Raw genomic sequence first — 56,065 nt, forward strand, 5'->3', positions numbered from 1 at the left:
ACGAGGCCGTGACGAAGGAGCCCCTGCAGGCGGCGATCGACAGGTACGCCGCCGCGAACGCCGGGACGAAGATCAGCACGCCGTCGTACCCGTACAACGACTACCTCAACCAGGTCCTGCTGCAGGTACAGGGCGGCCAGCTGACCGGCGCCGTCCAGCTCGACGTCGCCTGGCTCGCCACCCTCGCCGCCACCGGCAAGCTCCTGGACCTCAAGAGCGTCGCCGGCGGCCTCGACTACTCCCCGGCGGCCCTGGCGCTCGGGCAGTCCGGCGGGGTGCAGTACGGCCTGCCGTGGACCTTCGCCGGCATCGGCCTCATCAGCAACACCGAGCTGCTGACGAAGGCCGGGGTGACCAGCCCGCCGAAGACGGTCGCCGAGTTCGAGGCGGCGCTCACCGCCGTCAAGGGCCTCGGCGGCGGGGTCGTGCCGTGGGCGGGCATGACGAAGGTCGACCAGTTGAAGGACATCATCCCGTGGATGTGGGAGTTCGGCTCCCCGATCGTGGAGAACAACAAGGTCGTCATCGGCGACGACGGCAGCGTCGAGGCGCTCACCTGGTACAAGAAGCTCTACGACCAGAAACTCATCGCCCCCGACGTCAACCGCGTCGACGCCCGCGCCCTCATGTCCCAGGGCAAGACCGCCTTCTACGAGGACGCCATCGGCGGCCGCACCGCCGTCACGAAATCCTCACCCGACAAGGACCTCGGCACGAAGATGGTCCCCGTCGCACGGCCCGTTCTCAAGCAAGGCGACAAGCCGCGGCACCTCGCCTGGGGGCAGGTGATCGCCGTGATGAACGGTGCCGGCGCCGCCGCCGCCGCGAACTACGCCAAGACCGTCACCACCGACCCCGGGTACAACGTCGACTGGTTCAAGAAGACGGGCCTGCCGCCGACCACCAACGCCGGCCTCGCCGACTCCGCCGTCAAGAACGACAAGTTCGCCACCGACTTCACCAGCCAGATCGGCGCCAACTCCAGCGCCAGCCCGTTCTGGGTCTACCCGCAGTTCTCCCAGATGGAGAAGGTCCTGGCCGAGGAGGTCCAGTCGATCCTCATCGGCAAGAAGTCGCCGAAGGACGCGCTCATGTCCGCCCGCGACCGGATGAACGCCCTCATCAAATGAGCTTCGACGACCTGCTCCGCGGCCGCCCACTGGTGGCGATCCTGCGTGGTGTACCGGTTGCGCGGGCCCTCGAGATCGCCCGCGCCGTGTGGGACAGCGGCCTCGGCGTAGTCGAGGTCCCGATCCAGACCCCCGAGGCGGTCGAGTGCCTGCGCGTGCTCGCCGCCGAGGGGCACCCCGTCGGCGCCGGCACCGTCCGCAGCGCGGCGCAGGTCGAGGCCGCCGCCGAGGCGGGCGCGGTGTTCACCGTCGCGCCCGGCCTGGACCTCGACGTGGTGCGGGCCAGCCAGGCGGCCGGCCTGCCGCACCTGCCGGGCGTCGCCACTCCGTCCGAGGTACACCACGCGCTGCAAGCGGGTTGCGAGTGGCTCAAGGCGTTCCCCGCCGGAGCGCTCGGCCCCGCCTGGCTGCGCGAGCTGCGCGGCCCGTTCCCCGAGGCGAAGTTCGTCGCCACCGGCGGCATCGGCGCCCACAACGCACCCGAATACCTGGCCGCCGGCGCCCGCGCGCTGGGGGTCGGCGGCGCCGTCACCACCGACGGCGGCCTGCCACCGCTCCTGGAGGTCCTCCGCCGAACCTGACCGACCCACGCTCCGAGGCGCCGCCGCGGACCAGCCACACCTCCGAGGCACGGCCGCACCGCACCCGGTGCTCTGCGCCGCACCCGGTGCTCTGCGCCGCAAGCGGTGCGCCGCGTCGCACGCAGCGATGCGTTGCGCCACAGACGGTGCGCCACGCCGCACACGGCGGTGCGTTACGCCGCAAGCGGTGTGCTGCGCCGCCGATGGTGCGCCGTGCCGCACGCGGTGGTGTGCCTGGCCGCGCCGGCGCCACGTGAGCAAGCCCCGAGGAAGAGGCCCATGCACAGAGCCGCCCTGGTCGCCGCCACCGCCATGGCGACGGCCCTCGTCACCGTGCCCGCAACCGCCGTGCACGCCGCCCCCGCCACCGTCACCCTGGTGCCGTACGGCATCGACAGCTCCAACCAGGCCGCCTGGTGGTCGCCGCTGGACACGTACACCCCCGGCAACGACTACGCGTATCTGGCGTTCAACGAGCCCGGCTCCACGGCCGGCACGCACCGCGTCGCCATCGCCCGCCGCGACACCGCCGGCGGCTGGACGAGGCTGCCCGTCATGAACGGCGCCGCCCAGGCCGAGTACGCCGACGACATCGGGCACAACCAGCCGTCGGTCGCGCGCGACGGCAGCGGCCGGCTGCACGTGTTCGCCAGCATGCACAACAACGCCTGGCGCTACTTCCGCTCCGACACCGTCGGCGGCGCGCCCACCAACCACGCCGCGGACCTGCCGGACCAGGGGATCGGCGTCACGTACCCGGTGCTGACCACCGCGCCGAACGGCGACCTGTACCTCATCGCGCGGCTCGACGGGAGCACCGCCCGCTCCGGCCGGCTGTACCGGTGGAGCAACGCCGCCGCGACGTGGACCCGGGTGGCTGTCTTCGCCGAGTCCGCCAACCGCGCCGTCTACCCAGACGACCTGCAGTTCGACACCGCCGGCAACCTCCACGTCCTGTGGGAGTGGGGGCTGTACCCGGCGACCGCGTTCCGCCATCAGCTCAGCTACCTGCTGTACAAGCCCGCGACCGGCACGTTCGCCGACCACACCGGTGCCGCGGTCGCCGTGCCCGTCAGCACCGCCACCGCCGACGTCATCCAGCCGATCGAGGCCGGCGAGGTGTACCAGGGCAACGACGGCACCGGACCGGCCGTGCAGAGCGCGAAGCTCACGGTCGACGGCACCAGCCCGAAGGTCGCGTACCGCTACCGGAGCGCGACGAACTTCATGGTCCGCTACGCGTACGTCTCAGGCACCACCTGGGTCCGGGACACGGTGTACTCCGCCGCGCAGACCAGCGCCGCCATCGACATCACCTGGCACCCGACGGAGCAGAAGCGCGTCTACTACACCACCGCGGCCGGCGTGATGTACGTGGCGACCAAGCCCGGCACCGCGTGGACCGCCGCCGCCGTCGCGCCCGGGATCCCCGTGCAGCGCTTCGCGGTCGAACGCACCACCGCCGGCGTCGACGTGCTCTACCTCGTCGACCTCACCAACCTTCGCCTGTACTACGGGAGGAACTGATGCGCCGCCTGCTTGCAATCGTGTTGCTGGTGCCTGTCGCCGTCGGCCTGGGAACCGCCACGGCCGCCCACGCCGACCCCGCCGGCACCGGCTACACCCTCGTCTTCGAGGACCAGTTCAACGGCACCGCGGTCGACACCGCGAAGTGGAACTACCGCACCGACTCCAAGGCGTACAGCACCCAGCGCCCGCAGAACGTGTCCGTCAGCGGGGGAGCGCTGAACATCGCCCTGAAGAAGGAGACGTACGGCGGCAAGGACTACACCGGCGGCGGCGTGGTCAGCAAGCAGACGCTGCGCTACGGCTACTACGAGACCCGGGCGAAGCTCAACGACGGCGCCGGCTGGCACAGCTCGTTCTGGCTCATGTCCGGCGACGGCTCGACGACCTTCCCGGCGTCGCAGCGCTCCGAGATCGACGGCTTCGAGATCGACTCGATCAGCCCGACCCGGATCCACCACGGCGTGCTGACCTGGAAGGGTAACGGCGTGTCCGCCGGGAAGTCGTACGGCACCACGTACACCAGCGACACCATCGACTCGAGGGACTGGCACGTCTACGGCATCGACTGGTCCGAGACCAGCACGAAGTTCTACGTCGACGGGGTGCTCAAGTACACCGCGCCCTACCTGCCGACGGACTGGACGCACGACTACACAAGCATCTGGCTCACGAGCATCGCCTACGGCAGCGTCCCCGACGCGAGCAAACTGCCGTCGGCCGTGCAGTTCGACTACGTGCGCTACTGGCAGAAGGACTACTACGTCGACGACGACGGGCCGGCCGCGTACGGCTACAGCGAGACCGGCACCTGGTCGCCGTCGACGCTGACCGGCTGGACGACCGGCTCGCCGACCCGCTACGCGGCCTGCAACTCGGGTGGGAACACCGCGACCTGGCGCCCCAACCTCCGTGCGGCGGGCACCTACAAGGTCTCCTACTACAAGGTGACGGCCGCCAACAGCGACCCTGCCGCGAAGCTCGCCGTCGCCGGCACCCAGACGACGGTCAACGGCACCTCGGGCCCGTCCGGCTGGGTCGACCTGGGCACCTTCGCCCTGCCCGCCGGCACCGGCACCGCGGTCACCCTGACCAGCTCGGGCACTGGCTGCGCCCGCGCCGACGCGGTCAGGTTCGTCCGGGTGTGAGCCGCCGCGCCGGTCGCCCACCGGGCCACGCCGCAGGCCCGCGAGCGACCGGCGCGGCCACGTCGCGGACCCCGGAGCGGAGATTGTTGACTTGCGGAATACTTGCTCGGCAAGTACCGTTGCAGCAGGCGACAAACCCGCTCAGCCCTGGAGGCACAAGATGCCCGCGATCACCGTCGAAAACGTCCTTGCGCTGCCGCGCGTGTCCACCCCGGACCCTGTGTCGGCGCGCCCCCGCCCGGTGGTGTCGGTGACGACGGCGCCGAAGGGATTCGAGGGCGAGGGCTTCCCCGTCCGGCGCGCGTTCGCCGGCGTCGACCTGCGCACCCTCGACCCGTTCATCCACATGGACCAGATGGGCGAGGTCGAATACGCCCCGGGTGAGCCGAAGGGCACCCCGTGGCACCCGCACCGGGGGTTCGAGACCGTCACGTACATCATCGACGGCGAGTTCGTGCACAACGACTCGCACGGTGGTGGCGGCGTCATCCGTGACGGCGACACGCAGTGGATGACCGCCGGAAGCGGCTTGCTGCACATCGAGACCCCGCCCGAGCACCTCGTCGTCAGCGGCGGTCTCTTCCACGGCTTCCAGCTGTGGGTCAACCTGCCGCGCGCCGACAAGTTCGCCGCCCCGCGCTACCAGGACATCCGTGGTGGCCAGGTGGCGCTGCTCAGCTCGCCCGACGGCGGCTCGCTGCTGCGGGTCATCGCCGGTGAGCTCGACGGCCACGCCGGCCCCGGCAACACCTACACGCCGATCACGATGATCCACGCGACGATCTCGCCCGGGGCGTCGCTGACGCTGCCGTGGCGCAAGGACTTCAACGCGCTCGCCTACACCCTCGCGGGCAAGGGCAGCGTGGGCACGAAGGGCCGGCCGGTGGAGCTGGGACAGCTCGCGGTCTTCGGCGAAGGTGACAGCATCACCGTCACCGCCGACGCGAAGCAGGACCCGCGCCACCCCACGATGGACGTGCTGTTCCTCGGTGGAAAGCCGATCCGCGAGCCCGTCGTGGCGTATGGTCCGTTCGTCATGAACACCAAGGCCGAGGTGGTCCAGGCGTTCGAGGACTACCAGGCCGGCCGGCTCGGCACGATCCCGGCCGCGCACGCCGCAGTGCAAGGAGAGGCGTCCTAAGTGGACATCGAGGTCGTCGACGACCCGCAGCAGCACCGCTTCGAGCTGCGGGTCGACGGAGCGCACGCGGGTGCGGCCTACTACCGGCTGCACCCGGGTGAGATCGTCTTCACCCACACCGAGGTCGACAAGGAGTACGAGGGCAAAGGCCTGGGCAGCAAGCTCGCCGCCGGCGCCCTGAACGCGGCGAAGGAGCGGGCACTGCGTGTCGTCCCGCAGTGCCCCTTCATCGCCGCCTACCTCAAGCGGCACCCAGAGCTCAGCTGAGCGGCTGCAGCCCGATCGGGTTCGGGTGCCGCAGCAGCGCCGACGCCTGCACGGCGATCGGGCGCAGCAGTTCGGCACAGCGCGCCGTGGCGGTCTCCCCGAGGGCCCGCCACGGCGTCGCGGCCAGGGCATCCGTCGTGCGTTCGACGGAGGTGTACGCCTCCCGCGCCCGGCCCGTCGCCTTCCCCTCCGCGTCCAGCCACCCACGGCCGCGCAGCCGGTCGATCGCCGTGGCCCACTCCTCGTCGGTCCAGCCACGGGCGGGCTGGTAGAACTCCCGGCCGGCGCCGTCGAGCAGCGCGACCCGCCACACGTTGCACTCGGCCCCGTCCAGGCCCTCGACGAGCAGCGCCGCGAGGTGCCCGTCGCCGCGGTGCTCCCGCAGCACCGTCGCCGCCTGCCACAGCACGCCGGCCGGGTCCTCCGGCCACGGCAGCATCGCGTTGGCCGCGCCCAGCACCCGGCCGTGCAGGTCGGCCGCCTCCGCCGCCGCCCGCAACAGGCTTGCGACCTCCGTCAGGTCCCCGTCCACCGTGAGCAGGACCCGCCGCGACCCTTCCAGCCGCGCGGCGAGGGCCGCCTCCGGCGTGATCCGCGTCCACACGTCCGGCAGCGCCCGGGTCACCATCCGGGGCGCGAACCCGTAGAACGCCGCGATCACCGGCCCGGCCGGCACCGCGCCGAGCGGGGCGCTGCGGCCGGCGAAGTACCCCCGCCAGAACCCGCGCAGGGCCGCCTCCTCGAACGCGGCCAGGGCGTCCGGGGCGAAGTAGGTGACCGCGTGGACCGGCTCGAACAGGCTCCACATGCGACGTTCGGTCGACAACTCTGTCATGGACCTGACGGTATACGCGAACACGCCCGGCGGAGCGGGGGACTTTTTCACACCAGGCATTCCCGGAAACGGCTGTGACGTCGTTCACGGGGGTGAGGTGTACGGAACCGTTTCGTACTCTCCCGGGGCGGGAGTAGGGTTCGTGTACGAAACGGTTCCGTACACCTGCGATCCAGGACTTGCGGAACCCGGCCCTCGCACCTTAGGAAGTGGTCATGTCTCCCGCGCCGAAGCCCGAACGCCGTGAAGCGATCTGCGAAGCGGTCTTCGAGCTGCTCGGCGAGGTCGGATACGACCGCATGTCGATGGATGCCGTGGCGGCGCGGGCCCGCGCCAGCAAGGCGACCATCTACCGGGGCTGGCCCAACAAGCCCGACCTGGTGATGGACGCCTTCGAGCACCGGTTCGGCGGCTCGTACGAGCCGCAGGACACCGGGACGCTGCGCGGCGACCTGATGGCGCTGCTCACCGCGGCGTGCGAGGTGGCGAACAGTCCCGACGGCGACGTCATGACCGGTCTGCTGACCGCGGTCACCCGGAACCCGGAGCTGGCCGAGACGTTCCGCCGCTGCGTCTACGAGGCGAAGCGCTCCGCGTACGACACCATCGTGCGACGCGCGGTGGACCGTGGCGAGCTGCCCGCCGGAGCCACCTCCGACCTGCTGCAAGAAGTCCTGCACGCGCTGGTGCTCAACCGGACCATGTGGCACGAGGGGCCGCTCGACGAGGCGTTCGCCACGCGGGTCGTCGACCGGGTGCTGCTGCCCGTCCTGCGCCAGCCTGCCTGACCCGTATTCCTGCCTGTTGAAGGCCCGCCCGCCGGCCGGGTGCGGTCGCGATCAACCATGCCTTGGGAGGCACAAGCTCATGTCGAACCAATCGGGGGACTCGGCCGTCGCGGTCAACCCCAAACGCGCGACCGGTGAGGCCACGGCCGACCCCAAACGCTGGCTCGCCCTGTCGGTCATCGCCGTCGCGCAGCTCATGGTGGTCCTCGACGCCACCGTCGTGAACATCGCCCTGCCGTCGGCGCAGGAGGCCCTGCACATCTCCACCGCCGACCGTCAGTGGATCGTCACCGCGTACACCCTGGCCTTCGGCGGCCTGCTCCTCCTCGGCGGCAGGATCGCCGACTTCTTCGGCCGCCGCCGGACCTTCCTCATCGGCCTCCTCGGCTTCGCCGGCGCCTCCGCGCTCGGTGGCGCCGCGGTCAACGCCGAGACCCTCTACGCCGCCCGCGGCCTGCAGGGTGCCTTCGGCGCGCTCCTCGCGCCCGCCGCCCTGTCGCTGATCACGGTCACCTTCACCGAGGCGAAGGAGCGGGCCAAGGCGTTCGGCGTCTTCGGCGCGATCTCCGGCGGCGGCGCCGCCATCGGCCTCATCTCCGGCGGCCTGCTCACCCAGTACGCGAACTGGCGCTGGACCCTGCTGGTGAACATCCCGATCGCGATCATCGCCTTCGTGGCGGCGCTGCCGGTCGTGCGGGAGAGCAAGGCCACCGGCGACACGAAGTACGACATCCCGGGAGCGGTCCTCGCCACCCTCGGCCAGGTCGCGCTCGTGTACGGCTTCACGAAGGCCGCGACCGACGGCTGGAGCTCCGGCGTGACCATCGGCTGGCTCGTCGCCGCCGGCGTCCTGCTCGCCGCGTTCGTCGTGTGGGAGTCGCGGGCGAAGCACCCGCTGCTGCCGCTGCGCGTTCTGTGGGACCGCAACCGCGGCACCTCGTTCGTCGTGTCGGTCCTCGTCGGCGCGGGCATGCTCGGCATGTTCCTGTTCATGACGTTCTACCTGCAGCAGACGATGGGCTACTCGGCCCTCAAGAGCGGCGTCGCCTACCTGCCGTTCTCCGCCGGCATCATCGTCGCCGCCACCCTCGCGGCGCGCTTCCTGCCCCGCGTCGGCCCGCGCGTGATCATGTCGATCGGCGGGGTCATGGGCACCGCCGCGATGATCTGGCTGACCCGTCTCGACCTGCACTCCGACTACGTGGTGGACATCCTGCCCGCGTTCATCGCGATGAGCGTCGGCATGGGCCTCGTCTTCGTCCCGCTGAGCAGCGTCGCCCTCACCGGCGTCGCCAACCACGACGCCGGCGTGGCGAGCGCCCTGGTCAACACCACCCAGCAGGTCGGCGGCTCCCTCGGGACCGCGCTGCTCAACACCATCTTCACCACGGCCGTCACCGGCTACCTCACCACCCACGGCGCGGAGCCGCTCCAGCAGGCCGAGGCGGCGATCCACGGGTACAACGTGGCCTTCACCGCCAGCGCGGTCCTTCTCGGCGTCGCCGCCGTGCTGGTGATCCTGTTCATCCGGCGCACCCCTGCCGACGCCAGCACCGCCACCGACCAGGAGCAGGTGCCGGTCCTGGTGCATTGACGTCGCCTGTACGACAAGCCATAACCCTTTCGGGCACAACGCCCGGGCCCTGGCATCACCTCGGGTCGCCAGGTCCCGGGCGGGTCGTGCGCCGTCCGGTCAGCCGGACGGCGCTCGCGCGTGTCCCGGCGCCGGTCGCTTCAGTCGGGCGGGCGGCGCTCGGGCGTCTGCGGCGCCGGCCGCTTCGCCTGGCCGGACGGCGCTCGGGCGAGGTGTGGCGCCGGCCGCTTCAGCTGGGTGGGGCGGTGCTCTCGCGGACGATGAGGTCGGCCGGGACGAGGATCTGCTCGGCGGTCGGTTCGGTGCCGGCGCGGGTCTCCGCGATCGCCCGGGTGAGCGCGGCCGCGGCCGCCCGGCCCTTCGCGAGGACGTCCTGGCGCACGGTGGTCAGCCCCGGCCGCATCCGGGCGGCGAGCGGGCTGTCGTCGAACCCGACCACCGACAGGTCCTCGGGCACCCGCAGGCCCAGGTCGTGCGCGGCCTGGACGACGCCCTGGGCGATCGCGTCGGAGAAGCAGAGGATCGCGGTGGGGCGCGGGTCCTGCGTGAGGAGGACCTTGGCGCCGTCGTAGCCGTCCTCGGGCTGGCCGTGCGCGAGCCGCACGACCGGCGGGGTGATGCCAGCCGGGGTCAGCGCGTCGAGCCAGCCGAGGATGCGCTGCTGGGCGACGTACCCGTCGATGACCGCCGCGTCCTCGTCGACCGCGGCGCCCGGGATGACGGAGCCGGCCGGCAGCAGGCCGTGGGCGCCGCGCACGCCGCTGGTGACGAAGGCGACGCGGCGGTGACCGAGGTCGACGAGGTGCTGGGCGGCGGTGCGGGCGCCGGGGCGGTCGGCGACGTTGACGCAGGGGATGCCGTCGGCGGGCACCTGGTCGATGAAGACGAGCGGGATCCTGCGCCGGATGAGCCAGTCCACGGCCGTGGACGCCGGGTCGCACGAGTAGACCATCGCGCCGTCCATGGCGACGTCCCTGGCGGGCACCACGTCGTCGCGGGCGGCGGCGGTCAGCAGCGTCAGGGCCAGGCCCGTCGGAGCCAGTTCCTCCGCGATCGCGCCGAGGAACGTGGTGGCCACCTCGTCGTTGAACGCATACCGCAGCGACTCGGTCAGCAGGACGCCGACGGCGCCGGTCGTGCCGCGGGCCAGGGCGCGGGCCGCGGGGTCGGGCCCCACGTAGCCGAGCTCCGAGGCGACCGCCAGGATCTTGTCGCGCAGGGTGGGGGAGAGCTGGTCAGGCCGGGAGAAGGCATTGGAGACGGTCATCCGGCTCACACCGACCTGGTCGGCGATCGTCTGCAAGGTGACCCTCGCCATGCGCACCTCCCGGCTGTCGTCGCGGGGCCCCGTCGGGGGGACCCGCCGACGATATCCTGCCTCAGTTCGCGGGGCTGCACGCGGCGGCCGGGGCGACCGCGTCGGCGGCCCGGTGCAGGGTCGCCGCGAGCGCCGCGCGGACCCGGCGCGACCTGTCCGCCCGGCCGCCGATGAGCGGGGCGGCGGGCGCGACCACGGGCGCCTGGGGCAGCGCGCTGCGGACCTCGTGGGCCATCGCGTTCTGAGACTCGATCATCGCGAACGGGAACACGGCCGACCTCCTCGGACCAGGCCTGCCCGGTACTGTACCGGTCCAGTGCCTATACCGGTACAGTACCGAGTGGCACTGTACCGGTCAAGCGAATTCGGGTCGTCGGAGGCAGCGACGCACGTCACTTGCGGCGCGGGGTCGTCCTCCGGGAGGAGGGCCTGCGCTTCGCGGTCGCCGCCGACCGCCGGTGGAACAGCCACGCGGCGACGCCGGCGAGCGCCGCGACGCCCAGCACGTACCAGACCCAGGTGTACGACGTCCGCGGTGCCGGCGCCGGAGGTGGTGCCGCCGCGGCCGGGGGCGGCGCGCAGACGATGTCCTGCGGCGCGCCGTCGGGAGCCACGTGCAGCACGCCCTGGCAGCGGCCGATCGCCGGCGTGCCCATCTCGGCCACGACCGTCCAGTCGCCGGTGGCGAGCGTGCCGGCGAACGTGAGCGCGTCACCGTTGCGGCGCAGGCCGGCGGGGCCCTCACGGCGCCCGTCGGCGGTCGTGGCCAGCAGCGTGATGCCGACGGCCTCGGTGACCGGGTGGCCGTCCTGCCAGGTCGCCGTCACCCACACCGAGCCGCGGCCGTCGCCGTGCAGGGTGAGGATGACGCCGTCATGGGCGGCGGCCGGCTTCGCGGTGCCGAGCACCGTGCCGGAGGCGAGGGCCAGGGCCGCCGCCACGCAGGCCGCGGCCCGGCGCCACAAGGGCGCCGGGCCGCGATCGGTTGAGGACCGGTTCACGCGCGCTGCGGGATCCAGCTCTGGTACTTGGCGCCGCTCGGCTTCTGCAGGACGAGCAGCCGGCTGCCGAAGTACTGGTTGTTGCCGACGCCGACGACCAGGCCGCTCGCGGACTGCACCGAGACACCGAACTCCGTCTTGGTGATCGTCCACTGCAAGGCCTTCGCGCAGTCGCCCTGGACCAGGGTCGCACCGGCGACGTCCTTGTCACCCGTGGTGGTGATGCAGGCGTCCGTCGCCTTCGAGCGGACCACGTACTTGCCGCCGGCCACCTGCTCCAGCTTCCACTGCTGGTTCGCCCCGCCGTGCTGGCGGTAGATGATGATCGGCGTGCCGGCCGCGCTGCGGGCGCCGAACACGTCGGCCACCCCGCCGGTCAGGCTGTTGCCGAACACCATCCACGCGCCGGCCGTCGGCGCCGGGGCCGCCGTGGTGTGGACCTTCACGGTCGTCGTCCACGGGGTCAGGGCGCCGTTCTGCGCGAGCGAAATCCCGATCTGGTAGTCGGTGTCGGGGCGCATGCCGACGATCCGGACGTTGGTCGAGCCGACCTGGCCGATGGAGCGTCCATTGAGGACGACCGCGTAGCGGCTGCCGGCCGCGGCCGCGTCCCAGGACAGGCGCACCGAGTTGGCGGTGGTGTCACTGACCCGCAGCTCCTTGAGTCCCGTCGGCGGCTTCGTCGGAGTCGGAGTCGGCGACGCGGTCTTCGTGGGTGTCGGCGAGACCGACTTCGACGGCGAGGGCGACGTGGTCTTCGTGGGCGTCGGCGTCGGCGAGGCGGTCTTCGTCGGGGTGGGGGACGCCGTCGGCGACGGCGGGGGCGGCGTGGTGCCGCCGGGGCCCGCGATCAGGAACTGGTTGTTGGCCACGTTCCAGTTGTTCGCGAGGTAGCTGCCCGGGCTCGGGTTGGTGTTGTAGTAGTCGTCGTGGTTGCAGTCCATCCGGTTCTCACCGGCCTTGTCGGTGCAACCGGCCCGGACGGACGTCTTCAGGCCACCCGAGTCGTTGTAGCACATGATGTCGTACTCATCGAGGCAGTGCCCGGCCTTGCTGGAGTTCGGCGCGTTGTTGTTCACGGCGCCGAGGTTGTGCCCCAGCTCGTGCGCGGCGACGCTCGCCGTCCAGCAGCCGGAGTCGCTGCGGCCGTAGCCGGGGCCGCCGTTGCTGCGGTTGTTCACGCCCGGCTGGGTGTCGCCGTTGAAGGTGCCGATGCCGCAGTAGACCTTCGACTCGCCGAAGATCATGTACTTGCGGTCGGTCCGGTTGTACCCGAGGGCCTTGAGCCCCTGGATCGTCGCGTCGAAGGTGGCGAGGCCACCCGCGGGCAGCTCGACCTCGCGGACGTCGACCTTGCAGTCGGCGGTCGTCACGAAGCGGACGTGCCGCTCGCCGCCGGTCTCCTTGGCGCTGGTGTTGTAGATCGCGTCGACGCCGGCGCTCCAGGTGCGGAAGCTCTCCAGGTACTGGTTGAACCGGCTCGCCGTGCTGGCGTCGCGCACGTACAGCACCTGCACGCGCTTGCCGGCCACGCCGTCGCCGTCGCACGCCACGCCGGAGGCGCCGATCGTGTAGCCCAGCGCGGTGTCGGCGCCGGCCTCCGGGACCAGAGCGAAACCGCCCTCGGAGGCGACTGAGCCGTCCTCGGCGGTGACCGTCTGCTCCAGCGGGGCGGCCGCCGTGTCCGTCTCGGGGACGACCTGCGTGGGGCCGGCCGCGGTGATCGGGGCGATCGTGCCCCGCACGGTCAGGCCGGACGGCGGGACGTCAGGGCCGTGGCTGCACTGGCCGCGCTCGGTGAGCTGGTACCCGCCGACGCACGGCTGGCCCTTCTTCGCCGGCGTCAGACCCGCGTACACCAGGCCGAGCTCAGGGTTGTCGGCCGGCACGCGACTGATCGCGGCCGGACCCTTCTCGTTGAACAGGTCGTCGATCGCACCTGGTCCGGCGATCGCCGCACCCGTGCCGACCACCGCGACCGCCACGGTCACAGCCACGCGGCGCAAGACTCGAGACACGCTCGGTTCCTCCGGAGGGGAAAAAGGGGGCGCGGCGGGGACGGGCACAGGGCAGAGGTACCCGTCCCCGCCGCGCGCGGGACGGCCGGCCTTCGAGGGTGGCAAGGCGGGTGAGTGCCGGTCCGTCCACGTGGGAACGGGCTGACCATAGCGATCCGTCAACGTGCCGTTCCAGCCCGAACGACCCAATTAAGGGACTCATAACCGAGACTTGTGGCAGTCCTACGTTGCCGCTTCGCCAGATGGCGTTTCACGTCCCGCGGTCCCGACCGGCGGCGAACAGGCAGGCGTCCTACCTGTTCACGGCGGGTGTGCGCCCGCTCCCTTTGTGTCGTCGGAGCAGCACAGAGTCTTCCGGATCAGCTCGATCGGAGGTCCGGAGGTGGGAGGCGGGCTCAGGCGGACTTGCCGCGGCGGCGGCGTTCGTTCGGCTCCCTGGAGAGGCGGCCGACGAGGCCGAACCGGCTCTGCGGCGGCTGCTCCTTCGGGGCCGGGTCGGCGTCGGCCATGACGATGACCACGCTGGCGCCGCCGAGCGTGGCGGACGTGCCGATGTTGACGGTGCCGTTGCCCTCGATCGCGACCCGCCGCACGATGTCCAGGCCCAGCCCGGTCGAGCCCTGGCCGCTCTCGCCGCGCTGCAGCGCCAGCTCCGGGTCCGGGATGCCGGGGCCGCCGTCCTCCACCCGCAGCACGACGTAGCCGTCGTCGCGCCGGGTGACCGCGACCTCGAAGGGCACGCCCTGCGGTGTGTACCGGATGACGTTGCCGATCAGCGCGTCCAGCGCGGCGGCGAGCTCGCTCTTCGCGACGTGGACCGGCGCCGGCCCCTCGGTGCCGATCGCCTTGCAGTCGCGCTCCTGGTCACCGGCGACCGCCGACCAGAACATCATCCGGTCCCGGACGACCTCGGCGACGTCGCAGCCCTGCTCGCCGGTCGACGCGGCGGCGCCGTCGCTGCGCTCGCCGCGGTCGGGAGTGGGGGAGTGCGCGTCGATCGGCTCCCGCATCGCGCGGATGAGCTTGTCGATCTCGACCTCGAGCGCGGCGATCGCGTCGCGGATCCGCTCGGCGTCCTGGCTGTCGTCGAGCGTCTCGGCGTCCAGCCGCAGCGCGGTCAGCGGCGTGCGCAGCCGGTGCGACAGGTCCGCGACCAGCTCGCGTTCGTTGGTCAGCAGCGCCATGATGCGGTCGGCCATCACGTTGAGCGCGAAGCTCGCCTCGGCCAGCTCCCGCGGCCCCGACGGGTCGAGGCGCACGTCGAGGTACCCCTCGCTCAGCGCCCCCGCGGCGCCCGCGAGCTGGCGGGCCGACGCGGTGACCTTCGCGGCGAGGCGGTCGCCGACCCAGACGGAGGCGATGACGAGCCCCAGCGCGACGGCGGTCAGCGCCCACCAGGCGCCGCTCACCCCGTTGGACAGCTCGTCGGAAGGGATGAAGACCTCCACAACCGCCGTGCGGCCCGACCCGACGTCCACCGGCTCCAGGTAGGACACCCCGCCGGTGACGGTCGCCGTGACCGGGGCCGCCTGGTCGGCGGCGCGCGCGAGGTCCTTCGGGGCGGCGTGCCCAGTGCCGATCTCGAGGCCTTCCTCGCCCAGGTTGTGCACCGAGACGCGGCTGACCGCCGGGCCGCCGGTGCTGGCGATGGCCCGTTCGATCGCCAGGGGGTCGGTGGTCACGGTGAGGACCGCCACGACCACGGCGGTCTGGCGTTCGGCGTCGGCGAAGGCGCGCTCGCGGGCGAGCTGCTGCACGACCAGCCCGAGGGGGATCAGGAACGCCAGGGCCACCATCGTGGTGACCGCGGCGCAGACGTAGGCGAGGGTCCGCCTCAGTCCGGCGCCGCGAACCTGAAGCCCACGCCCCGCACGGTGTGCAGGTATCTGGGCGCCGAGGCGCTCTCGCCAAGTTTCCGGCGTAGCCAGTACAGATGCACGTCGATCGTCTGGTCCTCGCCCACTGAGGGTTGCCGCCATACCTCCTCCAACAGCTCACGGCGTGAGACCACCCGTCCGGGACGGGCGGCGAGGTACGCCAGCAGGTCGAACTCTTTGCGGGTCAGCGTCAGCGGCTCACCGTGCAAGTGTGCCTGCCGTTGTCCGATGTCGACACGCAAGCCTCCCACCTCGATGGCGGTGGGTTCCTCGCGGCTCGCCCGTCCGGTGCGGCGCAGCACGGAGGTCATCCGGGCGTCGAGGTGGGCGGAGGTGAACGGTTTGATCATGTAGTCGTCGGCGCCGGCCTTGAGCAGCCGCACGATCTCCGCCTCGTCGTCGCGCGCGGTGGCGATGATGATCGGCGTGTCGGCGATGCCGCGCAGCATCCGCAGCGCGTCGGCGCCGTCGAGGTCGGGCAGCCCGAGGTCGAGCACCACCAGGTCCGGCGTCTCGGCGGCGAACCGCCGCAGCGCCTCCAGCGCGGTGCCGACCGCGTGCACCGTGTGACCCCGGTCGGTCAACGAGCGCAGCAGGGCGCCCCGCACGACATGGTCGTCCTCAACCAGCAGCACCGTGGCCATGCGAAGAACATACGTCCTGGCGCAAGTGCCAGCTCTCGCGGTCGATGGACGAATCCGACATGTCCGGGTTTTTCGGAGGCGGTCATCCTCCGTTCGCCGGGACTTCCGTTCGTACGGGTACCTGTGGGTAACCGGGTGCCGTACAACTGCCGAGCATGACTGTCGATGCATTGACGCGCCGCGCCCTGCTGGTGACCGGCGGCGCGACCGCGGTCGCCGTGGTCACGGCCGCCGGCGCGCACGCCGCGACCCCGGTCTTCCTGCACGGCGTGGCCTCCGGCGACCCGCTGCCTGACGGCGTCCTGCTCTGGACCCGGGTGACCCCGACGCCGTCGGCCACCCCCGGCTCGGGTGCCGGACCGTCGGTCTCGGTGACCTGGCAGATCGCCACCGACCCCGGGTTCGCCGACGTGGTCGCCGGCGGCACCGTCACCACCGGGCCCGAGCGCGACCACACCGTCAAGGTCGACGCCCGCGGCCTGGCCCCCGCGACGACCTACCACTACCGCTTCGGCGTCGCCGGGGTCTGGTCGCCGGCCGGCCGCACCCGGACCGCGCCCGCCGCCGACGCCGACCTGGCCCTGCTGCGCTTCGGCGTCGTCTCCTGCTCCAACTGGGAGGCCGGCTACTTCGCGGCGTACCGGCACCTGGCCGCCCGCGGCGACCTCGACGCGGTCGTCCACCTCGGGGACTACATCTACGAGTACGCGACGGGAGGCTTCACCGCCGGCGGCACCACGGTGCGTCGCACCGAACCGGCCCACGAGATCGTCAGCCTCGCCGACTACCGCATCCGGCACGCGCAGTACAAGACCGATCCCGACGCACAGGCGTTGCACGCCGCCGTCCCGTGGGTCATCACCTGGGACGACCACGAGGTCGCCAACGACATGTGGGCCGGCGGCGCGGAGAACCACGACCCCGCGACATCCACACGTCGTGGGCCAACGAGCTGGTCACGAGGTCCACGGTCGGCTCGCCGACCGCCGTCGAGTTCGTCGTGCCGTCCGTGACGAGCGACAACGTCAACGACTTCCTCGGCGTCCCGCCCGGCTTCGTCGGCCCGGTCGCCGCGTCGCTGGTGCAGGCGGCCAACGGGCACGTGAAGTGGGCCGAGCTGGAAGGGCACGGCTACGGCGTGCTGGAGATCCGCCCCGACGCGTGCCGGATGGAGTGGTTCCACGTCCGGGAGCGCACCGACCGCGACACCACCGTCCGCCGGGTCAAGGCCTACGCGGTGCGCAGCGGCGTGTCACGGCTGGTCGTCCAGTAGCCGCCCGATCACCTGCAACGCCTGCTCGACGTCCGGTTCGCCGTCGGCGATCGCGTCCGCGTAGAGGAAGCTCTCGCCGATGCGGACCAGGACGAAGGCCAGGGTCCGCGCGTCCATCCTCGGGGTGAACGCGCCGGCCGCGATCTCCTCCTGCAGGAGGCCCTCCAGGTGCGCGCGAACCCCCGGCTGGACGACACCGTGCTTCGACGTGAGGATGCGCAGCGCCGCCTCGGGCTCGGCGGCGAGGAAGTGCCGCAGGCTCGGCTGCTCGATGACGCCGGCAAGGAAGTTGCCGATCACCGCGACGATCCGGTCGGCGCCGCGGCGGCCCTCGGCGTGCTTCACGGCCCGCTGGAGGCTGCGCTGGGTGAGCTGCCACAGCACCGCGCCGAGCAGCTGGTCGCGGCCGCCGGCGCGCCGGTACAGCGTGGCGCGGCCCATGCCCAGCTCGGCCGCGAGCGAGCGCATGTCGACCCGGCGCTGCTCCAGGAACCGCCGCATGGCCGCATCGAAGATCTCGTCGGGCGGCATGCCAGGCAGGTTACACGCCTTGAGACAGATCCTGAACTGTCTCAGCGGGCGCCTCGTCGGCGATGTCGGACGGGTCGGTGTTCGCCCCGCAGAGCACCACCGCCACCCGACCCGCGTCGTCGAGCCGCCCGAGCCCCGCGTAGGCGGCGGCCGCGCCGAGCTCGACCACGATCCGGTGCTCCGCCCACAGGCGTTTGCGGGCCTGGACGATCGCCTCGTCGTCCACGAGCACGCTCCGCACCCCGTGCCGGACGGCCGACTCGAGCGCGATCGTCCCCACGCGCCGCGCACCGAGCGAGTCCGCGGCGACGCTGTCCACGACCACGTCCACGGGACGACCCGCGGCGAGGGCCGCGTGCAAGGTCGGTGCACCCGCTGGCTCGACGGCGACGACCCGCGCCCGGTCACCGACCGCCGCCGCGACGCCACCGACGAGCCCCCCGCCGCCGGTGGCGACCAGGACGGTGTCGACCTCGGGCAGCTCGAGCGCGAGCGTGCCCTGCCCGGCGACGATCTCCGGCTGGTCGTACGCGTGCACGAACAGCGCCCCGGTCTCCGCCACCCGGATCGTCGAGGCCGCGTAGGCCTCCGCGTACTCCCGCCCGTGCTGGTGCACGACGGCGCCGAGCTGCCGCAGCTTGCGGACCTTCACCGCCGGCGCGACCTCTGGCACGAACACCTCCGCCGGGATGCCGAGCCGTGCCGCCGCGAACGCCACCGCCAGCCCCGCGTTGCCACCCGACGCCGCGACGACCCCCGCGGCCGGCAGCTCACCGTCCTCCCGCGCGGCGAGGATCCGGTTGAACGCACCGCGCGCCTTGAACGAGCCGCTGTGCTGCAGGAGCTCCAGCTTGAACCACAGCCCGGGCGCCACCTCGACCGATGGGGTGCGCCGCACATGCCCTTCGATCCGCCGCGCCGCCGCCTCCACCGCGTCCCTGTCGACCATGCGCCCACCCTACGTCCACGCCCCCCGCACCCACCGTCGATCCGCCGCCCACCACCACCCCGCAGAGGCTGGCCAATACCCGAATTTGTGGCTTTGTTCGGCAAGTGTCGGTGCGGGTCAGAGGCCGGCTGGGCGGCCGCCGCGGCCCTCGCCGGAAGCGAACCTGGCGGCGCCGCCCGTGGCACCCGCGTGGAGCGAGGCGACGCCGAGACGGTGCTCGATCGCGAGGGCGTCTTCGAGGGGGCGGCCCAGCGAGTCGTACACCGAACGGCGGTCATTGCGCAGGCACTCCTGCGGCAGGTCGGCGAGCGTCGCGGCCAGGGCCTCCGCCGCGCGCCTGGCCTCGCCGGGCGGCACGACGCGGTCCGCGAGGCCGATGCGGTGCGCTTCCGCCGCGTCGACGGGCCGGCCGGTCAGGATCAGGTCGAGGGCGCGGCCGACCCCGATCAGCTGCGGCAGCCGGACCGTTCCGCCGTCGATCAGCGGCACGCCCCAGCGCCTGCAGTACACGCCGAACGTCGCCGTCTCCTCGACGACCCGCAGGTCGCACCAGATCGCCAGCTCCAGTCCGCCCGCGACAGCGTGCCCGGCGACCGCCGCGATCACGGGCTTGGTGAGCCGCATCCGGGTCGGGCCGAGCGGGCCGTCGCCGTCGGGCTCGACGCGGTTGCCGGTGCCCGCCGCGACCGCCTTCAGGTCGGCACCGGAGCAGAACGTGCCGCCGGCGCCCCACAGTACTGCGACCGCGGCGGTGTCGTCGGCGTCGAACTCGCGGAACGCCGCCGCGAGCCGCTCCGCCGTGTCCCGGTCGACGGCGTTGCGGGTCTCCGGCCGGTCCAGCACGACCGTCCACACGGGTCCCGACCGTTCGATGCGCACACTCATACCGGCCAGTGTCGCCGGAATGGACGACGGCCGCGCCCGGACCCCGTTCCCGGGTCGGACGCGGCCGTGCAAGGCCCGTGCGGCGAGCACGCTCAGCGGCGCCGCCGGCGGTAGCTTCCGTAGCGGGTGTGCCAGGTGCCCGCGCCGGCGAGGTGCAGGGCGACGCACAGGAACCCGGCCAGGCTCAGGGTCCCCACGTCGAGCACCGGCCCGGCGTCGGCCCCGAACAGGTCCATCAGCAGCGCGACAGCGAACAGGATCGCGGCGATCACAGCGAACACAACGGCCTCCTTCGTAGTGATCGCTGAGTACCCAACGCCCGCGAAACCTAATCGACGCCGTCGATGCCGAGCAGGTCGGCGAGGGCGACCCGGCCGTCCGGCGTGACCCGCACGGCCCGTCCCGACCCGATCCGCGCGACCCAGCCGCGGGCCAGGAAGCGTTCGCACAGCCGTGCCCCGGCGACCCCGGCGAGGTGCGGGCGCCGCTCCGTCCAGTCGAGGCAGGCGCGGGCCACCGGCCGCTTGCCGCCGTCGAGCCGCAGGCCCTGGCCGGCCATCCAGCGCAGGCCCGCCTCCGTCAGCGCGAAACCTCCCGACTGGTCCAGCAGCCCCCGCGCCGTCAGCGCGTCCGTGACCGCGACGCCGAGCCGCCCGGCGAGGTGGTCGTAGCAGGTCCGCCCGCGTGCGAGCGCCGCCGAGGCCGTCGCCGCGCGCAGCCCGGTGGGCCGCGTCGCGTCCGGCGCCAGCCGCGCCGACATGTCCTCCAGCAGCGCGGCGACGGAGGCGTCGGCGAGCCGGACGTACCGGTGCCGCCCCTGCCGCTCCTCGGCCAGCAGCCCGCCGGCCGTCAGCCGGTGCAGGTGCTCGGTCGCGGTGGACCGCGCGACCCCGGCGTGCCGGGCCAGCTCGCCGGCGGTCCACGCCCGGCCGTCGAGCAGCGCCAGGCACATCGCGGCCCGGGTCTCGTCGGCGAGGAGCGCGGCGAGCTGCGCGAGCGAGGACGGTGCGGTCATACCCCCGATTGTCCGCGCCGGTCAGTTCGTCCCGGGCCGAACGGTCGCGGTCCTACCGTCGGACCATGCAGACGATCGACGACCCGGGCGCCGCCCTCGCCGTGCTCCACGACCCGGCGTTCGTGGTCCCGCCGGTGCCCGCCGCCACCCACGGCATCGCCTGGCTGCGATCCGCCGTCGGCCGGTTCAGCGACGGCGACGCGTACACCCGCCGCCGTGCCCTCAGCGAGTCCCTGCTGTCCACAGTGGACCCCGCAGCGCTCCGGGACGCCGCCGCGTCATCCCCGCACCTTCACCCCGTGCAACTCCTGTGCACCGCCCTCGGCCTGCCCTCCTCCTCACGGACGACCCTCGCCACGGTCCGCGTCGTCGCTGCCGCGTACCACCCGGACACCGGCGACGAGCCCGCCGCCGACGAGGCGGTGCGCGCGCTGGTGGACCTGTGCGGCGGTACACCGGACGAGACCACCGCCGCGCGGATCGGCCTGCTGGTCCAGGCCTGCGACGCGACGGCCGCCCTGATCGCCCGGGCCCGCGCCACGGGCCTGGAAGCGGCGCTCCGCGACACCCCACCGGTCCCGGCCACCAAGCGCATGGCCACCCGGCCGGTCACCCTCACAGCCGGCCACCCTGACTTGGTCGACCCCTCCGGCACCCACGCCGAACCAGGCAACCGAACGGCCGCCGCCGACCCGGCCGACCGTGACCGCCCCGAGGTCCGCGTCGAGCCGGGTGGCCGCCCTGGAGTCCGCGTCGGTCCGGACGGGCGTCCCGGAGTCCACGTTGAGCCGGGCGAGCGTTCCGGGACCTGGGACGAGGCGGGCCGCATCCGGGTCGAGGCGGGCGAGGTGGTGCGCGTCAGTCTTCAGGGCATCCCGTTCGGTGCGGGTCCGCGGCGTTGTCCGGGCCGTGCCCACGCGATCGCGATCGCCGAGGGAGCCCTCAGCGCGTCGGCGTCGGAGAATCCGGGAGGTGGGCGGTGAGCGACTTCCGGTCCCTGCATCGCTCGGGTGCGCCGCTCGTCCTGCCGAACGCCTGGGACGTCGCGTCGGCCAGGATGCTGGTGCGGGCGGGGTTCGTGGCGGTCGGGACGACGAGTCTCGGGGTCGCCGCGGCGAACGGCGTGCCCGACGGGGAAGGTGCCACCGACGCGGACGCGCTGCGGCTCGTCCGGAGGATCACCGGGCTGCCCTGCCACGTGACGGTCGACATCGAACGTGGCTCGGTGGGCCTGGCGGTCGCGGTCGCCGCCGCGGGGGCCGCCGGGGTCAACGTCGAGGACGCGATGGGGCCGGTCGAGACGCAGGTGCGCCTCATCAGGGCGGTGAAGCGGGAGGTGCCCGAGCTGTTCGTCAACGCGCGCACCGACACGCACTGGCAGCGGGCCGGTGACCTGGGCGAGGCGGTGCGGCGGGTGCGGGCGTACGCGGACGCCGGAGCCGACGGGGTGTTCGTCCCGGGGCTGCGGGAACCGGGCGACATCGATGCCGTCGTCCGTGCGGTGGACGTGCCGGTCAACGTCCTGCACGACCCTTGCGGGCCCACCCTCGCGGAGCTGACGGCGCTGGGCGTGCGGCGGGTGAGCACCGGGTCGCTGCTGTTCCGGGCGGCGCTCGCCGCGACCGTGGAGGCCGCCCGCGCGGTCCGCGACGGCACCCCGGTGCGCACCGCAGGCCTGCCGACGTACGCGGACATCGCCGCCACGGGCTGACAAAGCCAAAAACACCAGGGCCAGGCCGCCGCCAAGAGACGACACGAGCCAGGCCGCCCCCAAGGGGCGGCAAGGACCAGAACAGCGTCAGGTGGCCAGCGGCGCCGAGGACTCGCGGTGCACCAGGGTGGCGGCGGCCGGCTCCACGCGGGGCGTCCGCGCCCGGTCCTCCAGCGCCAGGGTCATCGCCCGCGCCCCCATCTCCGTCAGCGGCAGCCGGACCGTGGTCAGCGCCGGCGTCACGTCCCGGGCGATCGGCATGTCGTCGAACCCGACCACGCTCATCTGCGACGGCACCGCGATCCCCCGCTCGCGCAGCACGCTGAGCGTGCCGACGGCCATGGAGTCGTTCAGGGCGACGATCGCCGTCAGGTCGGGGGAGTCGTCCAGCAGCCGGCGGGTGGCGTCGGCGCCGCTGTCGCGGTCGAAGTCGGCGAAGACGATCCGGCGCGGCGGCAGCGTCCGCCCGTACTGCTTGGCCGCCCGGCGCAGCCCCGCGAGCCGGTCGGTGGTCGTGGTCAGCACCTTCGGGCCGGCGATGACCCCGACCTTGCGGTGCCCGCCGCCGAACACCTCCACCCCGGCGAGGTGCCCGCCGTCGGCGTTGGCGGGCATGACGGCGTCGCCGGGCAGCTCGTGCCGGCCGATGACGCTGACCCTGCCGCCGGTGCGGGTGTAGGCGGCGAGCTTGCCGGTCAGCGCCTTCGTGAACGCCGGGTCGTGGTAGCCGGAGCCGGCCAGGATGATCGCGGCGACCTGTTGGGCCCGCAGCAGCTCCACGTACTCCAGCTCGCGCGACGGGTCGCGGTAGCTGTTGCAGATGATGACGAGCCGCCCGTTCGCCGTAGCGACCTGTTGCAGCCCCCGGGTGATCTCGGCGAAGTACGGGTCGGAGACGTCGTGCACGATCACGCCGACCGCGGTCCGCTGCGCGCGGGCGAGGAACTGCGCGTGCGCGTTCGGCACGTACTGCAGCTCGTCCACGGCGCGCAGCACCCGCTCGCGCAGCTCGTCGGTGACGAGCTTCGTGCTGCCGCTGATGATCCGCGAGGCGGTCGCGGGAGACACCCCGGCACGGCGGGCCACGTCGGCGAGCGTCGCCATCATCCGCCCCCTTCCATTGACTCGTTCGCAGCATACGGGTTAGCGTCGACATCACCAGAGGAAAGCGTTTTCCTGGAGGATCGAAGATGGACCAGCTGCCCGGTGCGGTCGGAATCTCCCGGCTGTCCGTCTACGACTCGCTCGCCCCCGACGGGCTGCTCGGCGGGACCCCGCACATGCACCTCACCTGCTCGGAGGGGTACGTGGTGACCGCCGGCGAAGGGCTCGTGCAGACGCTGTCCAGCGGCGGCTACCGCGAGACGCGACTCGAGCCCGGCACCGTCGCCTGGTTCCCGCCCGGCACGATCCACCGCCTCGTCAACCAGGGCGGCCTGCAGATCGTCGTGGTGATGCAGAACAGCGGCCTGCCCGAGGCCGGCGACGCGGTCCTGACGTTCCCACCGGACGTCCTCGCCGACCCTGACGCCTACGCGGAGGCCGCGCGGCTGCCCGAGGGCGGCGTGCCGGGCACCGACCTGAGCACCGCCTTCCGCCGCCGCGACCTGGCCGTCACCGGCTTCCTCATCCTGCGCGACAAGGGCCCCGACGCGCTCGGCGAGTTCCACGCGGCCGCCGCCCGGCTGATCGCCCCGAAGCTGCCCGCCTGGCGCGAGAAGTGGGAGCGCGGCGCGCTCCAGGCCGCGCTGGAGACGGGGAAGCAGATCGACGCGCTCGCCGCCGGCGACGCGAGTCACCTCGGCCACGGCGGCATCAGCGTGCTGCCGCAGCCGAGCGAACACGGCCGGCACGGCATGTGCGGCCTGCTCGACACCTACCACGCCACCGCCGCCTGAGGAGTCCTGTGTCCCGCATCCCGATCGGTATCGTGCTCAACGGCGTCACCGGCCGCATGGGGTACCGCCAGCATCTGGTCCGCTCGCTGCTCGCGATCCGCGAAGAGGGTGGCCTGCCGTCCCGCGACGGCTCGCTGATCTGGCCGGAGCTCGTCCTGGTCGGGCGCAACGCCGACAAGCTGGAGCAGCTGGCCCAGCGGCACGGCCTGACCGAGTGGACGACCGACCTCGACGCCGCGCTGGCCCGCCCCGACGTGCAGATCTACTTCGACGCGCAGGTGACCCAGCAGCGGGAGAAGGCGATCCGCGCCGCCATCGACGCCGGCAAGCACGTCTACACCGAGAAGCCACTGGCGGAGGACACCGACGCCGCCGTCGCGCTGTGCCGCGCCGCGCGGGCCGCCGGCATCAAGCACGGCGTCGTGCAGGACAAGCTGTTCCTGCCGGGCCTGCGCAAGCTGAAGCGCCTCATCGACGGCGGCTTCTTCGGCCGGATCCTGTCGGTGCGCGGCGAGTTCGGCTACTGGGTCTTCGAGGGCGACTGGCAGGCCGCGCAGCGCCCGTCGTGGAACTACCGCGCCGCCGACGGCGGGGGCATCGTGGTGGACATGTTCCCGCACTGGCAGTACGTGCTGGAGCAGCTCTTCGCCCCGATCCGCTCCGTGCAGGCGACCATCGCAACCCATATCCCGACCCGGGTGGACGAGGTCGGCCAGGAGTATGAGGCGACCGCCGACGACGCGGCCTACGGCACGTTCGAGCTGGAGGGCGGCATCGTCGCGCAGATCAACTCCTCGTGGGCGGTCCGCGTCCGCCGCGACGAGCTGGTCGAGTTCCAGGTCGACGGCACGCACGGCAGTGCCGTCGCGGGGCTGCGCGAGTGCCACGTCCAGCACCGCGGCACCACCCCGAAGCCGGTGTGGAACCCGGACCTGCCGGTCACCGAGCCGTTCCGCGCGCAGTGGCAGTCCGTGCCGGACAACGAGCCGTTCGACAACGGCTTCAAGGCGCAGTGGGAGCTGTTCCTGCGGCACGTCGTCGACGGCCCGGAGAACGGCGCGGCGTTCCCGTGGGACTTCGCCGCCGGCGCCCGCGGCGTCCAGCTCGCCGAGCTCGGCCTCCAGTCCGCCCGCGAGGGCCGCCGCCTCGACATCCCGGCCCTCGACCTGTGAGCACCCGGCAGCTCGAACGGTTCTCGCTGAACCAGGCCACCACCAAGCGCTGGCCCGTCGACGAGACGATCGCCGGCTGCGTCAAGCAGGGAGTGACGCAGATCGGGCTGTGGCGCGACCAGGTGGACACGTTCGGCCTCGAACGGACCGCCGCCCTGGTCCGCGCCGCCGGCATGCGCGTCACGACCCTGTGCCGCGGCGGCTTCTTCACCACGCCGGGCTGGTTCGACGACAACCGCCGCGCGATCGACGAGGCCGCGGTCCTCGGCGCGCCGGTGCTGGTCCTGGTCAGCGGCGGTCTCCCCGACGGCAGCCGCGATCTGGACGCGGCCCGCCGGAGCGTCGGCGACGCGATCGGTGAGCTGGTCCCGCATGCGGTCGCGGCAGGTGTACGACTGGCGATCGAGCCTCTGCACCCGATGTTCGCCTCGGACCGCTGCGTCGTGTCCACCCTGTCGAACGCCCTGGACCTCGCGTCGCCGTTCCCCGCCGCGGCGGTGGGGGTGGCCGTCGACACCTACCACCTGTGGTGGGACGACCAGGTCTGGACCCAGCTGGCCAGGGCGGGCGCCGAGTCGCGCATCGCGTGTTTCCAGGTCGCCGACTGGATCACGCCGCTGCCGGAGGGCGTGCTGCTCGGCCGCGGCCTGCCGGGCACCGGCTGCGTCGAGCTGCGCCGGTTCCGCGAGGCGGTGGACGCCACCGGGTACACCGGCCCGATCGAGGTCGAGGTCTTCCACGACACCGTGTGGTCGCGCCCCGGCGCCGACGTGCTGGCCGAGTCGATCGAGGGTTACCTCACGCACGTGCTGTGACCACCCGCGCGGGGCGGCGTCCGGGTTCTCCCGGCGTCGCCCCGGCCGTGTGTCGCCCCCGGGCTGTGCGCTGGCCGGGCCGGGTCAGCCGCGGTTGCCCTCGGCGGCCGGCGGGTCCGAGACCGGGTCGGAGGTCGGCGGCGTGGTGGTGGGCGGCGTCGTCGGCGGCGTGGTGGTCGGGTCGGTCGTCGGGTCCGGCGTCGGCGTCGTCACCGTCGTCGTGGGCACGGCGGTCGACGTGGCCGACACGACCCCGGACGCGGTCGGGGGCACCAGCGGGCCGTTGGTCGGGTTGCCCCCGCCGGCCGTGGCGCCCGGGTTGGGCCGCTGCACGGCGGTCACCTGCGGGTTCGGCGCCGGCGACAGGTTGGTGCCGACCTGGTCGCCGGTGGTGCTGCCGCGGTGCGTGCCGGAGTCGGACTTGCCGCCCATCATGTCGGTCGTGGTCTCCGCGGCGGCGAAGACGAGCGCCAGCGCCATCGGCACCGCGATCGCCATCGACGTCACCCGGCGGCGCGACATCTGGGTCGTGCCCCGCAGCCAGCGCTTCTGCGTCGGCAGCGGCGCGACGTCGAGGTCGTCCACGGCGAGGCCGAGCAGCAGCTGCCGTGCGTCGGGCCGGTCCAGCGGGTCGCGGCTGAGCGCGGCCGCGACGAGGTCCCGCACCGGGTCGGGGATGCCGTTGAGGTCGGGCTCGCCCTCGAGGATCTTCCAGGCGCGGGCCGCGGCCTCTTCGCCACCGTACGGGTGGCGCCCCGTCGCCGCGAACGCGACCAGGCAGCCCCAGCCGAAGATGTCCATGGCGGCCGACGGCTCCTCGGCGCGCAGCTGCTCGGGGGAGGCCCAGCCGAGGCTGCCGACGATGTTGCCGGTGCCGGTGATGTCGCTCGCGGCGTCCATCGCGCGGGCGATGCCGAAGTCGATGATCCGGACACCACCGAGCGTGACCATGAGGTTGCTCGGCTTCAGGTCGCGGTGGACCAGGCCGACGTTGTGGATCGCGGCGAGCGCGGCCGCGACGCCGAGCGCCACGCTGTGCAGCATCGCCGGGTCGAGCGGGCCGTCGTCGGCGACGAGCCGCGACAGCGGGATGCCCTCGAGGTACTCGGTGACCAGGTACGGCCGGTCCTCGTGCATGCCGGAGTCGAGCACGCGGGCGGTGCAGAAGCCGGGGACCCGCTGGGCGGCCCGGACCTCGCCGGCGAACCGCACCCGGAACCTCGGGTCGCGCGCGAGGTGCGCGTGCACCAGCTTCACCGCGACGCGGGAGCCGTCGGAGGACTGCGCCAGGTAGACGGTGCCCATGCCACCGACGCCCAGCTGACCGATCAGCCGGTAGTCGTCGATGCGGATCGGGTCGTTGGCCGTGAGGTCGCCGATGGTGGCACGGCGTGCCGGGGCGGCCGAGCGCAGCGGCAGGTCCGGCGTGCCGGACTCACCGGCGCCGTCGTGCGTGCCAGCCTCGGTCATCGGGGTCCTTCCAGCCACTCGGCACAGGTTCCATGCAGTCTGGTCCGTCCACCGCGAGATGAAAAGACCACCCTGGATGCAACCCTCGTGCCCGTTCGGGCAGATTTCGCCCATGCGGCATCCGCGCATGGTGCCTCGACATTAGTCGAGATCCGCGCGGACGTCCGCGCCGGAGGTCACACCTTCGACCCCCAGCGTTCAACGAATGACGCCCGATGAGATGACGCGGCCAGCGCTGAGATCAGCGTGGTCGCTCCAGGTGAGCGATCATTCCACGCAGCGCAGTCGTGACGACCGCGAGCTGGGCCGGCTCCAGGTACGACAGAGCGAACACCTCCGCGCTCTGCGACTCCGGCAGCAGCTCGCGGATGAGGCGCTGGCCCTTGCGGGTCAGCTGCAGCACCACGAGCCTGCCGTCGTCGGGATGCGGGCTGCGGCGCACCAACCCACGGCCGGACAGCGTGTCGACGACGCCGGTCAGCGTCGCCTTGGAGATGCCCGCCTGCTCGGCGACGTGCCTGGTCTCCATCCTGCGCGCGGCCCACACGGTGCGCAGGACCACGAACCCCGTCCACGTCAGCTGCCGCGGACGCAGCACCACCTGCTCGACGTGCTGCCTGACGGCGTTGGCCGCCCGGTGCAGGTGCAGCACGGTCTCCGTCGCCGTCGAGTCAGCGGCGACGTCCTGCGTAGCGGTCACCTGTCGTCACGCAACCGCTCATGTCTCGACACGACACCTCGCATGCCCATGTGGGCGGCCCCCCTCCGGTCCCCATAGAACACACAGAATATCGAAAACATAGCGGTTCCGTTGCCCCGTCATCACCCACAGCAATTCCATGAACGCGAAACGTAGACCGTCTTCGTGCTGTTTGCCCGCTTTGTCGTCACAATTTATCGGCTATCAGATGAATTGAAACTTCTGAAGTGCCCGACTGTACCGATCCAGGCGTCCATCGACGACACTGGAACCATGCGGGTCGCACTGCTGGCCGTCACGACGCTGCTCGGCCTGACCGTGAGCGGCGGGGCGGCCGCGTGCGGCGGGCCCGCCGAGCCTACGCAGCAGCACCAGACCGCCTCGCCGTGGCAGCGCCTGCCGGACGCGCCGTCGGAGCGCACCGAGGTCGCCGCCGCCGTCACCGGCGCGAAGATCGTGGTCGCCGGCGGGTACCAGCGCGACGGCGGCAGCGTCAGCACCGTCGAGATCTACGACACCGCCGCCCGCGCCTGGACGGCCGGCCCGCCGCTGCCGCTCGCCGTCAACCACGCGATGGCCGCCGCGGCCGGAGGGGCCGTCTACGTGTTCGGCGGGTTCCTCGCCGACGGCACCCCGAGCGCCGCGGCGTTCCGCCTGCCCGCCGGCGCGCAGCGCTGGGAGTCGGTCGCGGACCTGCCGGAGGCGCGCGGCGCCGGCGCCAGTGCCGCGCTGGGCACGTCGATCTTCGTGGCCGGCGGGATCGGCCCCGGCAAGGACCTCCTGGCCGCGTCGATGCTCGTGTACGACACCGTGGCCGACCGGTGGCGCTCCGCACCCGGACCGCCCACACCGCGTGAGCACCTCGGCGGCGCGGCCGCGGGCGGCCGGTTCTACACCGTCGGCGGCCGCGTCGGCGGGCAGCTCCGGGCGGCCGTCGAGTCCTTCGACCCGGCCACCGGCGCGTGGACGAAGCGCCCCGACCTGCCGACCGCGCGCGGCGGCCTGGCCGCGACCGGCACCTGCCACGGCTGGGTCATCGCCGCCGGCGGCGAGGGCAAGGAGACGTTTCCGCAGGTCGAGCTCTACGACCCGGCCGCCGACCGGTGGCGCGCCCTGCCGCCGATGCCCAACCCGCGGCACGGCCTGGCGGTGGTGACCGTCGGCAGCACGCTGTTCACGCTGCCGGGCGGCCCGAAGCCGGGCCTGTTCGTCGCCGCCACCACCGAGTCCCTCGACCTGGACCCCTGCTGACCGCGCTCCCTCGGCCGGCGCCGACGGGCCTCGCCGCGGTCGGAGGCCGTTCGGTCCCGGTCGCGGGTGTCGCTGATCAGTCCTGGTCGCGGTGGCCGCGCCGCAGCAGCCGGTTGCGCTGCCAGATCAGGAACGCGAACAACGCGATCAACAGCATGATCACGCACAGGAACTTGGCCATCGCGACAGCGTACGGCGGCCCCCGCCCTCACCCTGCCTCCGGCTCCCTGCTTCCGGCCTGCGTCCTTCGGCATGCGTCCTTGGCGCCGGTGTGCGTCCCTGCTCGGGCAGGGGTGATTCAGCGTCCGTGGCCGGCCAGATCTCCGGCCCGGGTGGTGTCCTGGCCCCTGCGCCTGGCCAGGTGGGCGAACGTGACCGCGTCCTCGACGGCGGCGCCGCCCGGGTCGTTGTTGAAGTAGACGTACGAGTCCGCGCAGGAGTCCGCCAGGCGGCCGGCCCAGGTGTCGAGGGCGGACCGGCCGTACCGTGGCCACGGCGCCGCGCGGCCCTCGTGCAGCCGCAGGTAGCACCAGCCGCCGGTCGTCCACAGCGGGGTCACCGGCCGGCTGTGGCGGTCCGCCCAGCACAGCGCCGCCCCGCGGGCGTCGAGGACCTGCCGCACCTCGTCCACCCACCAGGTCTCGTGCCGCGGCTCGACCGCGACCCGCACGCCGGCCGGGAACGCAGCCAGCGTCGCGTCCAGCGCCGCCACGTCGAGCCTCATCGTCGGCGGCAGCTGTAGGAGCACCGGGCCGAGCTTGCCACCGAGCCCGCCGGCCCGGTCCATGAGCCGCCGCACCGGCTCCTCCGGGTCGCGCAGCCGGCGTACATGCGTCAGGTACCGGCTGGCCTTCACCGCGACCACGAAGTCGTCCGGTGTCCGCTCCCGCCACGCCTCGAACGTCGACCGCTCGGGCAGCCGGTAGAACGCGTTGTTGACCTCCACCGTGCCGAACGTGGTCGCGTAGTGCTCCAGCCAGCACCGTTGCGGCAGGCCGGCCGGGTACAAGCGGCCCTTCCAGTCGCGGTACTGCCAGCCCGACGTGCCGATGAGCATCATGCCGACCGGTTACCCAGAAACCCGGGGCGCTGTCGCCTACGTGTACGTACGTCGGTCGCCCGGCCGACTACGTATGTCGCCCGGAGGCGTTTAGGTAAGTGTTACCGATGTCGCGCGGACCTTACCGCGCGAAGATGGTGTCACAAACGATCCAGAGGAGCCCGCAGTGAACGTCCACCCGATCCTTCTGACCGAGCTCGTCCGCCAGCGCCAGCTGCACATGCTCGACGAGGCCAAACACTGGTCAAGCCGAGTGAAGCTCCGCCGCAGAGCGGACCGCTCCGGCACCGCGGCCTGACCGGCCCGCACCGCCGTAACCCAGCAGCCCCGGACCTCGGCGTCCCGGCCACCCAATCCCTCCGGGTGGCGCGGACGTCGACCGGTCCGGGGCTGCCGTGCGTCCACCACCCCGGCGGCGGACCTGAGCCATGAACTTCTTCCTCATGCGTGGCAGGTGACTACGTGCGTCCGGCCCGGCTAGGTATCGCCGCGGCGCCCAAGATACGTAACAGGTACAGATGGAAACGGCTCCTTACACGACCAGGATGGAGACATCACCGAGCCAAGGAGTCGGCCATGATGCACCCAGTGTTCCTCTTCGTCCAGGTCCAGCACCGTCAGGAGAGCCTGCTCGGCCTGGGCCGGCGCCGGCGGCTGGCCGGTGAGGACGACCGGCCGTGGTGGCGCAGGTCGCGTGCGTCACAGCCGACGCACAGGCTGCCCGCCGGTAGGCTGGTTGCGTGCGGGCCAGCCGTAGCGGAGTGAGCCAGGTGATGGTCGGCCGCGACGACGAGCTGCGCAGGTTGCGCCGGCTTCTCGACGGGTCCGAGCCTTCCATCGCCATGCTCGGCGGCGAGCCGGGCATCGGCAAGAGCCGTCTGGTGCAGGAGCTGATCACGGGGTTGCCCGAGACGGTGCCGGTGCTCGACGGGCAGGCCGATCCCGGCACGCTCAGCCGGCCGTTCGAGGTGCTGCTCGACGCGATCGACAGCGGCCACCGCTCGGCCGGGCTCGACCCGGAGCTGCTCGTGACGGTCACCGACGCGTCGCGGTCCATGATCGACCGGATTCAGGCCGGGCTGGAGATCGTGCGGCAGCTGACGACGTCGGGACCGTCGGTGGTGGTGTTCGAGGACCTGCACTGGGCCGACTCGGAGAGCGTGGCGCTGTTCGAGCGGATCGCGGACCTGCCCGGCACCAGGCTGCTCGTCGGCACGTACCGGCCCGACGAGGTCACCCGCCGGCACCCGCTCGCCGACCTGCTGACCCGCCTCGAACGGCGGTACATGGTGACCAACGTGCGGCTGGAGCGGCTCAACCTCGCCGAGACGTCGCAGTTCCTCAAGTCCGTCACCGGGCGGCCTCCGGCGTACAGGACCGCGCTGTCGCTGCACAACCGCACCGGCGGCAACCCGTTCTTCCTCGAAGAGCTGATCAAGGCCAACGGCGAAGAGGACCTCGACACGCTGTGTGACCGGCCGCTGCCGTGGAACGTCGCGGAGGCCCTGCGCAGGCAGCTCGACGACCTCGACCCGACCGAGAAGCGGATCGTCGAGGCTGCCGCCGTGCTCGGCCGCAAGGTGCCGTTCGACCTGCTCGCTGCCGTGACGAGCCACAGCGAGCCGGAGCTCATCGACGCCCTGCGCGACCTGGTGCGGCGCGGGCTGATGGTGGAGACCGGCGACGACGAGTTCAGCTTCCGGCACGCGTTGACCCGGGAGGCGCTCGCCGACGAGCTGCTCGCCCGGCAGCGCCGCCGCCTGCACGAGCTGGCCCTGGAGACGCTGCTGTCGACCGGCAGCAAGGACTACGCCCTGGTGGCGCACCACGCCCGGGGCGCCGGCCGCTACCTCGACATGGTCGAGGCCGCCCGGCGCGGGCTCTCCAAGTACCTGGCGATGGGCTCGCCCTACCAGGCGCTGCAGCTGGCCGAGATGGGCCTCGACGAGCTGCCCGACGACGTGGAGCTGCTGTCGTGCGGCGCCCGCGCCGCCTGGCTCGCCGGGCTCCTCGACGACGCGCAGCAGCTCGGCCGGCGCTGGCTCGCCGCGGCCGGCACCGGCGACGAGCGCGCCGACGCGCTGCGCCTGCTCGTGCGGCTCAGCTGGGAGGTCGGCAGCAGCGGCAGCATGCAGGAGCGCGCCGAGGAGCTGCGGGCCGAGATCGAGCACCTCGGCGACGGGCCGTCGAAGGCGTACGCATACGCGGCGATCGCGCAGGCGTACATGCTGATGGACAACACCGAGTGCGCCATCGAATGGGCCGACAAGGCGATCGGCCTCGGCGAGCGGCTCGGGCTGCCCGGCGTCTGGCTCGCCGGCAAGGTCGAGAAGGGCTCCGCGCTGGTCAACTTCGCCGCCGGCGTCGACGACGGCATCAAGCTGCTCAACGAGGCGGCCCAGGAAGCGGAGCAGGCGGGGGAGTGGCTGCTCGCCGCGCGGTCGCTCAACAACCTGTACAACCTCCTGCCCGGCGGCCCCGCCGACTGGGCCGCGGCGCTGGAGCGCATGCGCACCTTCGCGGAGCGGGCCGGCTTCGACTCCCTCGCCGTCGCCGCGTACTTCCAGGGCCGCGCCCGGCTCGCCGTGCAGGAGGGCAACCTCGGCGGCGCCCTCGCCGAGCTGGAGTCCGCCCGCCGCCGCGACCGCGGCCTGCTGCGCACCCGCAACGGCATCGACTACCACGGCGTCTTCTTCGCCGGCCTGCTCCTGGAGGCCGGCGAGCTCGACCGCGCCGACGCCGTCATCCGCGGCATGGTCGAGGCCACCGACACGTACACGATGCTGACCCAGACGTCGGTGCCCGGCCTGCAGTTCCACCTGACGGCCCGCCGCGGCCAGACCGAACAGGCCCGCGAGCTGCTCCGCGCGGTCCTCGACGCCGTCCGCGCCACCGGCGTCACCGGCCGCGACTTCGCCCACGACCTCATCTCCGCCGGCCTCGTCGGTGGCCTCGCCGTCGACGAGCTGCGCCCGGTCGCCGCCGCCATCGACGACCCGTTCTTCGACGACGCGTGGCGCTGGCTCGCCGACGCCCAGATCGCCGAGGCCGCGGGCGACCACAAGGCCGCGCTCGCCGGGTACCGCCGCGCCGTCGCCGAGCCGTCCATGCTCCTGCCCGCCACCAAAGGCTCCGGGCACGTCGGCGCCGCCCGCTGCCTGCTCGCCCTCGGCGACCTCGAAGCCGCCCGCCAGCACGTCCGCGTCGCCGAGCCCCTCCTGGCCCGCTGGTCCGGCTGGCGCGTCGCGGAGCTCTCCGCCCTCCGCGGCCGGCTGGGCCTCGCCGCCCCCGTCGCCGGCGACCAGGCGCTGACACCCCGCGAGCGCGAGGTCGCGGTGCTGCTCGCGGAAGGCCTGACCAACGCGGAGCTCGCCCGCCGCCTCTACATCTCCCCCCGCACCGCCGCCGTGCACGTCTCCAACATCTTGAGCAAGCTCAACCTGGAGTCCCGCACGCAGATCGCCGCCTGGGTCCGCGCCGGCAGCTGACTCCTGCCTCGTCCTGCCGCCGGCGTACGCCGCCCGCCCATCTCCGTTCTCCGCGCCGCAGCTGTTCTTTGCAGGTTGATCGCGCGACGTCTATCCGTGCTGCTGAAGCTGGGCGAGTGACGGGCGTCGTGAGCGGCTGGGCGCCGTATGGTGGGCGGGTGCTGGTCGTCACGAACGAGCTCGCCGGCCGGACCGAGGCCGAGGCGGTCGAATCCGTCCTCGGCGTCCTGCGCGAAACCGGCGACGTCGAGACCATGACCTGCGGCCATGCGGGCGACGTCGACAGGATCCTCGACGCCCGGCGCGGCCGGCGGCTGGTGGTCGTCGGAGGCGACGGCTCGCTGCACACGATGGTCGGCGCCCTGCTGCGCCGCGGCGAGGCCGCTACCTGCGAGGTCGCCCTCATCCCCCTCGGCACCGGCAACGACTTCGCCCGCGGCGTCGGCATCCCCGTCGACGACCTGCACGCCGCCGCCCGGATCGCCGCCGCCGGCATCGCCGGCCCGATCGACCTGATCGTCGCCGACGGCGACGGCGTCGTCATCAACGCGGTCCACGTCGGCGCCGGCGCCGAGGCGGCCCTGAAGGCCCGCCCCCTCAAGAAGCACCTGAAGATCGCCGCGTTCCCGATCGGCGCGGTCCTCGCCGGGTTCACCGCCAGCGGCTGGCGCCTGCGCGTCACCGTCGACGGCACGGTGGTGTCCCGCGGCCGCCGCCGCGTCCTGATGGCAGGCCTGTCCAACGCGCCGACCATCGCCGGCGGCACCGGCGAGCTGGCCCCCGTCGCGGACCCGACGGACGGCCTGGCCGACATCACGGTGTCGTTCGCCGTCGGCCCGCTCGCCCGGGTCGGCTACGCCCTCGCCCTGCGCAAGGGCCGCCACCCGGGCCGCGACGACGTCATCCACCGCCGCGGCCGCGACATCCACATCGAAGGCGACCCGTTCCACGTCAACGCCGACGGCGAGCTCGCCGGCCCCTTCCGAAGCCGCCGCTGGACGGTCGCCCAGGGCGCCTGGCTCCTCGTCCGCTGACGGCCGGCTCTTCGAGAGGTGGACGACCGAGTCGTGGGTACCGCTCGACGCGGTCGTCCACCAAGCCGCCGGAGCGGTCAGGCCAGGCCGGCCAGGCGCAGCAGCAGGCCCTTCACCTCCGTCGCGTCGACCGAGTCCAGGGACAGCGACGGGTCGCCGCACATCCAGACCGGGCCGTCTTCGACGGTTGAGGGGAGGAGGCCGTGGGAGCCCTTGACCGCCTTGGCGCCGGCGTCGAGGCCGACCACGTTCATCATGTACCGCAGCCCCAGCTTCTTGCGGGCCAGTGCGACCCCCGCACGGGCCTTCGCCGCGCCGGGGGCGGCGGGGTCGAAGAGGAGCTCGGCCGGGTCGTACCCGGGCTTGCGGTGGATCTCGACGAGCTGGGCGAAGTCGGGGCGGCGGGCGTCGTCGAGCCAGTAGTAGTACGTGAACCAAGCGTCGGGCTCGGCGAGCAGGACCAGCTCGCCGGCGCGCTCGTGGTCGAGCCCGGTCCGTGCCTTGCCGGCGGCGTCGAGGACCTCACCGACGCCGGGCAGGGCCGCGCACAACTTCTGCACCGCCGGCAGGTCCGCCTCGTCGCGCACGTAGACGTGGGCGATCTGGTGGTCGGCGACGGCGAACGCCCGTGAGGTCCACGGGTCCAGGTACTCCATGCCGTCCTGGGTGTAGACGTTGAGCAGGCCCTCGGCGCGCAGGAGGCGGTTGACGTCGACGGGCCGGCTGGCCTCGGTGATGCCGTACTCGGACAGGACGACGACGGTCACGTCCCGGGCGGCCGCGGCGGCCAGCAGGGGAGCGACGACGTTGTCCAGCGCCGTGGCGGCCGCGGCGGCCTCCGGCGAGGACGGGCCGAAGCGCTGCAGGTCGTAGTCGAGGTGCGGCAGGTACACCAGGGTCAGGTCCGGCGACTTCTCGACCATGATCTGCTCGGCCGCCCTGGCGATCCACTCCGAGGACGGGATGCCGGCGCCGGGACCCCAGTAGGTGAAGAGCGGGAACTCACCCAGCCGGGTGGTGAGCTCGTCGTGCAGCGCCGGCGGGTACGTGTAGCAGTCCGGCTCCTTGCGACCGTCGGAGTAGTAGATGGGGCGCGGGGTGACGGTCCAGTCGACGTCGGCGCCCATCGCGTACCACCAGCAGACGTTCGCGACCGTGTAGCCGGGTTCGGCCCGGCGGGCCGCGTGCCACAGCTTGTCGCCGCCGACGAGCGCGTTGTGCTGCCGCCACAGGAAGATCTCGCCGAGGTCGCGGAAGTACCAGCCGTTGCCGACGACACCGTGGTCGGAGGGCATCGCCCCGGTGAGGAACGTCGATTGCACCGAGCAGGTGACCGCGGGCAGGACCGGGCGCAGCGGCACGGCGGCGCCGACGGCGGACAGGTGCGGCATGTGCGGCAGCAGCCTGGGCGTCAGCCCGACCACGTCGAGGACCAGCAGGGGCTTGCTCATCGAGGCTCCAACGTTTTGAGACCGAGGTCGTGCAGGATGTCGCGGGCGTAGGCGAGCTCGGCGGCCATCCCCGCGGCGAGCTGCTCGGGGCCGGTGGGCCGCTGGGACTCCGGCAGCACGCCCCACGTGTAGGTCTCGACCTCGAGGTGGTCGCAGCCGGCGACCGGCCCGCCGAGCAGCGCCGCGAGGCCGGCCCGCAGCACGTCGGTGGTCGCCTGCAGCGGCGGCTCCGGCGAGGCGTGCAGCGGCACGTGGTAGTGCACCCGCCACGGGCCGCCGTCGCCGCTGGCGAGGGCCTCGTCGAGGTCGTCGAAGGACGCCGCGCAGCCACGGGAGCGGGTCTGGTGCATGAAGCGTGGCTCGACGTAGTCGGCGAGCGCGGGCACGGACGGGTCGTCGACCGCGAGCGCCGCCGACACCTGCACCTTCACGACCGGCAGGCCGGTCCGGGCGAGCCGCTGCACCGCGGTGACCGGGTCCTCCCATGCGCAGGCCAGGTGCGCGAGGTCCAGGCAGACCCCGAGGTACCTGGGGTCGATCCGGGCCAGGTGCACCGTCGCCTGGAGGGTGTTCTCGATGACGCACCCCGGCTCCGGCTCGAACGCGACCCGGATCGGCCGGTCCAGGAACGACAGCCCGTACGCGAGCTGGTCCAGGGCCCGCTGGACGGCGGCGACCTGCGGGCCGTCCCACGGGTCGCGCCAGCCGAGCGGCAGCGTCGAGATCGAGCCGCGCTCCGCGTCGTCGGGCAGCAGGTCGACGAGGACCCGGGCGAGGTCCATCGTGTACCGCAGCCGCCGCGGGTCGGCCCAGTCCGGCAGGTACACCGCCTTCTTCACCACCGGCGCCTGGAACGCCTCGTACGGGAACCCGTTCAGGGTCACCACCTCGAGCCCGCGGACGTCCAGCTCGTGGCGCAGCTGCCGGCGCAGCGAGGCGTCACCGGCGAGGGCGGCGGCCACCGGAGCGGCGAGCCACAGGCCGAGGCCGAGCACCGGCGTGTCGAGGCACGACCTGACCCGCGCCGCGTAGACATCGAGTTGCGTCAGGATCCCGGGCAGGTCCTCCGCGGGGTGGACGTTGGTCCCGTAGGCCAGGTGGACCACCTGGCCGTCGGGGTGCCGCAGCCGCATCACGACCCGCCGCGGAGGATCGAGTTCCCCTCGAAGGTGGCGTCGGCGGAAGCGAGGTCCGAGACGTCGAGGCGTTTGGACTGCCCGTAGAACTCGACCGGGTTGCGCCACAGCACCCGGTCGACGTCGTCGTCGCTGAACCCGGCGGCCAGCATCGCCTCGCCGGTCCGCAGCGTCAGCAGCGGGTCGGAGCGGCCCCAGTCGGCCGCCGAGTTGACCAGGACCCGGTCCATGCCGTGCTCCTGCAGGATCGACACCATCCGCGACGGCGTCATCTTCGTGTCCGGGTAGATGGAGAACCCCATCCAGCAGCCGCTCTCGGCGACCCGCGCGACGGTGACCTCGTTGAGGTGGTCGACGACGACCCGGCCCGGGTCGATCCCCGACTCACGGACCACGGCGATGGTCCGGTCGGTGCCGCGGGCCTTGTCGCGGTGCGGGGTGTGCACCATCGCCGGCAGGTCGTGCTCGACGGCGAGGGCGAGCTGCGCGGCGAACACCTCGTCCTCCTCCGGCGTCATCGAGTCGTAGCCGATCTCGCCGACCGCGACGACGCCGTCCTTCTCCAGGTACCGCGGCAGCACCGACAGCACGTCCCGGCAGCGCGGGTCGTTGGCCTCCTTCGGGTTGAGCGCGATCGTGCAGTGGTGCCGGATACCGAACTGCGAGGCCCGGAAGGGCTCCCACCCGACGAGGGAGTCGAAGTAGTCGGTGAACGAGCCGACGTTGGTGCGCGGCTGCCCGAGCCAGAACGCCGGCTCCACCAGCGCCCGGACGCCGGCGGCGGCCATCCGCTCGTAGTCGTCGGTGGTGCGGGACGTCATGTGGATGTGCGGGTCGAAGATGCGCATCACGAGACCTTTTCCTGGAGGCGGTGCAGCAGCGCGGTGGCGTCGTCGGCGACGGCGCGGCCGGCGGCGTGCCGCTCCTCGACGAGCCCCGCGAGCATGGTGGCGAGCTCCGCGTCGGCGCGGGTGTCGAGGTCGGCGACGTCGGCGAGGGGCAGGCCCATGAAGACGGCCTTCAGCACACCCTGCCGCCACGCGGCGGCGGGCAGGCACGCGGCGGCCGGCCCGAGCGCGGCGGAGACGAGCCTGGTGTCGTTGGTGCGCAACGCGTCGAGCAGGAGCCCCGGGAACGAGTCCTGCACCGGCAGCAGCGGCAGCGCCCGCAGCACCGCGCGCTTCTCGGCGGCGTCACCGAACCGGTAGAGCGGCTCCAGCTCGGTCTGCAAGGCGCTTTCGGGCAGCCGGGTCAGCAGGAGGACCCGGGCGGCGTCGTCGACCGTCCATCCGGGCAGCCCGCCTGCGCCGTTCAGGGCCCACCGGCCGCAGCGGCGGCCCGCGGCGGGGAACAGCCGGCCGATCGCCGACGGCTGGCGGGCCACGGTCTCCAGGGCCGTGTCGAGCCACACCGTGTCCGTCAGCTCGGCGGTGAGGGAGTCGTACAGGTTCATGGCACCTCCTGGAATCGGTCCAGTGACTGCGCTTCGGCGGCGCGCAGGAAGGCGAGGGAGTCACGGGCCACCGCGGGCGCGGCGTGGCTGTGGCGGGGGAGCTCGACGGCGACGAGGCCGCCGTAGTCGGTGTCGTTGAGGGCGCGCAGCACCGCCGGGAAGTCGACCTCGCCGGTGCCGAACTCGAGATGCTCGTGCACGCCGCGAACCATGTCGTCGATCTGCACGTTGACGAGCGACCCGGCGACCCGGCGCACGCAGTCCTCGGCGGAGATCGGCTCCAGGCAGCGGCAGTGGCCGATGTCGAGGGTCAGTCCGAAGTGGACGGGCGCGCCGAGGTCGGCCCGCAGCCGCTCCCAGTCGTCGATCGACTCGACCAGCATGCCCGGCTCGGGCTCGAAGCCGAGCATCATCTCCACGCCCTCGGCGGCGGCGAGGACCTCGGCGCTGCCGGTGACGAGCCGCCGCCACGCGAGGTCCGGCGCCACCCCGGGCGGGCGGACGCCGGCCCAGAAGCTGACCGCCTCCGCGCCGAGGTCCGAGCCGATCCGCACGGCCCGGCTCAGGAAGTCGATCCGCGCCTCGGGCTCGTCGTCCAGCAGCGTCGGCGCGTGCTTGTGCCACGGGTCGAGCAGGAACCGGGCACCGGTCTCGATGACGACACCGAGGCCGAGCTCGGCGAGGCGGTGGCCGAGCGCGCGGACGTGCCGCCAGAGGTTGGCGTCGTACGGGTCCAGATGATGGTGGTCGAGGGTCAGCGCCACGCCCGTGTAGCCGAGCCCGGCGATGACGGTCAACGCGTCGTCGAGCCGGTGGTTGCTGAAACCGTTGGTGCCGTACCCGAATCGGAGACTCATGTCGGCGACAGCCGCTTCGCGAGGTGCCGGCCGAGCGGCGCGGCGGCCGCGACGGCGATCCCGGCGAGGGGTGCGCCGGCCCGGGCGGTGAGCGCGCCCTGCAGCGTCGGCAGGTTCACGATGCCGGCGCCGACGGACGCGCGGATGTTGCCCGCCGTCGGCTTCTCCAGCGCCTTCAGCTGCGCCTCGCCGTAGCGTTTCGCGTACCAGCCCGACAGCGCGGCGGGAATCCAGGACCACCGGCCGACGGGTCGCGCCGGCAGTGCCGCCGCGGCGGCGACCGCGGCGGATCCGGCGAGCGTGGCCGCGGGCAACGCCGGCGTGGAGCCGTGGACCTCCGCTGTGGACAGTGCGGTCACGGTGTACGTGTGGGCGAAGACCGTCGCCGCGGGGTACACGGCGGAGCGCAGCCGCCCACCGCTCGCACCGAGCAGCACGTCGAGGGCGCGGCAGGCGGCCATCGCGGCGGGGCCGGCCGGGGTGTTCTTCAGCTTCAGGTCGTAGGCCCAGACCGCGCCGGCGAGCGGCACGGCCACGGCGAGGGCGCGGCGGCCGCCGGCGAGCCCGGCGAGGGCCACCCCGGCGGCGGTCAGTCCGGCGGCGACGCCGAACGCGGTCCCGGGGGTGATGCGCCCCGAGGGGATCGGCCGCTCGGGGCGTTCGGTGGCGTCCAGGTCCCGGTCGGCCCAGTCGTTGGCCGCCATGCCCGCCCAGTACAGCAGGACCGACGATCCGGCGAGGACCGGCGTGCGTGGCCCGAGCGTGCCCGCGGCGGCCGCGCCGGCGACGACGTCACCGGGCACGCTCAGCGCCGCGGGGGCACGGACCAGCTCGGCCAGGGTCCGCCAGTCGGGTCGGGCGGGGTTCACAGCGACCGCACGAACGCGGCGAGGGCCTCGAACTGGGCGCCGAGGGCGTGGTCGACCTCGCCGAGCGGGTCCTTGAAGAAGAACGCCAGCTCGGTCAGCGGCCCGGCCCGGCCGGCGGCGTGGGCGGCCGCGGCGAGCCGGGCAAGGTCCAGGACCAGGGGCGCGGCGAGCGCGGAGTCGCAGCCGTGCCAGGTGAACTCCATCCGCATCGGCGTGCCGAGGAAGCCGGCGAACGTGATGAGGTCCCAGGCGGTCTTGAAGTCGCCGATGTCCGGCACGTACTCGATGCGGGTGTGGCCGTCGGGCTGGTACCCGAGGGTCTCGCTGAGCACGCGCTGCTTGCTGGCGGACTTGGCCGCGTTGGCGGCCGGCTCGGCGAGGGTCGCGCCGTCGCCGCCGCCCAGCAGGTTGGTGCCGGACCAGGACTTCACCCGCAGGTTGCGCATCGCGAACATCGGCGCCAGCACCGACTTGATCAGCGTCTCGCCGGTCTTGCCGTCGTGGCCCGCGTACACGACGTTGCGGGCCTGCGCCAGCTCGTGCAGCGCGGGCAGGCGGGCGCCCGTCGACGGGGTGAAGTCGACGAACGAGCAGCCGGCCTCGAACGCGGCGTACGCCATCAGCGAGCTCGGTGGCAGCGTGTCCAGCGCGTCGTGCAGCGAGTCCAGCGAGGCGTGCGCGGGGTGCGGCGTGACGGCGGCCTCGGTCGAGGCGACGTTGACGACCACCACGCGGGCCAGGTTGTGCCGCCGCTGGAAGTCCAGCAGGTCGGCGGTGACGGCGGCGGCGACCTCGGCCGCGGTGCCGTGCGGCAGCGGACGGATCTCCTCGTCCACCGCCGACAGCTCCGAGTGCAGCGTCGCGACCAGCCTGGCGGGCACGACCCCGGCCTCGGCCAGGGCCTCCGCCTTCTTCACCACGCAGATGGTGGCGATGTCGTGCCCGCCGAAGACGATTTCGCCGAACCCCGGCAGCGCGTCGCTGCGCAGCACGGGATGCTCGGTGACACAACCGATCGGCTCGGTGAGCCCGGCGCGCACTGCTGCGGCACCGACGATGCTGGTGACGGCGACAGAGCCGCGCGCGCCTACCAGCCACACACCCGTTTGCACCGGGCCCTCCAAAGGCGGTTGGAATTGTGTGACGATCTTGGGGGCGACATCGCCGATTGTCGCTGATTTGGCAGCGTAGAACGCGTGTCCGCCTTCCGCTAGTGGCAACCGAACTTTTATACAAACGAAAAAAACTTCGCACGTGTACGTGCAAAAGGCCGCCGGTCTCAACGCCGGGCGACGGCCCGCTCGACGGCCGTCCAGACCCCCGACGTGACCAGGTAGATCCCGGCCGCGACGGGTGTGATCACGGAAAACGCCACAGTCCCGAACGACAGCAGGCGGACCAGTACGGGCGAGCCTTCAGGCAACTGGCGCACGTTCCAGATGGCGATGGCGGTGAGCGCGGCGGCGATCAGCCACCCGGCGGCGATCGCCGGATGGTCGAGCAGCCGGGCGGTCAGGTCGGCACCGAGCAGGGTGTGCCCGCGGACGGCGTCGCCGGTGAACTCGCGGTACAGCAGCCAGATGAACGGCGCCTGAGCCAGCATCGGCAGCAGGCCAGCGAGCGGCCCGGACCCCTCCGCCCGCATGAGCTCGGTGGTCTTCTCGGCGAGGACGACAGGATCCTTGCCGTGCCGCTCCCGCAGCTTCGCCAGCTGCGGCGCGAGCTTGGCCCGGACCTTCTCGGCGCGGTACGCGCGGAGACTCAGCGGCAGGAGCGCGGCCCGGACGGCGAGGGTGGCGATGACGATGGCGGCGGCGACGGACCCGGTGGAGGTGGCGAGCAGGGTGAGGACATGGTGCAGCACGGTGGGAGCCCTTCGGCTTGGACGCGCGCACGCACGCGCCGGCCGCCGCACGGGTCGTCGGCAGGGCAGGAGGGCGCGCGGGAGGTGGACGAACGGAGTCGGACTCGGAGTCGGACTACCGCTGTCCGGGCGCGCGTGGCCGGGGCCGGCCGGCCGCGTCGGGGTCCATGGCCCGGGTGGGCTGCGCCCGCCGGGACCGGGCCCGGGCGGGGACGGGCATCACCCGCCGCGCCGCCATGGGCGCGCCGGTGAGCAGTCGTGCCGCCAGGACGATCGCGAGCGCCGTGAGCACCGCCGTCGCCACGGCGACAGCGTCGGCCGGCGAGGTCACCGAGGACCACGCGGCGAGCAGAGTGGTCAGCGACCACGACATGCCCCGAGAATACGACACGGCACCACCCCCGCGCCGCCCTCGACGGTGCTGTCACACCCCCCGGTCACGCCGGCCGGGACCGCTCCGTCACGCCCGCCGGGACGGACACGTCACGATCGGTGCGGGGTGGACTGCGGAGCGCGAGATGTCGGAGATCGATTTTTCCAGCGTGTGTAGAGTGCCAGTAGAACTGCCGGGCACGCACCTCGCAGTGGCCTGATGCGTCCGACGTCGTCAGGCGGCGTGCATGGCGGGGACGGGGTGGAGGCGGCGGGTCGCCTTCTCGCGGTACATGCCGGCGTCGGCCGCGCGTAGCAGGGCGTCGAGGGTGGTGTCGGTGTCCGTCGCGGCGCCGATGCTTGCGGCGATGTGGACCGGCCGGCCGTCGATGGTGATCGGGTCGAGCAGCGCGGCGCGCAGCCTGGCCGCGACCTCGTCCGCCGCCGCGGCCGGGGTGTCCGGCAGCAGCACCACGAACTCGTCGCCGCCGAGGCGGGTGACCAGGTCGCCCTCGCGGGCGTGGGTGCGCAGGCGGGCGGCCACGATCCGCAGCAGCTCGTCGCCGGCCGCGTGGCCGAGGGTGTCGTTGACGGCCTTGAAGCCGTCGAGGTCCAGGACCAGCACCGACGCGGGGGTGCCGGGGGTGAGCGCGGTGCGGGTGTGCTCGTCGAGCAGGTTGCGGTTGCCCAGGCCGGTCAGCGGGTCGTGCAGTGCCAGGTGGCGCAGCTTCGCTCGGGCCTCGCCGAGCTGCCGGAGCTGGTTGCGGTGTCCCCGGGCCAGCAGGCCGGCGAGGACGGCGACGACCAGGTGCAGCGCGGGCGCCATCGTGACGAGGTCGGCGGGCATCGGCCGGCCGGCGATCTGGTCGGCCCAGACGTAGAGGGCGACCCCACCGGCGGCGGTCGCGAGCCAGGTCAGCAGGGCGCCGGCGAGCTGGCAGCGGAAGGCGCCGATGACGATGGAGATGACGAAGATCGGCCAGAGGCCGACGTCGGAGGCCCAGCGGCTGGTCGCCAGGACCGCGCCGACGCACGTGGCCGTATCCAGCGCGACCAGCAGCGGGTTGAGTGTGCGGTACCGGGGGTGAGCGACGCTGCGCAGCGCGTACACGGCGACGAGGTTGGTGAGGATCAGCGGGAGCACCCAGATGGTCGTCAGGGGCGGCAGCGACATCACCGCGATGGACACGACGATCCACAGCACCGAGACCGACCGGCTGATCAGGCCGGCCCACTCGATGCTGCGCCGGACGCGGTGCAGGGGCAGATCCACGTTCTGACGTCGACCGCCAGTAACCGGATCTGAGGAGGACCGGGGACCGAAACCTGAGAAGGATCTGAGCGAAGCTGAGGAGAATCTCAGGTTGAACCCCTAGGTGGCGGCTTTCAGGTGCGTTCCGGATAGTCCTCAGGGTTCACGGTCCGTAAGGTCGGCGTCGTGGCACTCATCGAGACGCGTGCGCTGACGAAGCGCTACGGGGGTGGCGTCACCGCCCTTTCGGAACTTTCCCTGGCGGTGGAGCCCGGGATCATCGGTCTGGTCGGCGCGAACGGCGCCGGCAAGTCGACCTTCATCAAGATCATGCTCGGCCTGCTCCAGCCGTCCGGGGGTGAGCTGCGGGTGCTCGGGCTCGACCCGGCGACGCAGTCGGTCGAGGTGCGGCAGCGCGTCGGGTACATGCCCGAGCACGACTGCCTGCCGAGCGAGACCTCGGCCGCCGAGTACGTGACCCACCTGGCGCGGATGAGCGGCCTGCCCGCCAACGCGGCCCGGGAGCGGGCCTCCGAGGCGCTGCGGCACGTCGGGCTCTACGAGGAGCGGTACCGCCAGATCGGCGGCTACTCCACCGGCATGAAGCAGCGGGTCAAGCTGGCGCAGGCGCTCGCGCACGACCCGGACCTGCTGCTGCTGGACGAGCCGACCAACGGCCTCGACCCGGCCGGCCGCGACGCGATGCTGGAGCTGGTGCACCGCATCGGCACCGAGTTCGGCATCTCGATCGTCGTGTGCTCGCACCTGCTCGGCGAGGTCGAGCGGATCTGCACGTCGCTGATCGCGATCGACGGTGGCAAGCTGCTGCGTTCCGCGACGGTGTCGGACATGACGACCAGCCGCGACGTGCTCACCGTCGAGGTGAGCGAGGGCGTCGAGCAGCTCGTCGCCCGGCTCAGCGAGCAGGGCCTGCCGGTGTCCCGGGACGGTGCTTCGCTCATGGTGCCGATGGACAGCGACGACGTGTACGACCGCATCCTCGTCGCGGTCGCCGAGCTGGACCTGCCGCTGCACCGCCTCGACCAGCGCCGCCACCGCGTCGCTGAGCTCTTCCAAACCCCGTCCGTGACCGGGCCGACCGGACCGGCAGCACAGGAGGTCGGCCATGGCGCAGCCAACTAGCGTCATCCACGACATCGGCTACCAGCGCTACACGGGCCCGAGGCTCGGTCGCTGGTACGCCAACCGTTCCCTCTACGAGCAGAGCCTGCGCACCGCGTTCGGCATCGGCCGGGGCGCCAAGGCAAAGATCTTCCCGTGGCTGGTGATCGGCATCGCGCTCAGCGTCGCCGTCATCGCGATCGCGGTCCGGTCTCTGACCGGCGAGCCGCTCATGAGCTACCGGTCGTACGCCGCCAACATCACGTTCCCGGTGATGCTGTTCCTGGCGATCGTCGCGCCGGAGCTGGTCTCCCGTGACCTGCGGGACCGGACGCTGCCGCTGTACTTCAGCCGGCCGCTCAGCCGCTCCGACTACGCGCTGACGAAGTACGCGGCCCTGGCGACGGTCGTGCTGGTGCTGCTCGCCGTGCCGCAGCTGCTCATCTACATCGGGGCGGTGTTCACCCGCACCGACGGGTTCTCCGGCGCCATGAAGGAGCTCGGCGACATGGGTCCGGGCCTCGCCGGCGCGGTCATCCGGGCGCTGGTCCTCGCGTCGATCGCGCTGCTGGTCGCGTCGCTCACCGGCCGGCGGGCGTTCGCGGCGGCGTTCATCGTGGGCGTGTTCATCATCACCGCGCCGATGGTCGGCATCCTCAACGTCATCGGTGGTCAGGGCAGCGCGCTGAGCTACCTCGCGTTCCTGGTCAACCCGATGACCCTCCTGCTCGGCCTCGAGCAGTGGATCTTCGGCAAGGTGCCCGAGGGCGTCCCGGTCGGCGACTACGGTCCCGCGTACGGCGTCGGCACCGCCGTCGTGCTCGCCGGCTGTGTCAGCCTGCTGCTGCTTCGTTACCGGAAGGTGGCCGCCTGATGGGCACCGTCGATCTTCAGCACGTTTCCCGCTGGTACGGCAACGTCGTCGCCGTCAACGACGTGACGATGACCCTCGGGGCGGGCGTCACGGGCCTGCTGGGCCCGAACGGCGCCGGCAAGACCACGCTGCTGCACATGATGTCGGGCTTCCTGGCCCCGTCGAAGGGCACGCTGACCGTCGACGGCGCGCCGTCGTGGCGCAACCCCGACGTGTACCGCACGCTCGGCCTCGTCAGCGAGCGGGAGGCGGTGCACGGCTTCCTCACCGGCAAGGAGTTCGTCGTCGCCAGCGCGAGGCTGTTCCGCCTGGCGAACCCGGAGGAGGCCGCCCGCCGCGCCCTGGCGATGGTGGAGATGGAGCCGGCCCAGGACCGGCGGATCGACACGTACAGCAAGGGCATGCGCCAGCGGATCCGGGTCGCGGCCGCGCTCGTGCACGACCCGGGCGTGCTGCTGCTGGACGAGCCGTTCAACGGCATGGACCCGCGCCAGCGCTTCCACATGATGGACCTGCTGCACAAGATGGGCGACGACGGCCGCACCGTGCTGTTCTCCTCGCACATCCTGGAGGAGGTCGAGCAGGTGTCCGGCACCGTGCAGGTCATGGTCGCCGGCCGGCTCGCCGCCTCCGGCGACTTCCGCACCATCCGCCGGCTGATGACCAACCGGCCGCACGTGTTTTCCATCCGCTCCAGCGACGACCGCCGCCTCGCGGTGGCGCTCATCGGCGAGGCGTCCGTCGCGGGTGTCGACATCGACGCAACGGGCCTGCAGGTCCGCGCGTCCGACTACGGCACCTTCACCCGGGCGCTGCCCCGCATCGCGCTCAAGGAGGGCGTGCGGGTGCGGCAGCTGCTGCCCGCCGACGAGTCCCTGGAAAGCGTCTTCTCCTACCTGGTGGGTGCCTGATGAATCCGACCATCGCCCGCATCACGCTGCGCGGCCTGCTCGGCCGCCGCCGGATCTGGCTGCTGGTGCCGCTGCCGGTCATCCTCGCCGGCTTCGCAGCGGCGGCCCGGGCCTTCGGGGAGCCGCCGGCCGAATGGGGTGAGCCGGTCATCGTCGGCCTCGGCTTCGCCGCCGTGCTGCCGGTGATCGCGCTCATCGTCGGCACCGGCGTGCTCGGCTCCGAGATCGACGACGGCACGATCACCCACATCCTGTCCAAGCCGATCCCGCGCTCGGAGATCGTGTTCACCAAGCTGGCCGTGGCGGTCGGGGTGACCGGCGGGTTCGCCGCCGTGCCGCTGTTCATCGTCGGGCTGCTCGCCGAGTCCACGCCGCTCGCGTTCGCCCTCGTCGTCGGCGCGTTCGTCGGGGCCCTCGCCTATTGCGCGCTGTTCCTGGCGATCAGCGTGATCACCCGCCGGCCGGTGCTGCTCGGCCTGGTCTACGTGGTGCTGTGGGAGGGCCTGCTGGGCAACCTGCTGTCCGGCACGGCGAAGCTGAGCATCCAGCAGTACGTGAAGACGATCGTCGACTGGCTCGCCCCGACCGACGTGCTCGCGGGGTCCGTGTCGGTGCCGGTGAGCTTCGTCATGGCAGGCGTGTTCACCGTCGGGATGACGGCGCTCGCGGTGCAGAAGCTGCGCACGTTCGCGGTCGCCGGCGAGACGGGCTGACGTCGCCCTGACGTCGCCGCAGCCGGCGCGACGGGTTACCGTCCGCGGGTGAGTTTCCACCGCGTCTACAGCGTCGCCGTCTTCATCGTGCTGGCGTCGCTGGACAACGTGGCGATCAGCCTGGTGCCGCCGCTCTACTCGCCGATCAGCCGCTCCCTCGGCGTCGGCGAGGGAGCGCTCGGCGTGGTGACCGCGGTCGGGTACCTCGTGACCGCGGTCGCCGCCGTCGGCTGGGCGTACACCGGCGACCGGACCGACCGGAAGCCGGTGCTCATGGCGGGCACCCTGATCTGGGCCGGCGGCACGGTCGCCACGGTCCTCGCCGGCGGCTACTGGACGTTCTTCGCCGCGCAGATGGTCGCGGCGGTCGGCCTCGGCGCGGTCGGCTCCGTCGGGTTCTCCGTCGTCAGCGACCTGATCTCGCCCCGCCGCCGCGGCCTCGTGATGAGCCTGTGGGGGCTGTCGCAGGGCGTCGGCACCCTCGCCGGGGTCCTCGTCGCGAGCCAGCTCGGCGGCGCGGACTGGCGGCGGCCGTTCTACGTCCTCGCGGTGCTCGGGGTGCTCGCGTCCGCCGCGTACTTCACGACCGCCGACATCCGGCGCGGGCAGAGCGAACCGGACCTCGCCGCGGTGTTCGCCGCCGGTGAGGAGTACGAGCACCGGATCTCCCGCGCCGACCTGCCCGGCATCGTCGCCCGCCGTACCAACGTGTGGCTGATCCTGCAGGGGCTGACCGCGCAGGCCGCGTTCGGGTCCCTCGTCTGGCTGCCGCGGCTGTTCCAGGCGAAGGCGGAGGCGCAGGGCTACGACGAGCAGCAGGCCATCGCGATCGGTGGCGTCCTGGCGATCCTCTTCCAGCTCGGCGGCGTGCTGTCCGTCGTGGGTGGGATGATCGGCGACCGCTGGCAGCGGCGCGACCAGGGCGGCCGGGCGAAGGTCGCCGCGATCGGGATCCTCGCCGGGGTGCCGCTGTACGTGCTGCTGTTCTTCGCCCCGCTGACGCTGCCCGCGCCGGACGGGCGGCCGGCGACGACGCTGGTGCTCGAGGCGCTGTTCACGACGCCGAGCCTGCTGGCGGCGTTCCTGTGCGCGCTGCTGGCGCTCGCGCTGACGTCGGCGAACTCGCCGAACTGGTTCGCGCTGATCGCCGACGTGAACCCGCCGGAGCACCGCGGCACCGTGTACTCGCTGGGCAACCTCGTCAACGGGGTCGGGCGGGCCGCCGGGAACGGGCTCGTCGGGGCGGTGTTCGCCGCGCTCGCGCGCAGCTTCCCGCCGCCGACGAACCTCGCCGTCGGGCTCGCCGCGTTCCAGGTCTTCTTCGTGCCCACCGGCGTCATGTACTGGCTGGCGTCGCGCACCGCCCCGGCGGACATCGAGGCGGTGCACGAGCTGCTGCGGGCGCGCGCTACAGCGTCCGCAGATGAAAGCCCCCGTCCACGTCGATGACCTGGCCGGTGGAGAACGGCAGCAGGTCCGTGGCGACGGCGACGACGGCGCGGCCGACGTCCTCGGGGGTGCCCCAGCGCCGGATCGGCGTGATGCCGTCGGCGAGGATGAGCTTGTCGTACTTCTCCTTCACCGCGCCGGTCATGTCGGTGGCGATGATGCCGGGCCGCACCTCGAACACGGTGATGCCGTGCTCGGCGAGCCGGGCCGCGAACAGCTTCGTCATCATGCCCAGCCCGGCCTTCGTCACGCAGTAATCGCCGCGGTTGACGCTCGCGGTGTAGGCGCTCATCGACGAGATCGTGACGATCTTGCCGCGGACGCCGGCGTCGATCATCCGGAGGGCGACCTGCTGGGTGAGGAAGTAGGGGCCCTTGAGGTTGATGCCGACGAGCCGGTCGAACGACTCCTCGGTCGCCTCCAGCAGGTCGGCGCGGACGTTCGGGGCCACGCCCGCGTTGTTCACCAGGAGGTCGAGGCCGCCGAAAGCGTCGTGCGCCTCCTGCACGAGCCTTGCACGGTCCTCGGCGTCGCCGACGTCCGCACGGACGAGGGCGGCCCGGGCGCCGAGCTTCTCGATGTCGGCGGCGGTGTCCTCGGCGGCGGCGAGGTTCGACGCGTAGTTCACCACCACGTCGAAGCCGGCGCCGGCGAGGGCGAGGGCGATGCCCCGGCCGATCCCGCGGGACGCCCCGGTGACGAGCGCCGCGCTCACCGCCGCACCCCGTCGCCGAAGAACGTGTAGTACGGCCCGTCGACCAGCCGGCCGATGTACAGCGCCAGCTCCCGCAGGTGGTAGTCGCCCCACATGCTCGACTCGCCGTTGGGCACCGACTGGCCCGGCGCGACGTGGTCCCAGCCGTTCGGGCGGTGGTACACCGAGTGCAGCAGCAGCCCCTCGTGCCGCGGGTCCGTCGACAGGTAGGGCTCCTGCAGCAACGTCCTCGCGACCGTGAGCCCCGCCTGGGTGTACCGGTCGTCGCCGATCGCGCGACCGAGGCGGAGCAGGCCCTGCGCGGCGATCGCGGCGGCGCTGGAGTCGACCGGCTCGTGGGCGTTGTACGGGTCGGCGGGCGCGTCGACGTCGAGGTGCACGAGGCCCGGCGCGCCCGTGTCCCAGTACGGGATCCCGTCGGCGGGGGAGTGCTCGATGTAGAAGTCGCACGTGGCTTGCGCGGCGGTGCGGAACAGGTCGGACTCGTGGAACTCCAGCAGCTCGGCGAAGCCGAGCATCGCCCAGGCCAGGCCGCGGGTCCAGGTGGAGAACGGCGAGTAGCCCTGCTGGGTGCTCGGCGCCCGGAACCGGCCGTCGTTGACGTTGAACAGCGCCTCGTGCACCGTCCGGCCCCGGACGTCGTACACGTCGCGGCCCTCGCCGAAGTAGACGTTGTAGCGGGCGGTGCTCGCCGCGTGCTGCGTCAGCCGCTCGAGCAGGTCGATCCGCTCGTCGTGCTCGCCCATCAGCACGTGCCCGAGGGAGTGGGCGACGGCGAGCGACCGGCACGAGCGGATGGTGTCGACGAACAGCGACTGCGGCCCGTTGAACGAGTAGATGTAGCCGCCGCCGTCCGCGGTCCGGCTCCAGCGGGCGGCCTGCACGGCGCCGCTGACCTTCAGCGCCAGCTCGGCGAAGGCGAGGTCCCCGGCGTCGGCGCGGCCCTCCAGGATGAGGCGGCGCAGCGTCCCGTACGTGCTGACGTTGTTGAACCCGTGGTCGTGCACGCCGATGTGGCTGACGTGCGCCGCCATCACGCCGAACGTGTGCCGGCGGCCCTGCTCCAGGAAGTGCGGGTCGCCGGTCGCGTCGAACTGCAGCAGCGCCGAGCCCACCTGGAACCCCTGCGTCCACTCGGTCCAGCCGCGCGCCGTGTACCGCCCCTCGACGGTGAACACGGGCGCTCCCTGGCTGCCGCCCGGGGGGCAGGACGCGTCGATCGCGTCGATCTTCCCGGCGGACAGCTCCCACATCCGCCCGGTCGCGGCCAGCAGATCCTTGGGCTCGAGCCCGTCATCGATGCGCAACATGCCCCCGAGGATAAGGGGAAAGCGCTTTCCTGAGAACCCCGGGGTGCCGGGGGTTTGCCGCATGGCAGGATGGCGCGTGATGGACGCGACGGCTGTTGAGGAAGTCACCGATCGCTGGGTCGCCGCCTGGACCACCGGCCGCACCAGCACCCTGTTCACGCTGCTGGCCGCCGGCGCCCGGGTCGAGTCCAACCTCGACCCCGACGGCGACTTCATCGAGAAGCTCACCGGCTTCGCCGCCGCGCTGACCTCGGTGTCGGTCTTCACCCGCACCGTCATCGACCAGCGCGTCGCGCTCGTGTACGACTGCGTGGTCGACGCCGAGCAGTTCCGCCTCGCCGAGTTCCTGGTGGTGACGCCGACCGGCCTGATCGCCGAGGTCCGCCGGGTCTACGACCTCTACGCCGTCGAACGCCTGATGCCCGAGCTCCTCCTGGAGACGTAGGGCGGCCGCACCGCGCCTGCAACGCGGTTGCTCCGGGCCGCCACCCCCACCCGGGGCGCCTGCGCCGTACCGTTGTGCAGGCGAGGGGAGAAGCCAGAAGCCGGGCCCCCGAAGGGACCCGGCCGTTGACAACTCAATACTTCAGGACATCGCGGCGGCGGAGACGAACGTGTAGCCGAGGCCCTGGATGCCCTCCACGGTCTGCTTCAGGTAGGCCGTGCCGAGGTACGGGTGGTAGAAGAAGCTCGCCACGCCGTCGCGGACCGCCAGGTTGGTCTTCGCGTTCGCGATCAGGTCGGCGGGCAGGACCGCCGGGTGCTGGTTGAACGGCTCGGGCTCGATGTTGCCGATGTTCTCGGGGATGACGGTCGAGCCGTAGACGTCGCGGACGGTGTAGGGGAAGAACTGCCCGACCATGCGCGCCGTGCTGTTGTCGACGGTGCCGCCGGACAGGACGCCGGGGAAGTACAGGCCGCGCTCGTAGCGGACGCCGACCAGGGTGTTGATCGTCTTGTAGTCCAGTGCGCTCGCCGCGTAGTGCGGGAACTCGAAGATGGTCGGCTGCTTCAGGCCGGCGAGGGCCCAGTCGGAGCGGGAGGCCAGGACCCGGGCGGTGACGTTGAGCGCCGAGTCGTTCTTCACCGGGCCGTCGTAGATGACCGCGTCGTTGGCGTCGACGTGCGCCCTGAAGAACTCGAAGTCGTTGGCGCTGACGCCGTCGTACGGGTTGTTGAGCGCGTCGAGCTGGTGCGTGTAGCCGTGCTGGAGCAGGGTGCCGCCCTTGCTCTGCATGTACTTCAGGGCGCTGACCACCAGTGGCCGCTGGCGCAGCGTGTAGTCCTCGGCCTTGCCATTGTTGTTCACACCTTTCGGGTCGCGGTACCGGCTGTAGACGGCGACGGTGAAGGGGACGTTCTTCGAGGACAGGTAGTCGGCGATGGCGCGCAGCTCCGCCGGGTCGGCGTCGGGGCCGACGTCCTCAATGCGGACCAGGGCGCGGTGACGGGCGGCGGTCTGCGGCGCGAGCACCGAGTAGAGCAGGTCCGAGAACGCCAGGTAACGGTCGTTGGAGGTGATGTACGACAGCGGGATCTCACCCAGGTAGGTGAGGTTGCCGGACTTGACGCCCCACGGGAACGTGGTGCCGTCGGCGCGCACCGCGGTGCCGACGGAGACGGCCTTCGCGGGGTCGGAGACGACGTAGTCCATGATGCCGCCGGCGTTGCGCACGTCCCGGGTCATCGTGGTGCCGTTGTAGACGACCTGCGACACGGGTGAGGTGTCGTAGCCCTTCCAGGTGTACCCGTACTTGGCGACGAAGTCCGCGGAGCGGGCGGTCAGCTGCCAGATGTTGTTGTACATCCAGACGACCGGCTTGGTGCCCGCGAGGGTGTCGTCGAGGAACGCGGTGGGCAGCGGCTCGTCGTAGGTGGAGCCGACGTAGACGACCGCCGAGTACGCCGCCATCTCGCCGGCCTTGTAGCTGCCGACCGGGTGCGCGGTCCAGGACCCGAAGTGCGAGACGAGGTTCGTCGCCATCGTCCCGTAGTCCTCGCCGAGCCACGAGTACGGGCCGGTGTTGTCGTAGAGGACGAGCGTCTTCGTCGCGGCGTTGGAGCCGGGGGCGCCGGCGCCGGAGCGGGTCGCGGTGGGGGCGGCGGCGAACGCCGGGGTCGAGGGCACGGCCAGGGCGAGCGACGCGGCGACGGCAACCGCCGCGACAGAGCTGAGCAGCTTACGCATGTCGGACAAATTCCTTCGAATTCAGGCGGCGACGGTGGACGGCATGGGAGCGGGGTGCGCGGCGAGGCCCAGGAGCGCGGCGACGGCCTGCTCGGTGCGGTGCGAGGCGAGCCCGTCACCGTAGGGGTTGCCGTTGGCGGTCATGGAGTCACGCAGGGCCGGGTCGTCGAGCAGCCGGGCCGCCTCGGCGACGATCAGGTCCTCGTCCGTGCCGACGAGCTTGGCGCAACCGGCGTGCAGCGACTCGACGCGCTCGGTGACCTCACGCAGGACCAGCGCCGGCACCTTGAACGACGGCGCCTCCTCCTGGATGCCGCCCGAGTCGGTGAGCGTCAGGTAGGCGTTGGACAGCAGCCGGGCGAGCGCCGGGTAGGGCAGCGGGTCGGTGATGGTGACCCGCGGCACCCCGGCGAGGCCGGCCTCGACCTGGGCGCGCACGGCGGGGTTGGCGTGCGCCGGCAGGACGACCCGGATGTCGGGGTAGGCCTCGACCAGGCGCCGCACCGCCGAGAGGATCCGGTCCAGCGGCTCGCCCCACGACTCGCGGCGGTGCGCGGTGACGAGGACCAGCCGGGCCTCGCCGTGCGCGGCGGCGTCGACCGCCGCGGCGATCCGGGAGTCCTCGAACGGCATCTCACGAGCGGCGATCTCCAGGGCCGCGTCCACGACCGTGTTGCCGGTGATGAGGACGCTGGCCGGGGCGACGCTTTCGTCGAGCAGGTTCGTCGCGGCGAGGGCCGTCGGCGCCAGGTGCAGCGCGGCGAGCTGGCCGACGAGCTTGCGGTTGGCCTCCTCCGGGAACGGCGAGTCCAGGTCGCCGGAGCGCAGCCCCGCCTCCAGGTGCACGACCGGGATGCGCCGCCAGAACGCGGCCATGGCGCCGGCGAGCGTCGTGGTGGTGTCGCCCTGCACGATGACCGCGGCCGGCTTGCGCTCCTCCAGGAGCGCGTCGAGGGAGGAGATCATCGCGGTGAGGAGCTCGGGCTGGCTGCCGGTGACCCGCTGCAGCGGCAGCGTCACGTCGGCCTGGACGTCGAACGCGTCGAGCGCCTGGGTCACCATCGTCGGGTGCTGACCGCTGGCGACCAGCACCGGGGCGAGCCGGCCGCCGGCGCGCATCGCGGCGGCGACGGGCGCCAGCTTGATGGCCTCGGGACGGGTACCGGCGATGAGGAAGACTTCGGGAGACATGTGCGTGACGTCCTTTACGAGAGAACCGGCTCTTCGACCAGGCGTTCGGTCTTCGCCCAGGCCTGTCGCCGGCTGATCTGCCGGCCGATCGCCCGCCAGGTCGAGACCAGGCCGAGCAGGAGGAAGAAGGGGTAGGCGACGGCGGCGACCAGCAGCCGCCAGAGCTTCTCGTCGCCGAGCTGGAGGCGGTGGACCGTGGCCCAGACGAGGCCCGGGACGGTCATGCCGAGCGCCCAGAACAGTGCGACCTGCCCCATCTGCGCCCACGAGTGGATGACGACGGTGTCGCCGTGGCCGGGGATGAGCCGCCACATCGCGAAGCCCCAGAGGCCGAACACGCCGGCCGTGCCGAAGGCGTTCATCCACGGTGCGAGCAGGTAGTAGAGCATCTCCAGCAGGGCGTGGTTACGGATCTGCCGGGAGGCGACCAGCTTCGGCACGTAGCCGACGCACTGCAGGTTGCCCTGCGCCCACCGGGTGCGTTGCCGCAGCAGCCGCTTCACGTCGACGAGGCCCTGCTGGTTGACGTTGGCCATGGAGGTGTACCGGATGCGCTCGCCGTTGAGGTGCATGCGCAGCCCGAGCTCCAGGTCCTCGACGAGGCAGTGCGACCAGGGCGCGTCGCCGAGCCGCATCAGCGACGACAGCCGGGCGAACTGCCCGTTGCCGCCCAGCCCGACCGTCCCCGCGGCGTTGCGGAGCAGCTGGCTGGCGTTGGCGATGGCGGCGAACTCGAGGTCCTGCACGGCGCCGAGGACGCGGTTGCGGTTGTGGATGCGCACCCGGGTCTGCACCGCGCCGACCCGCGGGTCGCGCATCTGGCGGGACACCTCGGTCAGGATGTTGGCGCTGCCCCGGCCGTCACCGTCGATGACGCCGACCGCGACCAGCGCCGGGTCCTCGCCGTGCAGCAGGGACAGGTCCCGGATCGCCCGGAACGCGGCGTTGAGCGCCTCGCCCTTGCCCTTGCGGGCGTTGGGGAAGTCCCGGCGCAGCACCGTCAGATCCGGGTGGTCGATGGCGGCGAGGACGTCGGGGGTGCCGTCGTCCGAACCGTCATCGACCACCATCACCCTGGTGCGCGTGCCTGCCGGGCCCTGCAGCGCCAGCGCGGCGCCGACGGTCCGGCCGACAACCCGTTCCTCGTTGAGGGCGGGCACGACGATCCAGAAGGTCAGCGGCTCGTGCTCGTTCGGCGCGATGGCATCGCGCCGGCG

At 72.7% G+C, this 56,065-nt stretch carries 54 protein-coding genes and 1 pseudogene (1 of these 55 cut by a window edge); 24 read left to right on the plus strand and 31 right to left on the minus strand.

Annotated features, from left to right (window positions below; translation table 11 throughout):
- From ABD332_RS51035 to ABD332_RS51060, 6 genes are all read left to right on the plus strand, one after another.
- On the plus strand, positions 1-1,130 hold a 1,130-nt coding region (locus ABD332_RS51035), incomplete at its 5' end, for an ABC transporter substrate-binding protein (RefSeq protein ID WP_344512805.1).
- Positions 1,127-1,711: a bifunctional 4-hydroxy-2-oxoglutarate aldolase/2-dehydro-3-deoxy-phosphogluconate aldolase gene (locus ABD332_RS51040; RefSeq protein ID WP_344512807.1), complete on the plus strand. Its 585-nt coding sequence runs from the start codon at positions 1,127-1,129 to the stop codon at positions 1,709-1,711. The genes ABD332_RS51035 and ABD332_RS51040, both read left to right, overlap by 4 nt.
- A gap of 279 nt (positions 1,712-1,990) precedes the next feature.
- Positions 1,991-3,238 carry a BNR-4 repeat-containing protein gene (locus ABD332_RS51045; RefSeq protein WP_344512809.1) on the plus strand — a complete coding sequence of 416 codons (1,248 nt, stop codon included), beginning with the start codon at positions 1,991-1,993 and terminating at the stop codon, positions 3,236-3,238.
- A complete protein-coding gene (locus tag ABD332_RS51050; RefSeq protein WP_344512811.1) occupies positions 3,238-4,386 on the plus strand; it encodes a golvesin C-terminal-like domain-containing protein in 1,149 nt (382 codons plus the stop codon). The genes ABD332_RS51045 and ABD332_RS51050 overlap by 1 nt, the downstream gene beginning before the upstream one ends.
- Before the next feature lie 160 nt (positions 4,387-4,546).
- A complete protein-coding gene (locus ABD332_RS51055) occupies positions 4,547-5,527 on the plus strand; it encodes a pirin family protein (RefSeq protein WP_344512813.1) in 981 nt (326 codons plus the stop codon).
- Positions 5,528-5,794 (plus strand): GNAT family N-acetyltransferase, encoded by a 267-nt coding sequence (locus ABD332_RS51060; RefSeq protein WP_344512815.1) that lies wholly within the window; start codon positions 5,528-5,530, stop codon positions 5,792-5,794. It abuts the gene before it with no gap.
- Here ABD332_RS51060 and ABD332_RS51065 read toward each other — a convergent pair.
- Positions 5,787-6,629: an SCO6745 family protein gene (locus tag ABD332_RS51065; RefSeq protein WP_344512817.1), complete on the minus strand. Its 843-nt coding sequence runs from the start codon at positions 6,627-6,629 to the stop codon at positions 5,787-5,789. The two genes, ABD332_RS51060 and ABD332_RS51065, sit on opposite strands and share 8 nt — an antisense overlap.
- Positions 6,630-6,844: 215 nt before the next feature.
- Between ABD332_RS51065 and ABD332_RS51070 the strand changes: the two genes are divergently transcribed.
- Both ABD332_RS51070 and ABD332_RS51075 read left to right on the plus strand, forming a co-directional pair.
- Positions 6,845-7,417 (plus strand): TetR/AcrR family transcriptional regulator, encoded by a 573-nt coding sequence (locus ABD332_RS51070; RefSeq protein WP_344512819.1) that lies wholly within the window; start codon positions 6,845-6,847, stop codon positions 7,415-7,417.
- A 79-nt stretch (positions 7,418-7,496) separates the two neighbouring features.
- A complete protein-coding gene (locus tag ABD332_RS51075; RefSeq protein ID WP_344512821.1) occupies positions 7,497-9,011 on the plus strand; it encodes an MFS transporter in 1,515 nt (504 codons plus the stop codon).
- Positions 9,012-9,240: 229 nt separating this feature from the next.
- On the opposite strand, the gene ABD332_RS51080 is transcribed toward ABD332_RS51075, so the two are convergent.
- The 6 genes from ABD332_RS51080 to ABD332_RS51105 all read right to left on the minus strand — a co-directional run bounded on the left by ABD332_RS51080 (position 9,241) and on the right by ABD332_RS51105 (position 15,869).
- A complete protein-coding gene (locus ABD332_RS51080) occupies positions 9,241-10,329 on the minus strand; it encodes a LacI family DNA-binding transcriptional regulator (protein WP_344512823.1) in 1,089 nt (362 codons plus the stop codon).
- A 61-nt stretch (positions 10,330-10,390) separates the two neighbouring features.
- A complete protein-coding gene (locus tag ABD332_RS51085) occupies positions 10,391-10,600 on the minus strand; it encodes a hypothetical protein (protein ID WP_344512825.1) in 210 nt (69 codons plus the stop codon).
- Between the two features lie 121 nt (positions 10,601-10,721).
- On the minus strand, positions 10,722-11,330 hold the full coding sequence (locus ABD332_RS51090) for a hypothetical protein (RefSeq protein WP_344512827.1): 609 nt from the start codon (positions 11,328-11,330) through the stop codon (positions 10,722-10,724).
- Positions 11,327-13,327: an RICIN domain-containing protein gene (locus ABD332_RS51095; protein WP_344512829.1), complete on the minus strand. Its 2,001-nt coding sequence runs from the start codon at positions 13,325-13,327 to the stop codon at positions 11,327-11,329. The genes ABD332_RS51090 and ABD332_RS51095 overlap by 4 nt, the downstream gene beginning before the upstream one ends.
- Before the next feature lie 416 nt (positions 13,328-13,743).
- Positions 13,744-15,144 (minus strand): HAMP domain-containing sensor histidine kinase, encoded by a 1,401-nt coding sequence (locus ABD332_RS51100; protein WP_344512831.1) that lies wholly within the window; start codon positions 15,142-15,144, stop codon positions 13,744-13,746.
- A 38-nt stretch (positions 15,145-15,182) separates the two neighbouring features.
- Positions 15,183-15,869, minus strand: coding sequence for a response regulator transcription factor (locus ABD332_RS51105; RefSeq protein WP_033363396.1), 687 nt, complete (start codon positions 15,867-15,869; stop codon positions 15,183-15,185).
- Between the two features lie 155 nt (positions 15,870-16,024).
- Here ABD332_RS51105 and ABD332_RS51110 point away from each other — a divergent pair.
- Positions 16,025-17,142 (plus strand): annotated as a pseudogene (locus tag ABD332_RS51110) (alkaline phosphatase D family protein).
- Here ABD332_RS51110 and ABD332_RS51115 read toward each other — a convergent pair.
- The 5 genes from ABD332_RS51115 to ABD332_RS51135 all read right to left on the minus strand — a co-directional run bounded on the left by ABD332_RS51115 (position 17,122) and on the right by ABD332_RS51135 (position 20,531).
- Positions 17,122-17,673: a QsdR family transcriptional regulator gene (locus ABD332_RS51115; RefSeq protein ID WP_344512835.1), complete on the minus strand. Its 552-nt coding sequence runs from the start codon at positions 17,671-17,673 to the stop codon at positions 17,122-17,124. The pseudogene ABD332_RS51110 and the gene ABD332_RS51115 sit on opposite strands and share 21 nt — an antisense overlap.
- 10 nt (positions 17,674-17,683) lie before the next feature.
- Complete coding sequence (locus ABD332_RS51120; RefSeq protein WP_344512837.1) at positions 17,684-18,622, minus strand: serine/threonine dehydratase; 939 nt, start codon at positions 18,620-18,622, stop codon at positions 17,684-17,686.
- A gap of 117 nt (positions 18,623-18,739) precedes the next feature.
- A complete protein-coding gene (locus ABD332_RS51125; RefSeq protein WP_344512839.1) occupies positions 18,740-19,507 on the minus strand; it encodes a crotonase/enoyl-CoA hydratase family protein in 768 nt (255 codons plus the stop codon).
- 92 nt (positions 19,508-19,599) lie between these two features.
- Positions 19,600-19,788, minus strand: coding sequence for a hypothetical protein (locus ABD332_RS51130; RefSeq protein WP_344512841.1), 189 nt, complete (start codon positions 19,786-19,788; stop codon positions 19,600-19,602).
- 47 nt (positions 19,789-19,835) lie between these two features.
- Positions 19,836-20,531: an ArsR/SmtB family transcription factor gene (locus tag ABD332_RS51135; RefSeq protein WP_425552422.1), complete on the minus strand. Its 696-nt coding sequence runs from the start codon at positions 20,529-20,531 to the stop codon at positions 19,836-19,838.
- Positions 20,532-20,587: 56 nt separating this feature from the next.
- Here ABD332_RS51135 and ABD332_RS51140 point away from each other — a divergent pair, with 56 nt between their 5' ends.
- Together ABD332_RS51140 and ABD332_RS51145 are read left to right on the plus strand one after the other, a co-directional pair.
- A complete protein-coding gene (locus tag ABD332_RS51140) occupies positions 20,588-21,505 on the plus strand; it encodes a hypothetical protein (protein ID WP_344512845.1) in 918 nt (305 codons plus the stop codon).
- Positions 21,502-22,233, plus strand: coding sequence for an isocitrate lyase/PEP mutase family protein (locus tag ABD332_RS51145; RefSeq protein WP_344512847.1), 732 nt, complete (start codon positions 21,502-21,504; stop codon positions 22,231-22,233). Before ABD332_RS51140 ends, ABD332_RS51145 begins: the two co-directional genes overlap by 4 nt.
- 87 nt (positions 22,234-22,320) lie before the next feature.
- Here ABD332_RS51145 and ABD332_RS51150 read toward each other — a convergent pair whose 3' ends face one another.
- A complete protein-coding gene (locus tag ABD332_RS51150; RefSeq protein ID WP_344512848.1) occupies positions 22,321-23,337 on the minus strand; it encodes a LacI family DNA-binding transcriptional regulator in 1,017 nt (338 codons plus the stop codon).
- A gap of 86 nt (positions 23,338-23,423) precedes the next feature.
- Here ABD332_RS51150 and ABD332_RS51155 point away from each other — a divergent pair, with 86 nt between their 5' ends.
- From ABD332_RS51155 to ABD332_RS51165, 3 genes are read left to right on the plus strand one after another with little or no spacing between them, the layout of a single operon-like run.
- The gene (locus ABD332_RS51155; protein ID WP_344512850.1) at positions 23,424-24,131 is read left to right on the plus strand and encodes a cupin domain-containing protein; all 708 of its coding nucleotides are present in this window, start codon (positions 23,424-23,426) and stop codon (positions 24,129-24,131) included.
- Positions 24,132-24,139: 8 nt separating this feature from the next.
- Positions 24,140-25,303, plus strand: a complete 1,164-nt coding sequence (locus ABD332_RS51160; RefSeq protein WP_344512852.1) for a Gfo/Idh/MocA family protein — start codon at positions 24,140-24,142, stop codon at positions 25,301-25,303.
- Positions 25,300-26,118: a sugar phosphate isomerase/epimerase family protein gene (locus ABD332_RS51165; RefSeq protein ID WP_344512853.1), complete on the plus strand. Its 819-nt coding sequence runs from the start codon at positions 25,300-25,302 to the stop codon at positions 26,116-26,118. The genes ABD332_RS51160 and ABD332_RS51165 overlap by 4 nt, the downstream gene beginning before the upstream one ends.
- 84 nt (positions 26,119-26,202) lie before the next feature.
- Here ABD332_RS51165 and ABD332_RS51170 read toward each other — a convergent pair whose 3' ends face one another.
- A complete protein-coding gene (locus ABD332_RS51170) occupies positions 26,203-27,588 on the minus strand; it encodes a serine/threonine-protein kinase (RefSeq protein WP_344512855.1) in 1,386 nt (461 codons plus the stop codon).
- Between the two features lie 241 nt (positions 27,589-27,829).
- Positions 27,830-28,288: a MarR family winged helix-turn-helix transcriptional regulator gene (locus ABD332_RS51175; RefSeq protein ID WP_344512857.1), complete on the minus strand. Its 459-nt coding sequence runs from the start codon at positions 28,286-28,288 to the stop codon at positions 27,830-27,832.
- 273 nt (positions 28,289-28,561) lie between these two features.
- Here ABD332_RS51175 and ABD332_RS51180 point away from each other — a divergent pair, with 273 nt between their 5' ends.
- Complete coding sequence (locus ABD332_RS51180; RefSeq protein ID WP_344512859.1) at positions 28,562-29,539, plus strand: Kelch repeat-containing protein; 978 nt, start codon at positions 28,562-28,564, stop codon at positions 29,537-29,539.
- Positions 29,540-29,837: 298 nt separating this feature from the next.
- Here ABD332_RS51180 and ABD332_RS51185 read toward each other — a convergent pair whose 3' ends face one another.
- Complete coding sequence (locus ABD332_RS51185) at positions 29,838-30,599, minus strand: DUF72 domain-containing protein (protein ID WP_344512861.1); 762 nt, start codon at positions 30,597-30,599, stop codon at positions 29,838-29,840.
- Between the two features lie 166 nt (positions 30,600-30,765).
- Here ABD332_RS51185 and ABD332_RS51190 point away from each other — a divergent pair, with 166 nt between their 5' ends.
- The 3 genes from ABD332_RS51190 (at position 30,766) to ABD332_RS51200 (ending at position 35,121) form a co-directional block, all read left to right on the plus strand.
- A complete protein-coding gene (locus ABD332_RS51190; protein WP_344512863.1) occupies positions 30,766-30,897 on the plus strand; it encodes a hypothetical protein in 132 nt (43 codons plus the stop codon).
- Between the two features lie 442 nt (positions 30,898-31,339).
- Positions 31,340-34,087, plus strand: coding sequence for an ATP-binding protein (locus ABD332_RS51195; RefSeq protein ID WP_344512865.1), 2,748 nt, complete (start codon positions 31,340-31,342; stop codon positions 34,085-34,087).
- 116 nt (positions 34,088-34,203) lie between these two features.
- On the plus strand, positions 34,204-35,121 hold the full coding sequence (locus ABD332_RS51200) for a diacylglycerol/lipid kinase family protein (RefSeq protein ID WP_344512867.1): 918 nt from the start codon (positions 34,204-34,206) through the stop codon (positions 35,119-35,121).
- Positions 35,122-35,198: 77 nt separating this feature from the next.
- Here ABD332_RS51200 and ABD332_RS51205 read toward each other — a convergent pair whose 3' ends face one another.
- The 10 genes from ABD332_RS51205 to ABD332_RS51250 form a co-directional block, all read right to left on the minus strand.
- Positions 35,199-36,572, minus strand: a complete 1,374-nt coding sequence (locus tag ABD332_RS51205; RefSeq protein WP_344512869.1) for an alkaline phosphatase family protein — start codon at positions 36,570-36,572, stop codon at positions 35,199-35,201.
- Positions 36,569-37,705, minus strand: a complete 1,137-nt coding sequence (gene eboE, locus ABD332_RS51210; RefSeq protein WP_344512962.1) for a metabolite traffic protein EboE — start codon at positions 37,703-37,705, stop codon at positions 36,569-36,571. Before eboE ends, ABD332_RS51205 begins: the two co-directional genes overlap by 4 nt.
- Complete coding sequence (locus ABD332_RS51215) at positions 37,705-38,556, minus strand: TatD family hydrolase (RefSeq protein WP_344512871.1); 852 nt, start codon at positions 38,554-38,556, stop codon at positions 37,705-37,707. The genes eboE and ABD332_RS51215 overlap by 1 nt, the downstream gene beginning before the upstream one ends.
- Positions 38,556-39,161 carry an EboA domain-containing protein gene (locus ABD332_RS51220; RefSeq protein ID WP_344512873.1) on the minus strand — a complete coding sequence of 202 codons (606 nt, stop codon included), beginning with the start codon at positions 39,159-39,161 and terminating at the stop codon, positions 38,556-38,558. Before ABD332_RS51220 ends, ABD332_RS51215 begins: the two co-directional genes overlap by 1 nt.
- Positions 39,158-40,018 carry a sugar phosphate isomerase/epimerase family protein gene (locus ABD332_RS51225; protein ID WP_344512875.1) on the minus strand — a complete coding sequence of 287 codons (861 nt, stop codon included), beginning with the start codon at positions 40,016-40,018 and terminating at the stop codon, positions 39,158-39,160. The genes ABD332_RS51220 and ABD332_RS51225 overlap by 4 nt, the downstream gene beginning before the upstream one ends.
- Positions 40,015-40,887, minus strand: a complete 873-nt coding sequence (locus tag ABD332_RS51230) for an SCO3242 family prenyltransferase (RefSeq protein WP_344512877.1) — start codon at positions 40,885-40,887, stop codon at positions 40,015-40,017. The genes ABD332_RS51225 and ABD332_RS51230 overlap by 4 nt, the downstream gene beginning before the upstream one ends.
- The gene (locus tag ABD332_RS51235) at positions 40,884-41,999 is read right to left on the minus strand and encodes an inositol-3-phosphate synthase (RefSeq protein WP_344512879.1); all 1,116 of its coding nucleotides are present in this window, start codon (positions 41,997-41,999) and stop codon (positions 40,884-40,886) included. Before ABD332_RS51235 ends, ABD332_RS51230 begins: the two co-directional genes overlap by 4 nt.
- A 167-nt stretch (positions 42,000-42,166) precedes the next feature.
- Positions 42,167-42,751 (minus strand): YidC/Oxa1 family membrane protein insertase, encoded by a 585-nt coding sequence (locus ABD332_RS51240; protein ID WP_344512881.1) that lies wholly within the window; start codon positions 42,749-42,751, stop codon positions 42,167-42,169.
- A 115-nt stretch (positions 42,752-42,866) separates the two neighbouring features.
- Positions 42,867-43,124 (minus strand): hypothetical protein, encoded by a 258-nt coding sequence (locus tag ABD332_RS51245; RefSeq protein WP_344512883.1) that lies wholly within the window; start codon positions 43,122-43,124, stop codon positions 42,867-42,869.
- Between the two features lie 234 nt (positions 43,125-43,358).
- Entirely contained in the window at positions 43,359-44,396 is a 1,038-nt protein-coding gene (locus ABD332_RS51250; RefSeq protein ID WP_344512885.1) for a diguanylate cyclase domain-containing protein, read from the minus strand.
- A 165-nt stretch (positions 44,397-44,561) separates the two neighbouring features.
- On the opposite strand from ABD332_RS51250, the gene ABD332_RS51255 reads away from it, so the two are divergent.
- From ABD332_RS51255 to ABD332_RS51275, 5 genes are read left to right on the plus strand one after another with little or no spacing between them, the layout of a single operon-like run.
- Positions 44,562-45,518: an ABC transporter ATP-binding protein gene (locus tag ABD332_RS51255; RefSeq protein WP_344512887.1), complete on the plus strand. Its 957-nt coding sequence runs from the start codon at positions 44,562-44,564 to the stop codon at positions 45,516-45,518.
- The gene (locus tag ABD332_RS51260) at positions 45,502-46,371 is read left to right on the plus strand and encodes an ABC transporter permease (protein WP_344512889.1); all 870 of its coding nucleotides are present in this window, start codon (positions 45,502-45,504) and stop codon (positions 46,369-46,371) included. Before ABD332_RS51255 ends, ABD332_RS51260 begins: the two co-directional genes overlap by 17 nt.
- A complete protein-coding gene (locus tag ABD332_RS51265) occupies positions 46,371-47,282 on the plus strand; it encodes an ABC transporter ATP-binding protein (protein WP_344512891.1) in 912 nt (303 codons plus the stop codon). Before ABD332_RS51260 ends, ABD332_RS51265 begins: the two co-directional genes overlap by 1 nt.
- Positions 47,282-47,995 (plus strand): ABC transporter permease, encoded by a 714-nt coding sequence (locus ABD332_RS51270; protein WP_344512893.1) that lies wholly within the window; start codon positions 47,282-47,284, stop codon positions 47,993-47,995. Before ABD332_RS51265 ends, ABD332_RS51270 begins: the two co-directional genes overlap by 1 nt.
- A 48-nt stretch (positions 47,996-48,043) precedes the next feature.
- Positions 48,044-49,444 (plus strand): MFS transporter, encoded by a 1,401-nt coding sequence (locus tag ABD332_RS51275; RefSeq protein WP_344512895.1) that lies wholly within the window; start codon positions 48,044-48,046, stop codon positions 49,442-49,444.
- Here ABD332_RS51275 and ABD332_RS51280 read toward each other — a convergent pair.
- Both ABD332_RS51280 and ABD332_RS51285 read right to left on the minus strand, forming a co-directional pair.
- A complete protein-coding gene (locus tag ABD332_RS51280; protein WP_344512897.1) occupies positions 49,404-50,159 on the minus strand; it encodes a 3-ketoacyl-ACP reductase in 756 nt (251 codons plus the stop codon). The two genes, ABD332_RS51275 and ABD332_RS51280, sit on opposite strands and share 41 nt — an antisense overlap.
- A complete protein-coding gene (locus tag ABD332_RS51285; RefSeq protein ID WP_344512899.1) occupies positions 50,156-51,469 on the minus strand; it encodes a hypothetical protein in 1,314 nt (437 codons plus the stop codon). Before ABD332_RS51285 ends, ABD332_RS51280 begins: the two co-directional genes overlap by 4 nt.
- Positions 51,470-51,530: 61 nt before the next feature.
- Between ABD332_RS51285 and ABD332_RS51290 the strand changes: the two genes are divergently transcribed.
- Positions 51,531-51,914 carry a hypothetical protein gene (locus ABD332_RS51290; RefSeq protein WP_344512901.1) on the plus strand — a complete coding sequence of 128 codons (384 nt, stop codon included), beginning with the start codon at positions 51,531-51,533 and terminating at the stop codon, positions 51,912-51,914.
- A 141-nt stretch (positions 51,915-52,055) separates the two neighbouring features.
- Here the strand turns inward: ABD332_RS51290 and ABD332_RS51295 are convergent, their stop codons facing one another.
- The 3 genes in view from ABD332_RS51295 to ABD332_RS51305 are tightly spaced (at most 21 nt apart) and all read right to left on the minus strand, a layout consistent with a single transcriptional unit that may run on beyond the window.
- Complete coding sequence (locus ABD332_RS51295; protein WP_344512903.1) at positions 52,056-53,657, minus strand: DUF2334 domain-containing protein; 1,602 nt, start codon at positions 53,655-53,657, stop codon at positions 52,056-52,058.
- A gap of 21 nt (positions 53,658-53,678) precedes the next feature.
- Positions 53,679-54,848, minus strand: a complete 1,170-nt coding sequence (gene wecB, locus ABD332_RS51300; protein WP_344512905.1) for a non-hydrolyzing UDP-N-acetylglucosamine 2-epimerase — start codon at positions 54,846-54,848, stop codon at positions 53,679-53,681.
- 14 nt (positions 54,849-54,862) lie between these two features.
- On the minus strand, positions 54,863-56,065 hold the 3' portion of the coding sequence (locus ABD332_RS51305; RefSeq protein ID WP_344512907.1) for a glycosyltransferase. The gene runs 108 nt beyond the window's last position; only the last 1,203 of its 1,311 coding nucleotides appear in the window; its start codon lies beyond the right edge, outside the window — the gene reads right to left on this strand; it ends in the stop codon at positions 54,863-54,865.

This window comes from Dactylosporangium maewongense, from assembly GCF_039531485.1.
Classification (GTDB): domain Bacteria; phylum Actinomycetota; class Actinomycetes; order Mycobacteriales; family Micromonosporaceae; genus Dactylosporangium; species Dactylosporangium maewongense.

Coding starts and splice junctions, on each gene's coding strand:
- ABD332_RS51040 (WP_344512807.1), top strand. CDS start 1,127: ATGAGCTTCGACGACCTGCTCCGCGGCCGCCCACTGGTGGCGATCCTG.
- ABD332_RS51045 (WP_344512809.1), top strand. CDS start 1,991: ATGCACAGAGCCGCCCTGGTCGCCGCCACCGCCATGGCGACGGCCCTC.
- ABD332_RS51050 (WP_344512811.1), top strand. CDS start 3,238: ATGCGCCGCCTGCTTGCAATCGTGTTGCTGGTGCCTGTCGCCGTCGGC.
- ABD332_RS51055 (WP_344512813.1), top strand. CDS start 4,547: ATGCCCGCGATCACCGTCGAAAACGTCCTTGCGCTGCCGCGCGTGTCC.
- ABD332_RS51065 (WP_344512817.1), bottom strand. CDS start 6,629: ATGACAGAGTTGTCGACCGAACGTCGCATGTGGAGCCTGTTCGAGCCG.
- ABD332_RS51070 (WP_344512819.1), top strand. CDS start 6,845: ATGTCTCCCGCGCCGAAGCCCGAACGCCGTGAAGCGATCTGCGAAGCG.
- ABD332_RS51075 (WP_344512821.1), top strand. CDS start 7,497: ATGTCGAACCAATCGGGGGACTCGGCCGTCGCGGTCAACCCCAAACGC.
- ABD332_RS51080 (WP_344512823.1), bottom strand. CDS start 10,329: ATGGCGAGGGTCACCTTGCAGACGATCGCCGACCAGGTCGGTGTGAGC.
- ABD332_RS51100 (WP_344512831.1), bottom strand. CDS start 15,144: ATGGTGGCCCTGGCGTTCCTGATCCCCCTCGGGCTGGTCGTGCAGCAG.
- ABD332_RS51105 (WP_033363396.1), bottom strand. CDS start 15,869: ATGGCCACGGTGCTGCTGGTTGAGGACGACCATGTCGTGCGGGGCGCC.
- ABD332_RS51115 (WP_344512835.1), bottom strand. CDS start 17,673: ATGCCGCCCGACGAGATCTTCGATGCGGCCATGCGGCGGTTCCTGGAG.
- ABD332_RS51120 (WP_344512837.1), bottom strand. CDS start 18,622: ATGGTCGACAGGGACGCGGTGGAGGCGGCGGCGCGGCGGATCGAAGGG.
- ABD332_RS51125 (WP_344512839.1), bottom strand. CDS start 19,507: ATGAGTGTGCGCATCGAACGGTCGGGACCCGTGTGGACGGTCGTGCTG.
- ABD332_RS51140 (WP_344512845.1), top strand. CDS start 20,588: ATGCAGACGATCGACGACCCGGGCGCCGCCCTCGCCGTGCTCCACGAC.
- ABD332_RS51150 (WP_344512848.1), bottom strand. CDS start 23,337: ATGGCGACGCTCGCCGACGTGGCCCGCCGTGCCGGGGTGTCTCCCGCG.
- ABD332_RS51155 (WP_344512850.1), top strand. CDS start 23,424: ATGGACCAGCTGCCCGGTGCGGTCGGAATCTCCCGGCTGTCCGTCTAC.
- ABD332_RS51170 (WP_344512855.1), bottom strand. CDS start 27,588: ATGACCGAGGCTGGCACGCACGACGGCGCCGGTGAGTCCGGCACGCCG.
- ABD332_RS51180 (WP_344512859.1), top strand. CDS start 28,562: ATGCGGGTCGCACTGCTGGCCGTCACGACGCTGCTCGGCCTGACCGTG.
- ABD332_RS51185 (WP_344512861.1), bottom strand. CDS start 30,599: ATGATGCTCATCGGCACGTCGGGCTGGCAGTACCGCGACTGGAAGGGC.
- ABD332_RS51205 (WP_344512869.1), bottom strand. CDS start 36,572: ATGAGCAAGCCCCTGCTGGTCCTCGACGTGGTCGGGCTGACGCCCAGG.
- eboE (WP_344512962.1), bottom strand. CDS start 37,705: ATGCGGCTGCGGCACCCCGACGGCCAGGTGGTCCACCTGGCCTACGGG.
- ABD332_RS51215 (WP_344512871.1), bottom strand. CDS start 38,556: ATGCGCATCTTCGACCCGCACATCCACATGACGTCCCGCACCACCGAC.
- ABD332_RS51220 (WP_344512873.1), bottom strand. CDS start 39,161: ATGAACCTGTACGACTCCCTCACCGCCGAGCTGACGGACACGGTGTGG.
- ABD332_RS51225 (WP_344512875.1), bottom strand. CDS start 40,018: ATGAGTCTCCGATTCGGGTACGGCACCAACGGTTTCAGCAACCACCGG.
- ABD332_RS51245 (WP_344512883.1), bottom strand. CDS start 43,124: ATGTCGTGGTCGCTGACCACTCTGCTCGCCGCGTGGTCCTCGGTGACC.
- ABD332_RS51260 (WP_344512889.1), top strand. CDS start 45,502: ATGGCGCAGCCAACTAGCGTCATCCACGACATCGGCTACCAGCGCTAC.
- ABD332_RS51265 (WP_344512891.1), top strand. CDS start 46,371: ATGGGCACCGTCGATCTTCAGCACGTTTCCCGCTGGTACGGCAACGTC.
- ABD332_RS51270 (WP_344512893.1), top strand. CDS start 47,282: ATGAATCCGACCATCGCCCGCATCACGCTGCGCGGCCTGCTCGGCCGC.
- ABD332_RS51285 (WP_344512899.1), bottom strand. CDS start 51,469: ATGTTGCGCATCGATGACGGGCTCGAGCCCAAGGATCTGCTGGCCGCG.
- ABD332_RS51290 (WP_344512901.1), top strand. CDS start 51,531: ATGGCAGGATGGCGCGTGATGGACGCGACGGCTGTTGAGGAAGTCACC.
- ABD332_RS51295 (WP_344512903.1), bottom strand. CDS start 53,657: ATGCGTAAGCTGCTCAGCTCTGTCGCGGCGGTTGCCGTCGCCGCGTCG.
- wecB (WP_344512905.1), bottom strand. CDS start 54,848: ATGTCTCCCGAAGTCTTCCTCATCGCCGGTACCCGTCCCGAGGCCATC.